Below are 57,671 nucleotides of genomic sequence, written 5' to 3'. Positions count from 1 at the left end.
CAGTTTCAGTTTGAGTTTGACTTTCGCAATATCGTTTGTGAGCTGTTCCAGATTAGCGTAACGCAGGCTTAATTCGTCGCGCAAGGTCGTATTGGGAGTCCTTACCAGGAGGTTGCGCAGGTAAGTTTCCTGTTCCCCGTAAGCGAAATCGGTATGAAATTCCCGTAATTTAAATCCGCTTTTTTCATTGAATGAACCAGATTTCAACGCTCCCGCTATCGTTTCCGGCGAGAAGATAAAATCCTGCAGATCGATATTCAGGTCTTTTATATTCAAATGCGCAAAGTCGAGTCCTCTTGGTTGAGCAGGGGAGTTGTTATCATCGTACCGGATATCATTATTTACTAATTTTATCTGCCCCACTTTTACATTCCAGCCCGGCGTTTCGGGTGCAGTAGCAGTAGTATCCTTCTTTTCGGCCACCTTTTGCTTTTTAGCAAACTCCGCAAAAAGCGACATGTTTTCCAGGCTCACACTTTTTACATCCACCTGCTGGCTTTCCAGAAAAAGCTTATTGATATGTCCCTGCAACTTGTCAAGCGTGATCCCGTTTTTCAAACCTGAAACCTCATCTTCAAACTGAAATTTGAACTGGCTGATATCAATATCGCCCAATTTCAGATCTAACGTGTCCCCCGGCTCAGTTTTTGGTTCAGCGACTGGCGGGCCAGCTGCGGCGGTTTTAAGTGGTGCATACATCCGCAGTTTCGCCTCGCTGTTCAGCAAGGCAACCATAGTTGGGTGGTATTGGGAAAGGGTAGGGTTGAATTTGTCAAACTTGACGTGTGCCGAATCAATAACGGCGATTGCGTCCATTCCCGTTACAGCATCGCGATAAGAAAGCCGTACTTGTTTGAGCGAGATCTGATCGAGTCGCATTTCCAACGGCGCAGCGGTAGTATCTTCTACGGTAGTCGTGTCCGTACTGGCAAATGCATCGACAATAAACTGGAAATTGAAAACGGTATCGGGAAGTACCCGGTTGATATTTGCATTGATCCCTTCCAGCTCCACTTTGTTGATACCAATATTTCCCTTTATGAGACTGAACATATCCAGATCCACGTACAGTCTTTTGCCGGAAACAAGCGTGTCGCCGTGGGTATCTTCGAAATAAACACCTTCCAGCATGATCCAGTCCGGAATGTCGAAGCGGACCTTCTCGATACTGACATTGGTTTTGAGCTTTTTTCGCAGGAATGAATTCGCCTGGGATGTTAAAACATTCTGCCCGTACGGTGTCGTAATTCCCCAGATCAGCACCCCGACCAGAATCAATACTGTTAAAATTATAATTGCCAGTACTTTCAATACTTTCTTCATCCCCGACTTGTATTCCGTTTGCCTCAGCCTGAAACAGACAATGAGTGATTGCGCTCCCTGATAAAAAATCTGGACGGTCAGATTATATTGCTGACCATCCAGTTACACTTAATTAATATCCAACCTGTTATCTCTTGAACAATTCGACTTTCACAGGTGCATTTACAGTTACTGCCGACTTGATCGTTACCGGTTTTTTATCCACCGAGTTGACTTCAACCAATTTCGACGGGAAAGACAATCCATAATCTGACTTCACGTAATCCGACATATCGGTTGTGGTTTCAACGCCGGCTTGATTTTCTTTCTGGCGCACCAGAAGCCCTGTTTTTGCGTCAAAATAAAGGTTATATTTCACACCTTTCCCCTGTAACTCTACCTGGTTTACCTGCGCGCCATTTAAAGTTTCGGTACCTACCGTAGTTGCGATCAGCCCTCTTTTCTTGTAATCGAGAAATGGTGCGATCAGATCGTACATTTCAAGGCGCATATTTTGCTGCTCTGCCTGGCTCAGGTCTTTCACATCCATACGCTGACCAATAGGCACTTTGATCCATCCCTCATTGCCTTTCACAGTATAGACGAAACTGCGTTTCATGATGGTTTTGGATTTATAAATAGATTGATCAGGAAGCGATACAGTGAAATCGGCTACGTAAGGAGCAGCTGCTGCGGCTGCATAGCTTCTTTTGAGGCTGAAAGATTTGACTCCGTCCCAAAGTGCTTTTCCGCCTGTCGCTTTATAAAAGTTTGCGAAGATGGAATCTGCGGGGATTTTTTGGGCAAATGAAGCGGTGCTGATCAGCAATAGTGCGATTAAGATTTTCGGTGTATTTTTCATGTGGATTAAATGTTATTGTTTAAAAATGTTGCCAGGGTCCATATATTGATGGTCTGCGTAATTACAACATTTTAGATCAGTATCCGCACCTGAGGTTTAATTATGCCAGATTCGACGTTCTTTTCCTCATTTTTTAATGCTTTGCAAAAACCATTCCATTTTTGGCATAGTAGCAATAATATGCGGTAGCTTACCGGTAAAAACAAAAAGGAAGAGCTACACGCGCCCTTCCTCTTCCTGACAAATTGTTTTGTTAACTTTTGTTAAGCGTCATCGCCGCTCGAGGAGATCTTGCCGAATCTGTATTGGAATGTCAGGTTAACCTGTCGATTCGTTTGTTGCCAGTGTGAAGCCTGGGAATAGGTGGCTGTACCCAGCTGACTCTTATAAGCCCTGGACAAAAAGATGTCCTGGACATTAAAAGAAATTGTGGCCTTCTTTTCCAACAAGTCCTTTCTGATACCCATATTGGCGATAAACACACCCTCCCGTGTTCCCTGCGCAATAGCCCGGGGACCCTCATAGTTGACATAAGCCGACGCACGAAAATCGGCAGGTAACGTCACGAATGCGTTCAGGTTACCGGAATAACTCCACGTGCGGTTATCGATCTGGGCCAGTTGGGATACCACCTCGCTCCGGAAAACCCTGCCGCTTCCGTTAATTTTAAGTACTTCACCGATTTTTTGTGAAAAATCGGTTTCGAAACCATAGGAAAGTTCCCGGCCCACGTTGTCGTAACGTGTGAGTGAAACACCGCTTTCGTCAATCGTCCTGAGCTGGGTAATCGCGTTGTTGGAGTAATCCATAAAAAGGGAAGGTCCGAATCCACCGGAAGCCTCATAATTAGAAAAGCCCATTTCCGCCTTGTGTGTAAATTCAGGACGCAGGTTGGGGTTGCCAGACTTTACGTTTCTGGGGTCGGATACATCGGTGAAGGGATTGAGCCAATCGGCTTCCGGGCGCTGCACGCGGCGGCTGTAATTGAGTTTGATCTGCGACGATTCGCCCAGCTTGCGCGTCAGGGCCAGCGAAGGTACAAGTGTCAGAAAGTGTACGCTAAATTCTCTGTTCGCGCTGATCTGATTAATATCCTGGTTGTAGTCGGTTACGCGCAACCCGGCACGCATTCCCCACAGATCGGTTTTTTGAGAAAATGTCATGAAACCGGTATAAGTCGCATCCCGGTAGCCGAATATGTTACTGATATTCTCATCAAATTCATAAGAACCCGTTTCCCGATCCATCGTATAGAAGGAATTGGTATTATCGTTTGAGCTCATGCGTGTCCGCAAGCCTGCTTCCAGCGTAGCTTTGGGTGTGATCGGCCAGGTGTAATCGGTATTGATAAAAAGCGATTTACGATTGTTGTCACGCAGGTTCTGCTGGTTCCGTATCAGGCTGTCAATCTTACTTTCCTGTGCAAAAAAAGATTCACCATCCGATTCGCCCAGGGAATAACTGGTCGTAAAAGTGAACTGGTGGTCTTTGTCGTCAAACTTTTTGCGGTAATCAAGATTGAAATTCATATTGTTTCCATTGCCAGTGCTGGCATTCAGCCGGCGGAAACTTTCATAAACTGCACCTGTGGCGTCACTGGTTTCGTTGAGCAGGTTACTGTTATTTTTGCTGTCATTGCCCGAGTAGTTCACGCCAACTTCCAGCGAGTTCTTTTCATTGAAATCATAATTAAGGCCTATCCGGCCAAAAGCGCTTTTACCGAAGTTATCTCCCGTCCCGGTTTGTTCAAGATGCGACGTGTTTTCGGAGATGAAATTTTCACGGTTCAATGTTCTTTTCCAGGTCATGCCACGGCTCTGGCCGCTCAGGGAAGCGTTCATGCCGAATTTCCCGGCGCGGTAGCTGATGTTGCCGGAAGCATTGTGGTTGTTTTTATTGCCAAGCCCGATGCGCAATCCCCCATTCATTCCCCGGATTTTGGTCTTTTTAGTGATGATATCAATAACACCCGATGCACCTTCTCCTTCGTACTTGGCAGACGGTGTCGTCATTACGTCGATCCGTTCGATCAGGTTGGCCGGGAAGGATTGCAATATCGTTGGAAGATCGCTTCCATAGAGATTGGAAGGTTTTCCGTCGATCAGCACAACCACATTTCCCTTTCCACGAACCTGCGGGTTGCCGTTTTCATCCAGCGAAACTGCCGGTACCTTTTCAAGCAGGTCGCTCACATTGTTACTGGTAGCGAGCATATCCTTTCCAATATTGACGATCTTTTTATCGATATCATCAACGATCATACTTTTTTCGCCTCTTACCAAAACTTCAGCCAGCTTCTGAGCTTCTGGCAAAATCGTGATCATCCCAAGGTCGAGCAAATTAGCTTCCGCAGCCACGCGGATGTTAGGTACATACAGCGTTTGATAACCCATGTTGGTAACCCGCAAGACATAACTACCCGGTGCAACATTGGCGATCGCAAATACTCCATTTTCATCTGCTACCACTCCGTCCGTGATCGAAGAGTCGCGGGCAGCCAGAAGTGCAACCGTAGCAAAACTCACGACAGCATTGGTAGGGGCTTCCACAATCTTGCCTACCAGCTTACCGCCATCAACAACCGGTGACGTTACCGTAACGGGATCAGAAAAAGTGGGAACGCTGCTGGCAAAAAGACTTACAGGGAGTGTAAAAAGTGCGATAACATGCAGAAAAGTAGATTTTATCACGGATACAGGATTTAATTTTTATTAGGAGTAAAGTTGTCAGAATGCAAATTGGAATAGTGTGGGAAAAGTAAAAAGCACCAGAAAAAACTCTGAAAATGCAAAGTTACCTGAATAATCGTAACGTGTGTTTTACGGAAAGAATTACATAAAATTATAAAAAAATAAAGATTAGGAAATATTAAAGCACAATACGGCGTCATATCTTTAAGAAGATTTTCTTTACCGGTAGCTGGGTTTGTTATAATAAAAAATAAATTTCATTTGCTTCGACCCCTTGCTGTGAAACAAGCTATTTTTGCAGCATGTATAAAATTCTCATCTCCCCTATACTTTTCCTGTTTGATGCTGAGCGGATTCATTATTTTGTTTGCGAAGTTTTACGCGTCGCCTTCAAAATCCCGTTTGTGCCGCAGCTGATCCGATCGATGTACACATTTGAGCATCCCGACCTGGTGACGGAAGTGGCCGGACTCCGGTTCCGAAATCCTGTGGGCCTCGCAGCAGGTTTTGATAAAAATGCAGAAATGGTCGACTATTTCGAAGCGTTGGGGTTCGGGTATATTGAGATAGGTACCGTTACGCCCCGCCCGCAACCCGGAAACGATAAGCCCAGGTTGTTCAGGTTAAAAAAGGATAAGGCGCTGATCAACAGAATGGGTTTTAATAACAAGGGAGCGGCAGTAGCCTCAGCGAAACTTGCGAAGAGGCAGTCGAAGATTATGGTGGGGGGGAATATTGGTAAAAATAAGGACACCCCCAACGACCAGGCATTGAGCGATTACCTGATCTGTTTTCGGGAGTTATTTGATGTTGTAGACTATTTTGTTGTTAATGTAAGCTCACCTAATACGCCTGGTTTGCGCGATTTGCAGGAAAAGGAGCCGCTCACCGCTTTGCTGAAAGAACTTCAGACAAAGAATCGCGAAAAATTCAATCCAAAACCTATATTTTTAAAGATTGCTCCCGATTTAACGAACAGCCAGCTGGACGATATTATTGATATTGTTAAAGAAACTGGAATTGCCGGCGTGATTGCAACCAATACTACAATAGGACGGGAAAACCTTCGCACTGAGAAGCGTGAGATCGAAAAAATAGGAGCTGGCGGGCTAAGCGGCGCGCCACTTACACATCGGTCAACGGAAGTAATTCGTTACCTTTGCGATAAATCGAACCATGCATTTCCGGTAATCGGCGTTGGCGGAATCGCTTCGCCGGGAGAGGCTTTGGAGAAAAAAAATGCAGGAGCTGCATTAATTCAATTATATACCGGGTTCATTTACGAAGGTCCGGGGCTCGTCAAGCGGATTTGCAAGGCGTTTGTCGGGCGGTAAGAAGTACAAATTAAGCATTCACGCATCCCAGAGTTGAAATAAATGTCTGTCAATAAGCCGAGAGGAAACACACAACGTCAAAAAGCGGAGGAAACTGCGGAATCCGGTATTCGCTTCTCTTTTGATTGGGAGCAACTTTTTTCGAGTCCCAAAGGCACATTAGCCTGGGGCACATTTTTTATTCTGCTAGGGATATTTCTTGAAATAGCATTCATTTCCTATCTCGTTACCGGCATTTCGGACCAGAGCGTGATCGACGGGCTGGGGCAGCAGTCAGTTCGCGATGCAGGGCGGCAAACGCGCAATTTCTTCGGCGTGCTGGGTGCCGTGATTTCTCATTTCTTTGTTTACAGATGGTTCGGGGTAGGCGCCCTGCTACTACCGCTTGTTCCGATCGTGGCAGGCTGGAAAATGGCTTTTGACCGCGAAATACTTCCATTGAACAGAGTTACGAAGGAGGTAGTCTTTTTTACACTGTGGGTAAGTGCGTTAATGGGGTATATCATCCTGATGAGCAATTCCGAAAGTACCATGAGCTTCGTCTCGGGCGGTATCGGCTATATTATCAATGTTACCCTGTTCGACTGGCTGAAGTGGGGAAGCATTATTCCGATCATTTTCGCGCTTTTCGTTTTTGCAGTGTTCTTCTACGATGCAAGATCGGCCTATGAGGCGTGGCAACAGAAAAATGCCAGGCCGGAAGTCGCTCCTGAGCTCAACGGATCAGCAGTAACCGCGGAAGCAAAGCCAGCCGAGCCGGTCAATACCTATGCCTCCGTTCTGAATGATACTTACGATGACGAAATCCCCGCTATAAATGGAAAGGAAGTAGCTTCCAGGCCGGAAGTTGAAATGGAGGTTGAAGTTGACGAAGAAATCCCGGCTCCTGTGCCTGTCCAGCCGGTTATTCCAGTATCCCCGGTTGTACCGGCTGTTACGGTTGCCGATGCGAAACTGGAACTGGAAGTGGAGGATACCACACAGATTGCGGTGGCTGAGGCGGAAGAATTTGAAGATGAGGATGTCAACGCGTCGATCTTACGCGAGTTCGGGCAATATGATCCTATGCTGGATCTGCCGTCCTACCAATTTCCAAAGGTGGACCTGCTGAACGAAGTAGTGGATAACCACCACGAAAAAGTAAGTCAGGAGGAGCTGGAAAGCAATAAAACAAAGATCGTGGATACCCTGGGAAGTTACGGTATCAATATTTCCAAGATCAAAGCCACCATCGGTCCGACTGTAACGCTGTATGAAATCATCCCGGAAGCGGGCGTTCGGATATCGAAGATTAAAAACCTGGAAGGCGATATCGCATTGAGCCTCGCAGCCTTGGGGATCAGGATCATAGCGCCGATGCCGGGTCGTGGTACGATCGGTATTGAAGTACCTAACAAGAACAGGGAAACAGTATTTGCGCGCTCGGTTTTATCAAATGAACGTTTTCAAAAATCAAATTACGACCTGCCTATTGTTCTCGGAAAGACAATTTCCAATGATATTCACATCGTAGACCTTGCCAAAATGCCTCACTTGCTGATGGCGGGTGCAACCGGACAGGGTAAATCTGTGGGGCTGAATGTCATACTGGCTTCACTTATTTATAAAAAACATCCTGCTGAACTGAAATTTGTGCTTGTCGACCCGAAAAAGGTGGAGCTTACACTTTTCAACAAGCTGGAAAGACATTTTCTTGCCAAGCTTCCAAATGCGGAAGAGGCAATCATCACCGATACCAAAAAGGTGATTTTCACATTGAATTCCCTATGTATCGAAATGGATTCGCGGTACGACCTTCTCAAGGAAGCAGCCGTGAGGAATCTGAAAGAATACAATGCTAAATTCGCCCAGAGAAGACTGAATCCTGAAAAAGGGCACCGGTTCCTGCCTTATATCGTACTTGTGATCGATGAGCTGGCAGACCTGATGATGACGGCCGGCAAAGAGGTCGAAACGCCGATTGCACGTTTGGCACAGCTGGCCAGAGCGGTAGGTATTCACCTGGTTGTGGCCACACAGCGGCCTTCGGTGAAAGTAATTACCGGCTTGATCAAAGCCAACTTCCCTGCCCGTTTGTCTTTCCGGGTAACTTCCAGCATCGACTCACGTACTATTCTGGATATGGGCGGCGCTGAGCAACTAGTGGGCCAGGGAGATATGCTGCTTGCGATCAATTCCGAAGTGATCCGTTTGCAATGTCCGTTTATCGATACCCGCGAAATCGAAGACGTCTGCGAATTCATTGGCGGGCAGCGTGGATACGATGAAGCCTACGCCCTGCCTGAATATGAAGGCGAAGATGCCGCCGAAGGAAAAGCGGAGCTCAATCCCGATGATTTTGACAGCTTGTTGCCGGACGCAGCCCGCCTGATCGTAACACATCAGCAGGGAAGTACTTCGCTTATCCAGCGGAAAATGAAACTGGGTTATAACCGCGCAGGCCGTATTATGGACCAGCTGGAAGTCCTGGGAGTCGTAGGCCCGTTCACCGGAAGTAAAGCGAGGGATGTCATGTTCCACGATCTGAGCGGCCTGGAAGAGCACCTTCGGGTTATGGGTGTAATCTAATCGATCTGCCTTTGCCCACATTAATCCGTTGAATTACTGAATCCTTCTTTAAACCTTCATTTTGGGTGATGGTCTAAATTTTGTACTATATTTTAATCAAGCAATTTAATTTCCTTACTCACTAGAAACCCAGTATGAAAAATCTGAAAAAGAATGCATTCCGGCTTGTTGTATTGTTTGTCTTTCTCGGCGGCAATGTGTTTGCACAGGGAGATAAAAAATCCGCAGCGATTCTGGAAGCAATGAGCAATAAATACCAGAAGATCAAATCCTTTAAGGCAGCATTTACTTACACGCCGGAGGGCGGCACGCCGCTGAAAGGCGAAGCGACCGTAAAGGGAACGAAGTTCAGGTTGAAAATGGCTGGTCAGGAGATCTTCAATGACGGCAAATTAATGGCCACTTACATCAAGGAAACCAACGAAGTGAACTTGCAGGATTTTGATCCCACAGCTAGCGGAGACCTCGATCCGACCAGAATTTACTCGGCTTACAAAAAAGGTTTCAAGAATGCATTTGTGAAAGAGAAAAAGGAAGGCGCCAAAACGCTGGAAGTGGTCGAGCTTACATCTACCAACAAGAGCAGCCAGGTCGATAAAGTACAGATAGAAGTGAATAAAGCTGATAAATCGATCAGCAGCTGGAAAATATTTCAAAAGAATGGACAGGAAGTAGTATATAAAGTCGACCAGTTTCAGCCTGATGTGGCAGTTGCCGATACTTACTTCACGTTCAATTCGAAACAATACCCAGGCGTGGAAGTGGTGGATCTTCGGTAAAAGTTTGAAACCATATTAAATGCGAAAAAGGCGAAATCGATCGATTTCGCCTTTTTCGTTAATAGCGTGTGTTTGCGTGATATTAACTGTTCACTGATTGATGCAGATCGCGGTATTTTTTGATCAGATTGTGTGACTCAAGCAGCTCGGCTTTCTGGTTAGCGATAATCTGCCTGATATCAACAGGCAGGTCAGCATCGGTTGCCAGTGCATCATCATAGGCTTCCTGCGCGGCATCTTCGCCGTATTCGCAGCTCTCCAGTACCGAGGTTCTGTCGTGACCGGTGAAAGTTGCCTTTATATCCATCCAAACCCTGTATATTTTTCCTGAGTTGGTAGTACCTGTTGCGATTTCTCCTCCCAGGTTACGCACTTCCGCGCTCAGTTCGTTGATATTCTGGCGGCTCTCGTTGGCCATTTTTTGAAAAATCCCACGAAGGTCGATGTCAATATCTTCTACTTCATTCAGGGCCTTTTCGTAACCTTCGATTCGGTCGTTATTGATTTTGATCAGGTCATTGAGAACTTCCACAAGATTTTCATTGGTTTCCATAACTTGTCTTATTAGTTGTTGATAAATTGATTATAAACCTTCGCCGGATCATTTAAAAATGCTATGCCATTTACGCCGACTGGCGTCCCATTCGCCAAAAGCCCCTCTCGGAAACGTATATGTAGGATTTTTTGCACGATAAGCCATGCCTTATACCTTGGGGTTTCCAAGCAGCATTCTTACCTGCTGCTCGCTGCCTGAGAAATGCTTCGTTTCCTCAACCGGCTTGTTCGCATATCTTCTGATCCTATCCTGCTCATAAGCCCGGAAAATGGCGGGGTGAACGTAGTATTTCTTGCATACAGCCCTTGTATTTCCTAAGTGAGCGGCCACAACATCGAGGCAGGTATTGAACGTGCGCGTGAGCTGGCGTTGAGACGGTGCCTTTTCCTGCGTGCTCAAATATTCAAATGCGGTAACTGTACCCATCCAGGTCCTGAAATCTTTGGCAGAAAAGTGAGCGCCCGTGTGTTCGCGTATGTAGTCATTCACCTGCGCGGCAGAGAGTCCGCATCTTCCGCCAGCCTCATTGGTATATTGAAACAGCCGCTTGCCGGGCAACTCTTTATATAGCTTCACCAGTCTCGCCAATTGCGTATCCCGCAATGTAATATCCTGCTTAATCCCCTTTTTACCTTTGAATACAAACCTGATCCTGCTGCCATTAACCGTAGCACATTTTGCATCCAGTGTGGTAATGCCGGAAGAGCCGTGCTTGACTTTGTATCGCTGGTTACCTACTCGTATGCAAGTTTTGTCCATCAGCTTGATTACCAGTGCAATTGATTTATGAAGGTCGAGGTCACGCTTTCTCAGGTCATGTTCAACCTGTTCTCTCAACTTCGGAAGTGCCTCTGAAAAGGTGAGCAGCCTGAAGTATTTTGCCTGGTTCCGGATCAGATTCCATTGCGGATGGTAACGGTACTGCTTTCTGCCCGCATCATCGGTGCCGGTTGCCTGCAAATGTGCATCAGGATCATTGCTGATCCACACTTCTTTCCACGCAGGCGGCAATACAAGCGATTTGATACGTCTGATTGCTTCCTTATCCTTCACGCGGCTTCCTTTCTGGTCCGTATAGTAAAAGCGCGGCGCCTTGCCCTTGCGTAGATAACCCGGCGCAAAACCCGACCTGATATAACTGAGCCCGACCGCCGCTGCCGTCAGGGCAGGATCCTTCCTCAACTTTTTAAATTGCCTTGCTGATATTTCGGGGACTTCCGTGAGCGCTCCTATTGCGGCTGATTGCATTTCAGATCCTGTTAAATTTTCGGATGGTATTAACAAATTAGTACCAGTCAAAATGAGGAATCCGCAACCATTAAAAAATGCGCTATGTAAGGTATTGGGAGCTTTGAGGCAAAATAAAAATCCTCATCCCGATCCTTACCGGAGCGAGCTGAGGAAGTATATACTCAGTTTTTTTGAAATCAAACGGGGAAGTAGATCCGAAAGACAGAACCTTTACCAAGCTCGGACGAAGCGGTCAGGAAGCCTTTGTGGTTTTCCATGATCTTTTTACAGATAGCCAGTCCGATTCCGGTACCCGGATATTTGTGAGCAGGATGCAGTCTTTGAAATACGTCAAATATTCTTTCGCGGTATTCTTCTTCGAAGCCGATACCATTGTCAGCAAAAGAAATTATCTGATACTGTGTTCCTGCGACTGCCTTTTCGTGCTCGATTTTTTCGCCACTTACCTTGTCGGCAGTGATCATGATCTCTGGCTGAACGTCGGTTTTTGTGAATTTAATGCCATTGCTGATCAGATTTATGAAAAGCTGGCGTACCTGGAACGGGATCACTTGAAGCTCGGGCAGTTTATCGGCGTGCATCACCGCCTTTCTTTCTTCAATAACAGTTCCCAGCTCCTGCAATACCTCTGATAATACCGCATTCAGATCCAGCTTTTCGAAAACCTTCTCCATATTTCCGGTTTTGGAATAGGTAAGGATATCCTCGATCAAAAGCTGCATTTTTTCTGCTGCAAACCGCATGCGTTCAACAGAATCCTTCACCTGCGCCGAAAGATCAGGATCTTCACGGTCCAAAACTTTTGATGCGAATATCTGTATTTTGCGAAGTGGCTCTTTCAAATCGTGCGTGCTGATCCAGTTGAGGTTAGCAAGTTCCTTGTTGGCGCTCTTCAGTTCCTCGTTCAGGATCCTGTTCTTGTCTTCCTGAATGCGGATCAGTCGAAAGTTTACATGCTTTTGTAAGGAAAAAGAGAAGTTGGCAGCCGCATTAATCTCCGATTTTCGCCACTGTTCACTTTTGTCTTTCACTTCCTCTGCCCAAAGATCGAAGGATTTGCGCGGGGTAAGCCTGAGCCCGTCTTCATTTGGCAGTACAGCTTTGTTAGGATTACCTGCCCAGTTGATAGTTTCCACCTGCTCTGCCCGCAGCCATATAATACCGTCGTAAGGGCCCGACTGAATGGAATGATAGATAATTCCCGCAGCATATTTGGTAAGGGGTTTTCCTTCCGGGTAAATGCCAAGCAGCCGGTCCGTGCAGACACCGTTAGAGGAGTATGTTTTAGCCAGCTGTTTAAGCAGCGGTATAAGGTCTTCGTCGCCCGGAACCAGGCCGCTTTTATATAACTTCCCATGATAGGAAATCACAACGCCTGTTGCGTTAGCCAGCTTCAGCACCGATGGCGACTGGTGAAATGCCTCGATAAAATCCTCGTGTTCGTGCAGCAGGGTAAGGGACTTGCTAAGTGCCTTGTCGACCTGCTGGCTTACTTCAAACTCTTCAGCGACTTCTCTCACGGCGATCTGGGAGGTTAGAAAATGCCCCTGAAGCAATGCAGAAAGTCGTGTATAGTGCGGTAATATTTTAGGGGAATAATGGTGACATGCGATCAGTCCCCACAATCTCTGGTTTTGTAGCAGTGAAATCGTCAGTGTTGCCGCTACGCCCATATTCACCAGATATTCGATGTGAATCGGTGACACGCTCCGCAAAATGGAAAGGCTCAGATCGAGTGATTTGTGGCTTTTGTCGCCTGTCTCATCAATGGTCAGCAGCGGTACAGGCTTATAGTTGACATCGGCGATCATTCTCAGTGGATTGCGGATATATAGCTCGCGGGCCTGAACAGGAATATCCGTATGCGGATATTTTTGGCCCTCAAAAGAAACAATATCCTCACGCCGGCTCTCCGCAATCACCTCTCCGTTATAGTCCGCGTCGAACTTGTAAATCATGACCCTGTCGTAACCGGTGATTTCGCGCGTTTCGTTGGCTATTTCCTGACACATCTCTTTCAGATAGGTCGCTTTCTCCATAATCGAGACAAACTTCCGGGTCTGGTTATACAAATTGGGCAGGTTAAGGGTACCGTCGGGGAAGGGCTCGAATTCGAGAATGATTGTCTCGCCGCTTTGGTGAACTGTGGTGTTATACGAAATATCGTTCAATGCAAAGACAAACGGCTTGGCCGAATCAATGACCGTCGCATTGGAATAGTCCAGAAACTTTTTTGTCTCCTCCTTCGTGAAAATATCGTACAGCGACTTTCCTAAAAGGAAGTCCGGGGTGAGGCCAATATAATCCTGCGTATTTTCACTGCTAAACTCAATTTTTAAGCTGTCCTTTTTTACACCGAACAAAAATCCGTGAGGCTGAATACTGCCCGGTATATGGATGGGTTCACTTTCGCAATTTGTCAGGTTGACAATGTCCTGATTGACGATATTCTTAATGTTCATTTCGACTAACAATTTCTGCCGCTGAGCCACTTATTTATTTCTGTAAAGGTTTTTTTTGCACTTTCAATAACGAGCGGATCGTCATTATTTTCAGCTGCGAATTGGGTAAGGATGGAGACGAATGATTTCCACAAAGTGCCAGTTTGTGTACCGTAGCCCCAGAAATAAGCGGCCCCACTTTCAGGTGTAAAGCCCAGCTTTTCGTGAATATGCTTGTATATGATCTTTCCTCCGAGCGTTGAGCCTTCCAGGACATACATAATACCAATGGCCTCCGAGCGCCGCGAAAAGTGAAAATGATGAACCGGCAAAGCCTGTATCTGCGCGTCTGTGAGCCCGGTAGCAAGGAGGTCCTTTTCAATCAGATGAGCTTTGTAGCGCTCACTCAAATCGGGCAAAACAGAGGCTAGCTCAGGAAAAACCTGCTTTTCACATACAACTGTAACACCATATAGTTTCGATAAATACGCCTGATAATCAGCTAGGGTAACATCCGGATCAAGTAAAGCTTTCGACAGCGGATTATCTTCTAAATTCTGGTGGCTTTCGGCTGTTTCCTTTCTTAGCGTTTTAATAAAAGATTCCTGAGCCATTTCAAAAACTGACACTTCACTCATAGCGAATGCAAATTCAAACCTTAAAAATTAATTCGTAATCAAAAATTGTTCCACTGATGTTGAATTGTCTTTTGCGAGTCTTTGGAACAGGCATTTATGCAAAATATCAACAAGTCCGGAAAAGCTGGTGGGCTTTTGAATATACAGGTTCGCTCCCCCTTTATACGCAGATTCCCAGAGGTACTGCGCAACGGATGTAGAAAGGATCACAATAGGCGTTTCTTCAAATCCCGGCGTAGTCCTGATATCTCCGAGGCATTCCAGCCCATTTTTGACAGGCATGTTCATATCCAGGAAAATAAGGTCGGGTTTTGGGTTGTCGCCAAGGATGGTATTCATCAGCTCCATTCCGTTGGCCGCAGTGATTAACTGTGATTGAAATGAAACCTGCCCCAGTGCCTCGCGAAACAAAAAGGTATCGTCATCGTCATCGTCAGCTAGCAGAATACGAAAATATTGATCGTGTTTCATTCTTTATTTGAGGTGGGGGGTAAGTTTAACTTGTTGGTTTATGGAGTATAAATAGTTGGTTCAATAACCGTAGAGGCGCTAATGAGCTAAAAACAAAACTAATATTTCTTTTATTTAAATAAATGCATTCACTCCTTTTACGACTAAGATTTCAGGAGTGGTTGCCCGGAATAATCAATTTGACCGACTTCGGCGAGTTTCCAGCAAAGCAGGTTGGTATGCTTTTTTAAGATGATGGTTAAAACACAAAATAATGAAAGAGATTATGAAAAAGATCACAATAGTTTCACTCGCCCTTGCTGCGATGACGGCGTTCTCGGGTTGCAATACGAATAAAACAGAAGACTCGAAAGAAGTAGCGGAAGAACAAAACGAACAGGCATTGGACAGTACTAATCTGGAAGACGATTCGGAGTTCGCAGTGGATGCGGCAGACGGTGGAATGATGGAAGTGAAACTAGGCGAATTGGCCAAAACCAATGCAGCCAGCGCTGAGGTGAAGAAATTTGGTGAAACAATGGTCACGGATCACGGAAAGGCAAACGATGAACTGAAAGCATTGGCCCAGCAGAAAAATATCACACTGCCCATGGCATTGAGTGATGAAAAGCAAAAGAAATACGATGACCTGGCAGCGAAAAAGGGGGCTGATTTCGACAAAGCATATATCGCTTTTATGGTAGATGACCACAAGGAAGATATAAGCGAATTCGAAGAAGCCTCGAAGGACGCCAAAGATCCTGAGGTTAAATCATGGGCTGCAGGTAAAGTTCCTGCTCTGAAACACCATCTTGAAATGGCTCAAAAGATTAAGGATGCTCAAAAATAATGAGTTCTAATAATATGCTAAACCATGAGCCGGGTCCGTCAGTGATCCGGCTTTTTTATTTAAATATCAGTTTCCTTATAGGAAGAAACCAGGAATTTTAACTTTGCTCATATGAAACGCTACTTAAAGTCGCGAATCGTTTGATAAATACCTTTTTATAATTTTACTTTGTCTATCTATTTAATAGAGTAATATGTTCCTAATTTTCTCAATACGCAATTTGCTGTCAATCAGGTTATTATTGGTCTCGGTGTTTTTTGCAGGAAATGCATTAGCACAAACCGCTACTAAGCCTAACATCATTTTCATTTTTTCAGATGACCATGCTTACCAGGCTATCAGTGCATACGGGAATAAGCTGGTTCAAACCCCTAATATTGATCGTATTGCCAGTGAAGGTGCGTTGCTAACGAACAACCTGGTTACCAATTCGATATGCGGGCCCAGCCGGGCGACTTTGCTCACCGGAAAATACAGCCACATGAACGGCTACAAGCGAAACGATAACACGCGCTTCAATACCAATCAGACATTACTTTCTGAAACCCTGAGAAAAAGCGGATACCAGACTGCCTGGATTGGGAAAATGCACTTGAATAGTCTGCCTGCCGGATTTGACTACTGGAATGTACTGCCGGGGCAGGGACATTACTACAATCCCGAATTCATCGGCCAGCCCAACGATACCACCAAATATACCGGCTACGTTTCCGACCTCATCACCAAATTTTCGACAGATTGGCTGGACAAGCGGGATAATTCCAAACCTTTTTTCCTGATCGTTGGGCATAAAGCTACCCACCGGGAATGGCTTCCCGACCTGCAGGATCTGGGCGCTTACGATCATATCAATTTCCCTGTTCCCGCCAATTTCTACGACGATTACAAAGGAAGGCCCGCGGCGATGGAGCAGGATATGACAATTGAAAAAACAATGCGCTTGAAACAGGACCTCAAAGTGGGCGTGGATTTTGAAAAGGATTGGACGTATAAACGCTTAAACCCGGAGCAGAAAAAGGTATTTAAAGCCTATTACGACAATATTACAAAAGAATTTCAGGATAAAAAGCTAACCGGAAAGGCGCTGACTGAATGGAAATACCAGCGTTACCTGAAAGATTATTACGCAGTAGGCAAGTCGCTGGACAGGAATATCGGGAAACTGCTCGATTACCTCGATAAAAGTGGCCTTGCTAAAAACACAGTCGTTATTTACGCATCCGACCAGGGCTTTTATCTGGGCGAGCACGGATGGTTCGATAAGCGTTTTATCTATGAAGAATCGCTGAAAACGCCCTTTGTGATCCGTTATCCGGGTGTGATCAAGCCCGGAACAAAAACAGAGGACCTGGTTTTGAATATCGACTGGGCGCCTACTGTACTGAACATTGCTGGCGCGAAGGTTCCGGCTGACATGCAGGGGAAATCATTTTTGCCGCTTTTGCAGGGAACGCGCACTGCACTGGTACCCTGGCGGAAAGAAGCCTACTATCATTACTATGAGTTTCCCGAACCGCACCGCGTTTATCCACACTTCGGACTACGCACAAGCCGCTATAAGCTCGCCTATTTTTATGGAGGTGCCGATACCTGGGAGCTTTTCGATTTGCAGAAGGACCCTTCGGAAGTCAATAATATTTATGGTACCAAAGAAACGGAAGCCATTTCGGCTGATTTAAAGGCGAAACTGAAAGTGCTGATGAATGAATATAAAGATGCGGAAGCACTGAAAATCCTGGCTTCGGCTAAAAAATAATGGAACGTGGCTCGAACACAATATGATGCGATCGTAGTAGGCTCGGGCCCGAATGGACTGGCTGCGGGAATTACGTTGCAGCGTCAGGGGCTGTCGGTCCTGATCGTGGAAGGAAAGGACACGGTGGGCGGAGGTATGCGTTCCGCGGAACTTACCCTGCCGGGATACCTGCACGATGTATGCTCAGCTGTTCATCCGATGGCCTTGATGTCTCCGTTTTTTCAAAGTATACCGCTGCAAGATTTCGGTCTGGAATTCATTCAGCCCACATTGGCTGCCGCGCACGCGTTTGAGGACGGATCGGCGGCGGTATTGCATCGATCTTTCGAAGAAACCGCGCGCGGACTGGGCGATGACCAGCAAGCCTATCTCGACTTTATGGGGCCTTTGCTGGAAGATTTACCCACGCTGCTGCCCAGCCTGCTCGGGCCGTTTTCTTTTCCCGCGCATCCCGTTGCATTGGCGAAATTTGGTTTGAAGGCGCTGCCATCTGCCACCTGGTCGGCCAACAGGTTTAAGACCAAAGGTGCAAGAGGGTTGTGGGCGGGCATGGCAGCTCACGCAATACAGCCGCTTGAAAATGTAGCTACATCGGCATTTGGTATTATACTCCTGGCGGCCGCGCATATGTACGGCTGGCCGATACCGAAAGGCGGGAGTCAGGCTATTGCCAATACACTTTCCGACTATTTTGTATCGCTCGGAGGAGAAATCCAAACCGGTTTTCTGGTGGATTCACTGAAAGAACTTCCCGGATCCAGGGTGGTTTTGATGGATGTAACCCCAAAGCAGCTGGCGCGCATTGCCGGGGATGAGTTAAGTGCCTCCTATCGTAAACGCCTTAATAACTACCGCTACGGTGCAGGTGTTTTCAAAGTAGATTGGGCATTGGATGCAGCGATTCCATTCACAGCAGACGCTTGCAGAAACGCCGGAACAGTACATTTGGGGAATACATTTGAAGATATTGCCGAATATGAAAGCGGTATTTCCAGAAATGTAGATTCGGATAAACCTTTTGTACTGCTGTCACAGCAAAGCAGGTTCGACGCTACAAGGGCGCCGGAAGGAAAGCATACGGTTTGGGCATATTGTCACGTTCCGAATGGATCCGGGAAAGATATGACAGCGGCGATTGAAAATCAGATCGAACTGGTGGCGCCCGGTTTCAAGGAGTTGATCAGGGGGAAGCATGTAATGGGGCCTGCTTTGATAGAAAGCTATAATCCGAACTATATCGGAGGAGATATCAATGGCGGGGTACAGGATATTTTTCAGTTGTATTCACGACCTGTTCTGAGCGTTTCACCTTACCGGACTTCCGCATCCCATATTTATATCTGCTCCTCTTCCACACCTCCGGGCGGCGGAGTACACGGCATGTGCGGATATCATGCGGCGCGACAGGCTTTGAAAGACATTTTTAAAATTGCGGTCCCTTTTAGTGTATAATTTTTTGAATTGGTATGAAATTATTTGAAAGTGAATTTTTGGAAACCTGTGCATTCACTGCTGCAATTGCATTTATCACGATGGGCTGCGGCAATAAGCAGACTGCCGAAGAGCGAAAAGCGGATAGTTTGGCAATGTGCATCTCCGAAGGTATTCCGTCCCGCGCCGCCGCGATTGCGAGCGCGGTACAGATTTCGGCGGGCAAAGGCGATACCTCCGGAATGGTTTGGATAAAAGGGGGCAAGTTTCTGATGGGGGCCGACGAATTTCCGGATTCCCGGCCTATGCATGAAGTGACCGTCGACGGGTTTTATATGGACGCGCATGAAGTTACCAATGCGGAGTTTGCGGCATTCGTAAAAGCGACGAACTATAAAACCGTTGCCGAGCGCCCGCTAAACCCGGCAGACTATCCGGGTGTGCCGGCCGACAAGCTTGTTCCCGGTTCAGCCGTTTTTACCCCTACTGCCACGCGGGTAAGCCTGGATAATCCTCTCCAATGGTGGAATTACGTGCCAGGCGCAAGTTGGGCGCATCCCGAAGGACCGCAAAGCGCGATAAAGGGGCGGGAGAATTTTCCGGTTACGCATGTATCGTACGAAGATGCGGCAGCTTATGCAAAGTGGGCCGGAAAACGCCTGCCTACCGAGGCTGAGTGGGAATATGCTGCCCAGGGAGGAAAAGGGAATCATACCTATTACTGGGGCGATGAACTGAAACCCGGCAATAAATGGGTTGCCAATATTTACCAGGGCAGTTTTCCTGATAAGAATACCCAGGAAGATGGTTACCTGACAGCCGCTCCCGTGCGGACATTTCCTGCAAACGGCTACGGATTATATGATATGGATGGAAATGTGTGGGAATGGTGCGAAGATCTTTACCGGCCGGATTATTATCAGAAAAGCCCGAAAAACAATCCGAAAGGCCCGAACGACAGCTTTGATCCCGATGAACCGGGAGCCGTCAAACGCGTACAGCGCGGAGGTTCTTTTCTTTGCAGCGACGACTATTGTATTCGCTATAAAGCGGGTAGCCGCGGGAAGGGTGAAGTGACGAGCGGAAGTAACAACCTGGGTTTTCGCTGTGTGATGAATAAATAACAGGATAGACAAAAACATTGAAATGCATTTTATGAACATTCCGGGCCTGGCGAGCTCCGGCCCTCAACATTGGCAAACCATCTGGGAAGAGCAGCATCCGCAGCTTTTCAGTCGTGTCAGGCAGGAGAACTGGGACTGGCCTGTAAAAAACGACTGGGTAGCGCAGCTGCAAAAGCAGATCAGTGAGCTAAGTGGTCCCACGATTTTGGTAGCACATAGTCTTGGCTGCATTACCGTTGCACATTGGGCACGCGAACATGTGTCCGAAAATGTGAAAGGAGCGTTACTAGTGGCACCAGCGGACGCCGATTTATCAAAAAGGCTGAATTTTGTGGTCGGCTTTACACCCATTCCAACGATCAAATATCGTTTTCCAAGCATTGTAGTTGCCAGTACCAACGATATGTACGCAACAATCGGGCGGTCGGAGTCGTTTGCGGAAAGCTGGGGGAGTGAATTTATTAATTTGGGTAAAAAAGGGCATATCAATGCAGTATCAGGGCTGGGCGACTGGGCAGAGGGAAAGGAAATTCTGCAAAAATTAGCCGGGCAAAATGTATTAACCGACTACAAAACGAGCTATTAACGGTTTCGCATTTAAATGAATACCTGCGTATTTTCACTATATCTTTTTATATTACAAAAAAATCTTTCTACACTTTAAACGATGGAGCAATTATGAAAAAGATGTTTCTTTTCGCAATGGCAGGCTTGCTATTCAATGTAGCAGCTATTGCCGACGGGCCGGGCAAGACGAAGGCCGCAGACAAAACATTGAAGGTGGACACCAAAGCAAGCAGTGTAACCTGGGGAGCTAAAAAAGTAACGGGAACGCATGCAGGTACCGTACCGCTGGAAAGCGGAAGCCTCATTGTCGACGGCGATAAGCTAAAAGGAGGAAGTTTTGTGGCAGATATTAAAAATCTGGTTGTAACTGATGTTACAGATAAGGAAATGAACGGAAAACTCACTGGTCACCTCAAAAGCGACGATTTCTTTTCGGTAGAAAAGCACCCGCAGGCTAAACTGGTGATCTCTTCGGTTACTCCAAAAGGCGGCAATGCTTATGATGTGGCAGGAAAGCTGACGATTAAAGGCATTACGCAGGATGTGAAGTTTCCGGCAACTGTAAAAGCTGACGCGCAAAAAGTGTCTGCTACCGCGAAGGTAACGATCGATCGGACGAAGTATGATATCAAATTCCGCTCTTCCAATTTCTTCGAAAATTTGGGTGACAAGGCGATCGACAACGATTTTACTTTGGATGTGAATCTGGTTGCCAACAAATAATAGTTGCAGTTTTTCTTTGAAATAGAAAATCCGGTTTGAATATTTCAGACCGGATTTTTAACTTTTAGACCTATGAACAAATCGATTACCGGCCTGCTGCTATGCGCCTCGCTTTTCATGGGAGAAGCATTTGCGCAAACTGAAAATAAACTGCCTGACTGGACCTTAGGCGGATTTGAGCGTCCCGCCGGCGTAAATCCCGTCATTTCCCCTGACAGTACTTCCACGTTTTTTTGTCCGATGAACAAGAAGCAGATCGACTGGGAATCTAATGACACGTTCAACCCGGCTGCGGCAATTAAAGACGGCAAGATTGTGGTGCTCTACCGCGCCGAAGACAAGGCAGGCAAGGCGATCGGTAAGCGAACTTCCAGGCTCGGATATGCGGAAAGTGAGGACGGGATCACATTCCAAAGGCGGAAAGAGCCGGTACTGTTTCCGGCAGAAGACAGCCAGAAGGCGGTAGAATGGCCGGGCGGCTGCGAAGATCCGCGCGTTGCAGTGACCGAAGACGGGCTGTACGTCGTTTTTTACACACAATGGAACCAGGATAAGGCACGGATCGGCGTGGCTACTTCCCGCGATCTGATCAAATGGGAGAAGCACGGGCCGGTATTTAAAAAAGCATTCAACGGAAAGTTTAATGAGATCTGGACCAAATCGGGTTCGATCGTGACTAAGCTGGCAGGCGACAAGCAGGTGATTGCGAAGATCAACGGCAAATACTGGCTTTATTTTGGAGAAGCAAATGTGAACGTAGCTACATCGACCGACCTGATCAACTGGGAACCTGTGGTGGATAACAATCAGAACCTTGTCAACCTGATATCGCCGCGCAAAGGGTATTTTGACAGTAATCTCACAGAATGCGGCCCACCGGCGATTTTGACCGACAAAGGAATTGTGCTCCTTTATAATGGTAAAAACGATAAAGGCGAAGATGGCGACAAGCAATTTACGCCAAACAGCTACTGTGCGGGCCAGGTCCTTTTCGACAAGAATGATCCCTCCAAGGTGCTGGCCAGGCTTGATAAACCGTTTTTTCGCCCGATGGAAGCCTTTGAAAAAAGTGGTCAGTATGTAGCCGGGACGGTTTTTATAGAAGGAATGGTTTACTACAAAAAGAAATGGTTCCTGTATTATGGCTGCGCTGATTCAAGGGTAGGAGTAGCTATTTATGATCCTGCGAAGAAAACGCCCGGCGATCCGCTTCCTTAAGCCGGGCTATTGCTCATTTAGATACTGAGAGACTTATTATTCGAGCGGTTCGATCGATCGGAAACTTGCTGGCGTACATAGGGGAAATCAACTAAACTAGATTTCTTATTATGAAAAGGTCAACAAAGATGATGGGGCTGCTGCTTGCGGCGATGTTTACAACTGTTTCTGCTTTTGCTCAAAAGGAAAAAACGGTAATGGTTGGAGGCGCTGAAATGTATCCTTCCAAAAACATCATTGAAAATGCGGTTAACTCCAAAGACCACACTACGCTCGTAGCGGCAGTAAAAGCGGCCGGGTTGGTAGAAACATTGTCAGGCACTGGTCCGTTCACGGTTTTCGCACCCGTAAATGCTGCGTTCGAGGCACTTCCGGCAGGAACGGTTGATAACCTGCTGAAGCCGGAGAACAAGGCTATGCTTACCTCCGTACTTACGTATCATGTGGTTCCGGGCAAAGTGGATGCCAAGTCGGTTATGAAAATGATCAAGGACGGCGGCGGCAAGGCAATGGCGAAAACCGCTCAGGGCGCTGAACTTACATTTTCGATGAATGGGAAAGATGTGATCGTGACGGATGCGAAAGGGAACATGGCAAAAGTTACCACGGCTGATGTATTTCAGTCAAATGGTGTAATCCACGTGATTGACAAAGTGCTAATGCCTTGACAACAAGGTGAAGATGGTTGTGTAGTTGGGTTGTTGAGGCAACGGGAGGACTTAGGTCTTCCCGTTTTTTTGTGCGCATTGGCGGAGATCGTATTCACGAAAGCAGGTTAGTACAGGATAGTCGGTCGGATAATTTTAGGAATTTTTGGATATAATTTTCTGCTTTTTTAAGAGTATTCACTTTTAAAACTGCCATCTTGTAAGGGAAAGGAAAGTTACAGAAGTCACTAAACCTATAAAGACCATTCAAATGAATTCCAGATTTATCAAAGTCGGCTTTATGCTGGCTATTCTGCTGATCATCGCAAGCCAGGCTACTACGGTAGCGCAAAAAAAGGAAAAAGGGTTTGTCTCTATTTTTGATGGAAAATCCCTGAAAGGTTGGGAGTATGATGCAAAATACTGGCGGGTGGAAAATGGGAATCTTGTAGGTGAAATTACCCCGGAAACCCTTCTAAAGAACAATTCTTTCATTGTATGGCAAGGTGGTCAGCCAGCGGATTTTGAACTGAAAGGTTCATTTAAGATCCAGCAAAGCGGTAATTCGGGCATTCAGTACCGGAGCGAAATAGTAGAGGATGTGCCGAATGCACTAAGAGGTTACCAGGCAGATATTGACGGAAAAAGGACTTACACCGGCCAGAATTATGAAGAGCGCCGCCGCACGACACTCGCCTATCGCGGACAAAAAACGGTTATCAACGAATACACAGGTGATAAAACGCCCGAAGGTGTTCGCGGCAATATAAAAGCCAATGCCTGGAAAGGCTTCGAAGTAACCGGCTCACTCGGCTCTTCCGATTCCCTCAAAACATTGATCAAAAGCGAAGACTGGAACACCTTCCACCTGGTGATTAAAGGCAACCGGTTACAGCATTATATCAACGATGTGCTGATGAGCGAGGTGATTGATAACGATACCTATAATGGTCGTAAAAAAGGCTATCTGGGTATGCAGGTGCACGTAGGTCCGCCGATGAAAGTTGAGTTTAAGGATTTGAGGATTAAGCAGTAGGCTTTTAGCTGTTAGCTATTGGCTTTTGGCTGTTAGCTGTTAGCTGTTAGCTGTTGGAGGAAAGGAGGAGGGAGGAAAGGGACGAAAGGGCGGCCTGCGTAGAGAGGAAGTGGATGGATGTTGGGATGCGGGTTATGGTTGACCCTCAGTAGTCCATAATTTAAATTGAGTATAAAACTTAAAGCGAAGCGCTTAGAGCCAAAAGCCAAAAGCCAAAAGCCAAAAGCCAAAAGCCAAAAGCCAAAAGCCAAAAGCCAAAAGCCAAAAGCCAAAAGCTAAAAGCCAAAAGCTAATTGCTTACAGCTTACAGCCTATCGCATAAAGCATTTACAATGAACAAAATAGGATTTAACGTCCTCGCGTGGACGGCATCGGTTTCGGATGATTTGTTTCCGATCATTGACAGGCTGAAAGGAATAGGTTACAACGGCGTCGAGTTTTATCTTGGCCCGCAGGAAAGTGCCGCCTACAAGCGAATGGGTGACTATACCAAAGACCTTGGACTTGAAACAACGTCGGTAATGACTTTGGGCGCAGACGAGAACCCGGTCAGCGAATCTGTCGATGTTCGCCAGAAAGCACTGGATAAAATCAAATGGGCGGTTGACAGGGCTCATGAACTGAACTCGAAAATCATTTGCGGGCCTTTTCATTCGGCTCATACCATTTTTGTAAACCGCCCTGCGGAGGACCGCGAATATGCACTGGCCGGCGAAGTTTTGAATGCAGCTGCGGATTATGCGGCGCAAGCCAATATCACTTTTGCACTGGAGGCGCTCAACCGTTTTGAATGCTATCTCTGCAATACGATGGAGCAGCTTCACAAGCTTGTAACAGCTGCCAATCACCCGAACGTCCGCGCGATGTTCGATACCCATCATTCCAATATCGAGGAAAAAAAGTATGGTGCTGCGCTGCAAACCATCGCGCCGGTATTAGCCCACGTCCACATCAGCGAAAATGACCGGGGCACGCCGGGAAGCGGACAGGTTTTGTGGGACGATGCCTTTGCAGGGTTAGCTGCCATTAACTACCAGGGCTGGCTCACGATCGAAGCTTTCTCAAGAAACGACCCCGGCTTTGCTAATGCAATCGGCGTCTGGCGGGAGTTTAATGATCCCTGGGATATTGCCGAGAATGGCTACAAGTTTATCCGGGAAATGGGGCTGAAGCATGGGTTGTGAGATGGCTAATAGCTGTTAGCCATTAGCTTATAGCTTTATGCCTCTTGGGGAGACTAATTTCGGATACTACAAAAGAATTTTACACTATTTTCAAAATAGCCAACAGCTAATCGCCAAAAGCTAACAACCGCATGAAATACATTATCTTCCTACTGACACTTACATTATTTACTCCAGCCTCTGGCCAGGGCGAAAATGACAAATACAAAGTAGTTTACAAAGGGGATAAGGGCCCGGGCGTTGGGAAGAACATTGTTTTTGTCGCGACCGACCATGAATATCGGGGAGAAGAGTCACTTCCGGCGTTCGCGCGGATACTGGCTAAAAAGTATGGCTTTACCTGTACGGTAATCTGGGCACTGGATGATGCGGGTAATATCCTGCCAGGCGGCTCTAACCTTAAAGGACTGGAAGCATTAGACAAAGCCGACCTGCTGGTGATGTTCATGCGTTTCGCTCATTTTGAAGATAAAGAAATGCAGCATATTGACGACTACATCAAACGCGGCGGCCCCATTGTAGCATTCCGGACTTCTACCCATGCATTTGAAATCAAAAATGACCCTAAGTGGGCGCATTACACCTGGAACTATAAAGGCGATAAAGCGGCATGGAAAGACGGTTTCGGTGAAGTTGTGCTTGGTGAAACCTGGGTTTCTCACTACGGTACCAACCATAAGCAATCTTCCAAAATCATCATTGAAAAATCACAGGCCGGGCATCCTATAATGACCGGCGTGAAGGATATGTGGGTACAATCGGGCGGCTACACGGCTGAGCCGAAAGGTACTATACTTGCGCGGGGGCAGGTTTTGAACGGAATGACTGCGACCTCTGCGCCTGATCCGACCAAAGAATTGCTGCCGGTAGCCTGGATCAAGGAATATCAGGTGGAAGGAGGAAAAAAAGGGCGGTCTTTCACAACAACGCACGGTGCATCCGAGGATATATTGAACGAAGGCTTCCGCAGAATGGCGATGAATGCTATGTTCTGGGGGCTGGGAATGGAAAAATCAATTAAGGCCGGCAACGATATGGCCTTCGTAGGGCCTTACAAGCCCACTACTTTTAATTTCAGCGGTTATAAGGCGAATGTAAAACCCGCGGATCTGGCTGGTTTTGATTCGCTGATCATGCCGGGAGAGATTTTGAAAAAGAAGGCCAATTAAGTTTATGTTTTTGATCAACAATATTTAAAAATAATGTCAGTACAACTTCCATTTCGTTTTGGTTCTGAGGTATATACCTGGTTTATGAGCGGCAACGGCAAAACGCACGAAGGCCGGCTGGGGCATATGATCGAGGTGATTGCCAGGGCGGGTTTCAGTGGTATCCAGCCCATTTTTACCTGGATGGGTGAATTGGTTGACCCGGATTTGCTGGAAGCGAAACTTAAGGAACAGGGAATCGAGCTGGCTGCATTGGCACTGGCATTGGACTGGAACGGGACTGAGGAAACTGCCCACGAGCGCGAAGTAGCTGATCACGCGATCAGGGTATTGCAGCGTTTCCCCGGCGCTATGCTCAATACTGTACAGATTCCGACTGGCAGGCACAATCTCGCTGATCGTCAGGCAAACCTGGTGAATATAGTCAATACGGTTTCTAGAAGGGCGGCCGAAAAAGGAGTTCCCTGCAGCTTTCACCCAAACTCACCGCATACCTCCATTATCCGCACCGAAGAGGATTATAAAACGGTGTTGGAATCACTGGATATTTCGGTGACGGGCTGGACACCCGATGTGGGCCACATTATCAACGGCGGCATGGACCCGCTGGCGAAAATGAAGGAATACCAGTCACTGATCAACCACGTGCATTACAAGGATTGGGACGGCGCGCCGGAGTTTGCATTGATGGGCAATGGAAAAGTGAATCTTTTGGAAATAACGCAATGGTTAAAGGATATCGATTACAGCGGCTGGATCATTTGTGAAGACGAAGGAGCCGAAGCCCTCGACGACCCGGACTACGTGACCCTGCACGATGGAAGCTGGATACAGGAAAAGCTGGTTCCGGGGTTGGGGTGAGCTTACAGCCGTAGGCAATAGGCTTTAAGCTTTATGCCTTTCCTGCCAGAATATCAACTTGTTATCTCAATCTTAAAAAAGCATACAGCTTAAAGCCTAAAGCTTGTAGCTAACTAGCATCCCACAAAAATGCCCACCATCAAAACCAACGGAATCAATTTCTACTACGAAGAACGCGGATCGGGTGAGCCTCTTTTGCTGATTATGGGTATTACCGCGCCTGGTGCTGTGTGGAATGTGCACGTGGCGGATTGGAAGCATCAATTCAGGTGTATTATCGGGGATAATCGCGGGGTTGGGCTGACGGATAAACCCGCCGGGCCTTATTCATCAGAACAAATGGCGGATGATTATGCCGGGTTGCTGGATTCTCTCGGATTGGAGCATGTACACGTGGTAGGCTGTTCAATGGGGAGTACAATCGCGCAGCAACTTGCGATCAGGCATCCTGACAAGGTTAAATCCCTGGTTTTAATGTGTCCCTGGGCGCGTTGTGATAATTATGCGAAGTCGCTTTTTCAGCACATCATGAATTGTAAAGCGAGGTTCAGGCCGGAAGAGTTTAGTTTATATATCCAGTTGCTCATTTTTTCGAAATCCTCCTGGGGCAATGCTGAAAAGCACGCTGATCTGGCGCAGGGAAGGGAGCAGGACGCTTATGGAGCGTTTCCGCAACCACTGCATGGATTGGAAGGTCAGGCTGCGGCTTGTATCAATCACAATGCATTGCCTGATTTGAACAAAATCAACAAACCGACACTGGTAATCGGCGGCCGGGAAGATATCTTCACACCTGTCTGGATGGCCGAAGAAGTAGCAGGCGGCATTCCGGGTGCAGAGTTGTTTTTATACGAAAAACTGGGTCACGCATTCCATTTTGAAAATACGGAGGATTTCAATGGCAGGGTAAGGGATTGGCTCAAAAAGCTGTAATGAGGCGACAAAGCTTTGAAAACAACATTAAAAAACAGGCTTTTCTGCCTTTCATATATATTAAATCAGATAACAGAAATAAATGAAAAGTGCTGAGTCGATCAAGCAGGACTGGAAAGATAAAGTATCCAATCATTTGCAGGTGGGTGGGATAGAAACTTCCGTACTTGACAATGGAGCCGGCAGAGGTACCCGGATTGCCTGGTTGAATACCGGCGCCGGCTTGCGCTACAAGATCGTTCTGGATCGTGCAATGGATATTGCAGAGGCATTTTATAACCAGCATAGTCTGGCCTGGCTGAGCCACGGCGGCATTACTTATCCGCAGCCGTTTTCCGACAAAGGGATCGACTGGCTACGCACATTCGGAGGCGGCTTACTGACCACCTGCGGACTTTCACACGCCGGCGGGCCGGAGTCGGACCAATATGGCGAACGTGGCTTGCACGGATTGATCAGCAATTCGCCGGCGGAAATCATCTCGATCAAGCAGCCGGACTTGCGGAAGGACGATCTGGAAATGAGTATTACGGGTATTATCCGCGAATCGAAACCGTTTGGGCCGAATTTCGAACTGAAAAGAACAATTTCAGCAACATTAGGAAAGCCTGGAATCCGTATTAAAGACGAAGTCACAAACAGGGCAAATACCCCTGCGCCACATATGTTGCTGTATCATTTCAATTTCGGCTGGCCGCTGGCTGACGAGGGAACCGATATTCTCTGGAATGGGAAATGGCAGCCACGTCACGGAGAGGAGAATGCGAAGATATTTAAAGAAGGAAATGCATTTAAAAAGTGCCCGGCACCGCTCGGAGAACACCTGGGAAGCGGCGAAGAAGTGGCATTGATAGATGTGGAAGCCGATATTTTTGGTGATAGCATTTGCGGTCTGCACAATGAAAAGCTCGGCCTGGCTGTCTCACTGAAATGGAAAAAAGAGCAGTTGCCCTGGATGGCGAACTGGCAGCATTGGGGAAAGGGAGAATATGTTACCGGCGTGGAACCAAGTACGCATCCATTATCGGGGCAAGCGAAGGCCAGGGAGGACGGGACATTGATCTTTATCGGGCCGGAAGAGACAAAATTGTACGAACTCGAACTGAACGTCTTGACAGAAAAAGAAGCGATTGACGAATTCGTACTGCAAGTGAATATATCGTAAAAAAGCGCAGAGCGCTGTAATATCTGTACACAAGCAAACTTTATCGTAAAAAAGCGCAGAGCGCTGTAATATCTGTACCTAAAACCAATTTTTAATACAATACAATGGGACTTTCAAGTATAGCTGAAAAGGCATTAGAGCAGGGAAAAGGAATATTGCGTCTGGCGCCTACCTGGGTGCCGCGCTCGTTTTGCGTTCCCGGCCGCAGGATCAAATTGCACCCGGACGATTATTATGTACTGGGTGGAGAAAGAGGTGGAATTGACGAACGCTGGCTGTCGTCGACTACCCCTGCGGAAAACGGGCCGCTCACAGGCGAAAATGAAGGTTTAAGCCAAATCGTTTTTGAAGATGCGTCTGGAGTTCAAAAAGTGACATTGCGGGATGCGGTAGAAGAACTGAAAGGTCAGATTATTGGCGACAGGCTTTGGGATCAGTACAAAAGCTGGCCTATGTACTCCAAGTTCTTTGACAATATGGGTCCGCTTCCGCACCATATTCACCACCGCGATGAGCACGCTGCCATGGTGGGTCAGAATGGAAAGCCTGAAGCCTATTATTTCCCACCTCAACTGAATAATCATGGTGGTGATTTTCCATACACATTTATTGGCATCGCACCGGGGACGACCAAAGAGCAGATCAAAGAGTGTTTGATGAACTTCACCAAGGGTGACAACAAGATTACCAACTACTCCCAGGCATTCCGTCTGGAACCTGGAACAGGCTGGGACGTGCCTCCCGGCATGTTACACGCGCCAGGCAGCTTATGTACTTACGAGCCTCAGAAAGCATCGGATATTTTTGCGATGTATCAGTCGCTGGTAAATGAGGCGGTTATTCCGGAAGAGTTGCTTTGGAAAGGAACGCCTGAAGACAGAATTGGCGATTATGACCTGCTAATGGAAGTGATCGACTGGGATTTGAACGTGAATCCAAATCTGATGGAAAAGCATTTTATGCGTCCCAAACCGGTAAAAAATGTCGCCGAAATGGAGCAGGAAGGATATAGTGAAAATTGGATTTGCTATAAAAACGAGGCGTACAGCGCCAAGGAACTGACGGTACTCCCGGGACAAACTGTGACCATTAAAGATGCAGCAGCTTACGGCATGATCGTGATGCAGGGTCACGGTAAATTCGGCGAATGGGATATTGAAACGCCTGCATTGATCCGCTACGGACAATTGACGAATGATGAGTTTTTTGTAAGCGAGAAAGCGGCAACAGAAGGTGTTGTGATCAGCAACCCATCCAAAACCGACCCGATCGTGATTCTGAAACACTTCGGTCCGCGCAATCCGGATTTGGTGTTGTAGGAAGCTGTTGGCTATTAGCTGTTAGCTCGTAGCTTTTTGTTTTTCTCTTTGTGTAATCAAAATTTCAAATTCAAACATAAGCTAAAAGCTAATAGCTAACCGCGAATAGCTGTTAGCTATTAGCAAAACCAACTAAACCATGCCTGAAAATAATTATCCCAAACTCCACAATGCCACCTGGCCTGGGATTGTTGGAAAAGGTTCTGATTCTGAGCCTATTATTTCTTTTGATACCATGCTGGAACACACCGCTGCCGCTGAGGTAGATGGTGTTAAGTTCGATGGTATCGATATCGGCCTTTTCGATCCGCACGTGGGCATTTATATGAACACGGAAGACGGACCCGCCAAGCTTGCAGCCAAACTAAACGCACTTGGCCTGGAAGTAGGGAGCCTCGTTGCGAATGTATGGGCCGGCTCTGCAATGGGTACGCAGGAAGCGCGCGACGAGTTTGTCAACCAGGTACGGATTGCTTGTGAATTTGGTAAAAAACTGCGTGACCTGGGCGTTCGCAAAGGTGGTGTAATCCGCGTTGACTCGGCTTGCTCGCCGGAAGCGTGGGCTGCTGATCCTACGGGTAATACCAAACAAATTGCTGAAACCTGGCGCCGCGCCTGCGATATAGCTGCTGATTTTGGTGAGAAGCTCGCTGCTGAGGGAGAAATCTGCTGGGGTGGTATGCATAGCTGGAAAACTATGCTGGAAACACTGAAAGCCGTTGATCGTCCTAATATGGGTTTCCAGGCCGATATGTCGCATACTTTCCTGTATTTGTTGGGTTACAATGCACCCGAGGATCGTATCCTGCCGGCAGATTTCCAATGGGGAGACCGCGCTGCTCAGGAAGAAGGGTTGAAAAAAATGACCGCTGCGCTTCGCCCGTACACTTTCGATTTCCACGTTGCACAAAACGATGGAACGGTACACGGAACAGGTTCTCACGATAAAACCGGCCGCCACTGTCTGGCGACTGATCCTAACGGTAAGCTTGATATCGTTCGGGACGCAGGTTTTTGGATGCGGGATGAAAACGGCAATGTAACCAAAGCGTTCCGCCACATCTGCTGGGACGGTTGTATGTTCCCGAACGAGGTAATGACCAATCAGCAGACATGGAATGATATTCTCGCTGCATTGATCAATGTACGAAAAGCCCACGGCTGGTATCAGGAGGTTTAATCCTCATTGCAGCGTGTCTTTTCCGTCGACTGAAGTCGACGGGTAATGATTTTGGGAATCATCAAACGACTCAAGGCAACAAAAAAATCCACTTGCCGCCGGCTTCAGCCGACGGAATAAGATAGATAAAATTATGGCTAAAAAAGAGATAAGAGTAGCATTAATAGGAAGCGGGCTGATGGGGCGTACGCATTCTAACGGATATAAAAGAATAGGTGATTTCTTCCCGGAGCTGGAGTACCGCCCGGTATTGCAGGCTGTTTGCTCGCGTAATGAAGAAAAAGTGAAAGCCTTCGCAGAGCAATGGGGCTATGCTTCTTACGAAACGGATTGGAGAAGAATTATCGAGCGTGATGATATTGACGCAGTCGATATTTGTACACCCAACGATACCCATGCTGAAATAGCACTGGCTGCCGCCGCTGCGGGTAAAATGATCCTTTGCGAAAAACCACTTGCCCGTACATTGGACGAAGCCAAGGCAATGGTGGAAGCCATTGAAAAAGCAGGTGTAAAAAATACGGTATGGTACAACTATCGCCGCGTGCCGGCGGTTACTTTGGCCAAACAAATCGTTGATTCCGGTAAGTTGGGACGCATTTTCCATTACCGCGCCAACTTCCTGCAAGACTGGACGATCAGTCCGGACGTACCGCAGGGAGGTGCTGCAACCTGGCGTCTGGACGTGGATGCAGCCGGTTCCGGTGTAACGGGCGATTTGCTTGCGCACTGTATCGACACTGCGATGTGGATTAACGGAGGTATTAAAGATGTATCAGCGGTTACTGAAACTTTCATCAAGGAACGCGTGCATTCAGGAAGCGGAGAGAAGAAGAAAGTGGGTATCGACGATGCCTGTATCTTCCATTGCCACTTCGATAATGGTTCGCTGGGCCTTTTTGAATCAACGCGTTATGCACGTGGCCACAAGGCGCTCTATACATTTGAAATCAACGGTGAGCACGCTTCCATTCGCTGGGACCTGCATGATCTGAACCGTTTGGAGTATTTCGACCATAGCGACGAGTCCATCGTTCGCGGTTGGAGATCGATCCTGGTGACAGACAGCGACCAGCCTTATATGAAGCGCTGGTGGATCCCGGGAACCAGCATTGGTTATGAACATTCGTTCATCCACCAGGCTGCCGATTTCTTCGAAAGTCTGCAAACTGGTAAACCTTGCTCGCCTACTTTCAAGGATGCTTACGAAACACAGAAAGTTTGCGAAGCGGTACTTGATTCGGCAGCTTCTAAATCATGGAAGGATACCGGCGTAGAATGGGAAGGTTAACTCCATTATTTTGACCAAAAAATAAAAAAGGGCTTTAACCTCTTGCTGAGTATTCAGGTTGGGGTTAAAGCCTTTCTCAAATCGACTTATGCCGGATTTTATTCTCACCGTCAATCAGCTTTCCAAATCATTTTCGGGTATTAAGGCGCTGGACAATGTCAGCTTTAATCTGCGGAGAGGGGAAGTGCATGCATTGATGGGGGAAAATGGCGCGGGTAAGTCAACATTTATGAAAATCCTGATCGGCCTGCTCGCGCCGGATTCAGGTGAAATTGTTTTTGAAGGCAATAACCTGACGGATCAAAAAGTAGGTGATACTTTGAAAAAGGGTATTTCCATGATCCATCAGGAAATACTGATCATTCCTGAGCTGACCGTTGCTCAGAATATCTTTTTAGGCAGAGAAAAAGCAGTTTCCAATCAGAAAAGCTGGCTTTCGGGCTGGTTAAATGACGATGAGATTAACAGGAGGTCGGAAGTAATCCTGCAACAGCTGGGTGTTGCTATTTCTCCCAAAATAAAAATGAAACACCTGAGCGTAGCGCAAATGCAGTTGGTGGAGATTGCCAAGGCGATTTCCAATGATGCAAAGGTGATTATCATGGACGAGCCTACGTCTGCGATTTCCGACAAAGAGGTGGAAATGCTGTTTAAAATGATCCGCGACCTGAAAGCCCAAGACGTGAGTATCATTTATATATCCCACAAAATGGACGAGATTTTCCGGATTTCGGATACGGTTACCGTTTTGCGGGATGGCAAATACATTGGAACCAGAAGTGCGGCCGAATTGGATCAGAACTCGCTGATTTCGATGATGGTAGGGCGGGAAATAGGACAGATGTTTCCGGAAGGCAATACAGCTATAAAAGAAGAAGTTCTATCGGTTGAAAACTTAGGGAAAAAGGGGAAATTCTCCAATATCAGCTTTGCGGTTCACGCGGGTGAAATTGTGGGATTGTCCGGATTAATGGGTGCGGGACGGACAGAAATTGCCCGGGCAATTTTTGGTTTGGACAAATCAGATGAAGGAATGATCAGGATCTCGGGTCAAACCGTGCAGATCAGTTCTCCATTAAAAGCATTGAAAAATGGCATCGGATATGTGAGTGAAGATAGGAAAGGACTGGGTTTTATTCCGAAGATGTCGGTCAAAGATAATGTTACATTATCCAGTATGAAGCGCCACCGGAAAGGCATTTTTATCGATACAAAAAGTGAAGAAGCCGACACAGCGCAAATGATCGCCGACCTGCGGATCAAAACCTCGGGGATGAATCAGAAAGTGACAAATCTGAGTGGTGGAAATCAGCAGAAAGTGGTGATTGGTAAAGTGTTACTGGCATCGCCAAAACTCATTATACTGGACGAGCCGACGCGGGGTGTGGATGTAGGAGCCAAATTTGAAATATATAAACTCGTTCGCAACCTGGCTGAGAAAGGCATGGCGATCATCATGATTTCCTCGGAGCTACCCGAGATATTAGGCATGAGCGACCGGATCATTGTCTTGTCAAAAGGCAGACAAACTGCGATGCTTTCCAGGCAGGATGCAACGCAGGAATTGATCATGAAATATGCGGTGGGGTAGCTGTTGGCTGTTGGCCATTGGCTTTTAGCTATTAGCTATTAGCTGTTAGCTTTTGGCTAAGTTTGGTTATTTAAACATGGATAGAAACTAAATTTTAACTATAATCTTACAGACAGCAATGTCGAAAGCCAGCAGCCACAACTAAAAGCTAATAGCTAAAGGCTAATAGCTGAAAGCTAAAAGCTGACACCGCCCCCCAACCAGCCAAAACATGAACTCCTATTCCAATTTCCGTCTGACAAATATTGGCCGCTACGGCATTTTTCTGGCTTTCCTTTTGCTGTGCATTGTACTCGCTTTCAGCACGCCACGATTTTTTACGGTTTCCAATATATTGATTATCGGCACACAGGTTTCCATTAATGCACTGCTGGCATTTGGAGTTACTTTTGTGATTATTACCGGCGGGATTGACCTTTCTCTAGGGTCGATGGTAGCAGTGACGGGCGTAGTCGCGGCCACTTTTGCGCATCCTGATACTTATCCGCTGGCGGTTCCGCTGCTGGCCGGAATTGGTGCCGGGCTGCTTTTCGGAGCATTTAACGGACTAGTCATTACAAAAAGCAAAGTGCCTCCATTCATTGTAACGCTCGGGACGATGACGATCGGGCGTGGCCTGGCTTTAATTATCAGTAAAGGCAGACCGATTTCTAATTTGTCTGATTCATTCAATTTTATCGGAGGGGGTAATATTTTGGGAATCCCATTTCCCATAATCATTCTGATTGTCGCATTTATCGTTTGCGCAGTGATTCTGAATAAAACTGTTTTGGGCAGATATATGTATGCGGTTGGCGGTAATGAGCCAGCCGCGCGTGCTTCGGGTATTCGCGTTGGGAATGTGAAAATGTGGGTTTATACAATCTGCGGAATACTTTCTGCAATCGGCGGAATCTTGCTTACCGCCAGGATCACAACAGGACAGCCCAACGCAGGTGCGGGTTTTGAACTTGACGCAATTGCTGCTGCGATTATCGGCGGCACCAGTACCTCGGGCGGAACCGGCACTATGACCGGCACGTTGATAGGAGCGCTTTTGATCGGCGTGATCAGCAATAGTCTGGACTTACTTAACGTGACTTCATATTACCAGCAGGTCGTAATGGGCGCCATTATTATCGGCGCTGTGGTGCTGGATGGTTTTGGGAAGAAGGAATGATTGAATGGAGGAGAGGGAGGAAAGGGAGGAAGGAGAAAGGGAGGAGGGAGAAAAGGGAGGAAGGAGAAAAGGGAGGAAGGTTTAATGATTTTATCAAAATATAAACTCGACGGCCGATAGCCGAATGCTGATAACCTTATGAAAAATGCAATTTTAACTACCCTTATCGCAACTGCTCTTTTGGCTGGTTGTAATCAGTCTTCTGAAAAAGGATCCGAAGGCGGAGAAAAACTGGTGATTGGTGCTACTATGCTGAGCATGCAGAATGAATTTATTGTGAATGTGAGCGATGAAATGGAGGCCAAGGCAAAAGAGCTGGGCGTGGAGCTGATCACGGTAGACGCCGAACGCTCGGCTTTGAAACAGGTGGAACAGGTCGAAAGCTTTATTGCACAGGGGGTTAATGCTATTATTATGAATCCGTGCGAAGTGGAGGCGAGCTCACCGGCCGTCAAACTGGCCATGGAAGCAAATATCCCTATTATCAATGTCAATTCAGAAACTTCTGCGGAACCAACTGCATTCGTCGGATCCGACGATACGGAATCGGCTCGCATTGCGATGAAATATCTGGCCGAAAAACTGGGTGGAAAAGGTAATATACTGATGATGCACGGCTTTATGGGACAAGCTGCGCAATTGAAAAGAGATAAGGGAGCAAAGGAAATCCTGAAAGCAAATCCGGGTTTGAAATTGCTTGCCGAGCAGACCGGCGAATGGGACCGCGCGAAGGGAATGTCTCTAACCGAAAACTGGATTCAATCTTACGGCCCGCAGATCAACGCCATTTTTGCGCAAAACGATGAAATGGGAATGGGCGCGGTAAAAGCACTGGAAGCTGCGGGATTGAAAGACAAAGTGATTGTAGTCAGCGTGGATGCTATTCCTGATGCATTGCAGGCAGTAAAAAAAGGAACACTGAACGCCACCGTGTTCCAAAACGCAAAAGAACAAGGAAGCAAAGCTATTGAAACGGCGGTGAAGGCTGCCAGGAAAGAAGCTTTTGACAAAGAGGTCCTGATCCCTTTTCAGCTTGTTACGAAGGACAACGTGGGGGAGTTTTTGAGGTAGTAGTTTACTTCCTATCCTTATCGAGAAAGGATAGATCTCTTCCTTTTAGCTGTTCACGGGCGATTTTCAGCTTCGCTTCGACAGCCGCGTCAAGACTCGGATAAATAATCACTTCCCTGGGAATTCTTCTTTTTGACTTGTCTATCGTGTTCATTTTATTGTGCGTTTTGATTTAACTATATATCCAATGTAGTTTTTATTGGGCTCGAAAGGTTCTTCATTATCCTTTGTGACTCCATAAATTTCATAATATTTTGTGACTTCCAGAAATTCTCGACTGATAATCACCCTGTAAAGCCTGGTCCTTGCAGGGGTACTGCCCGTAAAATATACTGACCTCTGCGGATACTTGCCTAGAAAAAGTGATATTGTCCGAATGACGGTCGCTATGATAGTTTCCATATCGCCATTGTTAGTGATCGTTAAATCGCATAAATTTCCGTCTGCTAGGAGGTGCCCGAGAAACAAGTTGTATTGATTAAAATTTGCCGCTACCGGCGAATAGATCACAATTTTCCGGTCTGCTTTGCAACTCCCCTTACTTATAAATTCAAAATAACGACAGGACTCGTCATGCGTAAATGGGTAAAAGTCTGACCTCATTGCTGTTTTCAGTTATACAAGCATTAGACGTCAGACTTGATAAATAGTAACAAGTTGTTTTTGTAAAGTAAATCCACGACCGGCATTCGCTTTTAATAGCATTTCATATTGATTTCGAATAAACCAACAATCAACGAATGAACAATTTCAACATCAACCGCCGCAGTTTTTTGCATGGTGCAACGGCGGCGCTGGCGCTTTCTACTTTTGGCGCAAGAGGAATGGACCTGATCAACCCGGCTAAAACTTTACGCGTGGGACTGATCGGTACGGGCTGGTATGGAAAAAGTGATCTGTTCAGGTTGATCCAGGTAGCTCCCGTGGAAGTGCTTGCGCTTTGCGATGTAGATAAAAACCAGTTGAACGAAGCAGGCAAGCTGGTAAGCCAGCGGCAGAAATCGGGTAAAGTACCAAAACTTTACGGCGATTATCAGAAAATGCTTGCCGAAAATGAAATGGATATTGTACTCATCGGTACGCCGGATCATTGGCATGCATTGCAAATGATCGATGCCGTGAAAGCCGGGGCGCACGTATATGTGCAGAAACCGATCAGTGTGGATGTGATGGAAGGCGAGGCAATGGTTGCTGCCGCACGCAAGTATAAAAAAGTGGTGCAGGTAGGAACGCAGCGAAAAAGCACTCCGCATTTAATCGAAGCAAAGAAAAACATTGTCGACGCGGGCCTGTTAGGCAAAATTTCCCACGTGGAAATGTGCTGCTACTTTCATATGCGAAACAATGGCAACCCGCCCCTTGAAAAAGTGCCTGACTTCCTCGATTACGAAAAATGGACCGGCCCCGCGCCACTCAGGCCGTACGACGGACTGCCGCATATCCGTTGGTGGCGCACATTTATGGAATATGGAAATGGCATTACCGGAGATATGTGCGTACACATGTTTGATACAGTCCGGTGGATGCTTAAACTTGGCTGGCCGAAAAAAATCAGTTCGACTGGTGGTATTTATGTCCAGAAAGAAGGTAAGTCTAACATATCCGACACGCAGTCAGCCATATTTGAATACGACGAATTGAACTGTGTTTGGCAGCACCGCACCTGGGGGACACCGAACAATCCCGATTATCCGTGGTCGTTTACGTTATATGGCGAAAAAGGGACGCTTTGGGCGAGTACCATGGCATACGATTTCATCCCGCAAGGTAAAGGCGAGAAGATCCATAAAGATGTGGTTTACGAAAAGGAAAAGTATCCGGAAGATCTGAAAGAAGACAAGATAGAGCTAAATGCCGCGCCGGCTACCCGATTGCACATGCTTGATTTCCTGAGTGCGATCGACAACAGCAGCAAGCCCGTGGCGGATATTGAGGAAAGTCATATTTCGACAGCCAGCTGTATCCTTGCAAATCTCTCCATGAAAACCGGCAGGTCGCTTGTTTATGATCCTGTAAAACGCGAAATTGTTGGGGATAGAGAAGCGACCGGATTGCTGGCAAGAGCTTACCGTTCACCCTACATTCATCCCGACTATAAAACCGTTTAGTTCGATTAAAAAGCTTGTGGTCCCCGAATACTCCAGTGCATCGCGTCCGGCAAAATCCGGGCGCTTTTTTGTTGCTGATATGAAATTTATAGTCGGACATAACAATTTGACAATAATGGAGTTTATAGATTGTTTTCCGATCATTTTAAACCTTTTACCCTCGGAAGCTGTCAGATATATTGTTAAACTAAACGTTCAATCAAAAGATGAAAAACATAGTGAAGTTGATGAAATCCGCAGGTACTGCGGTAGTGGCGGGAGTACTGGTCATGGCGTGCAGCCAGGCCCTTCAGGTCAGTTACGATTACGATTCATCCGTCAATTTAAAGCAGTTCAAAACCTTCAAGGTGGAAGCGGAACATAATATGGAAACCGATCCTTTGCTAGGCAGCGAATTGAACCGGAGAAGGCTGGGTGACGCGGTGAAAGAAGTAATGGAGGCAAAAGGTTATAAATACGACCAGCAAAGTCCTGAACTGATCGTGCGCTTTATGACAGACGTAAAAGACCGTCAACAGGTACGATCCAACAATATGTACTCACCATATATGTGGTGGTACGGGGGCGGTAACAATTTTTCCACTTATAACTACCAGGAAAGCCGCTTTATCCTGAATATTTATCAGAAAAACAGCGACAGGATGATCTGGCAAGGCTGGGCTTCGGGAAAAGTAAAGGCGCCTACCAAAAAAGAAGATCGTGAAACAATGGTTAAAAACACCATGTCCGATATTCTGAGAACATTCCCGCAAGCAACGCAGGATACGTATAGCAGAAAGTAATTTAATTCAAAGTGTTAAACAACGAGCCGTTCATTTGAGCGGCTCGTTGTTTTTATAGGTACTGTACCTATTGAAGAAGTTAAACTCCCTAAATCCATTTTACCTGACCGCAGGCATATTTAGCCGAATCCCTTTCGACTGACTGCGCAACGCACGTTCTGATACCAGCTGTTTCTAATGCTTTATCCCGGTATCCGTGACGATCCCTAATTTACTTCACAGGGCAACGTATAATAGAGGGCGGCGCAGGCAATCTGATACCGTTAAAAAATATTCGAATAATTCCCTATTCCTGGAAACTGTTGAGAATGAGAAATTAATGTAACTTGCTGGAAACTCTCTGGACCGTAATGTAATACATGCCTATAACCCCAAACGTGGCTCCTGTCATTTTTGAAGATAAAGAGATCACACTAGAAAAATTTCTACATACTCGTGACTTATTTAATGAAGTACGCGATAAATCTAAGTCAACGCATTTCGTCAGGAGGTATGCTGATTCAATCTTCGTTGTTCGTTTCTTGATTGATGCAAAGAAGGTTGCAGACAAAATCTGCGAAATCAAGGCAACAGAGAACTGTTCATCTGTGTCCTCTTTAGTAAGTGAGTCCCTGTACTCGATCTTACCCCGGAGCCTTCCAGGCGAGCTAATGACCTGGACGTTGAACTGTATGAAAATGGCCACTTATGCACCATTTGAAGGAGTGTTGAGCTGGATATATGCTTTCCGCATTACTCTGTTGAGATCCGGTTTCGTCAACACGAAAAGTTGCATAACCAATAGTTCTTAGAGTATATTTCCTGTCCTTTTAGTTGTCAATTATTCGTTCCATAAGTCAAATTTTATATGGACGTCGTCAAATTTTAGAAACAGATAATATGCTTTTTAACTCTATACACTTCGCTTTATTTTTACCAATTGTATTTTTTATACATTGGTTTATTGCCAAAGAAAATCTAAAACTGCAAAACATCGTATTACTATTTGCCAGCTATTTCTTTTATTCCTGCTGGGACTGGAGATTCATGCTACTGCTGGTTTTTTCTACCTTATTAGATTATTTCACTGGAATTAAGATACATGAAGCTTCTAATCATAAAAGTAAGAAGTTTTGGTTATGGCTAAGCATAAGTATCAATCTCGGGTTTCTTGGTATTTTCAAATATTACAACTTTTTTGCCGATTCGTTTGCCGATGGATTAGCGTTATTGGGATTTAGAGCTAATTTTGAAACCTTGCAGATAATATTACCGATAGGTATATCCTTCTATACGTTTCACGGACTATCCTATGTGATCGACATTTATAAGGGCAGGTTTGAGCCCGAAAGGAATTTCGTTCCTTATTCCCTATTTGTCAGCTTTTTTCCCTTACTTGTAGCCGGACCAATTGAAAGAGGGACACATCTTCTGCCTCAACTTACTAAGGCGAGAAAATTCAATTCTTCAAAAGCAATTGACGGTCTTCGGCAAATTTTGTGGGGCCTGTTCAAGAAAATTGTTATAGCGGACAATTGTGCTGAATATGCAAATACAATTTTTAATAATTCTGATGCATATTCGGGAAGTACATTGGTGGTAGGAGCGTTGTTCTTCACATTTCAAATTTACTGCGACTTTTCAGGATATTCCGATATAGCCTTAGGTACAGCCAGATTATTTGGTATTGATCTTTTAAGAAATTTTGCCTTCCCTTACTTCTCCCGTGACATCGCAGAATTTTGGCGGCGATGGCACATTTCCCTCTCCTCCTGGTTTAAAGATTATCTTTATATTCCATTGGGAGGCAGCAAAGGAAGCACATGGATGAAAGTACGAAATACATTTATTATTTTTTTAGTAAGTGGCTTTTGGCATGGCGCGAATTGGACATTTATAGTTTGGGGAGTATTAAATGCCATTTATATATTGCCATCAATAATTTTCAACACGAATCGAAATAATCTCGATATTGTAGCAAAAGGGAGACTGTTTCCGACTTTAAGAGAATTTTTTGCTATTATATCGACTTTTGCATTAACGGTACTCGCCTGGATATTCTTTCGGGCGAACAATGTGTCGCACGCTTTTAATTATATAGCTGAGATATTTTCAACTTCATTGTTCACAGTTCCCAGTTTTGCAGGAGATAAAAAATCTCTGGTTACAACTATTCTGCTAGGGTTATTTGTTTTAATCGAATGGCAAGGGAGGGAAGAAAAATACGCTATCGAAAAATTGGGAACAACTTGGATCAAGCCAGTACGTTGGGGATTTTATTATTCAGTAGTTATTCTGATTTTCTTATTTACAGGAGAAAATCAGACATTTATTTATTTCCAATTTTAGCTTAAATGAAAAATTTTTTATACAACATCACTATTTTCTTTGCAGTGTTAGCGGGCTTATTTATGATTTTTATCTTAGGTAGCTATGTTACAAGCAGTTCAATCATAGATAAAACGAATTACAAAGTAAATTCAAATATTGATAAAATTGTTATTGGTCATTCACATCCGGAATGTGCATATAATGACACTATAATAACAAATTGTAAAAATATGGCCTCTTCCGGAACATCCTATTTTTATAATTACTATACTTTAAAGCCCTTAATTAATAATAACAGTAACATAAAGTCAATTTTCATAGAGTTTACAAACAATCAGGTAGACTCGATCATGACTGACTGGATTTGGGGAGATAAGTATTTGCCCTTTAAGTACCAACTTTACGGGTCATTCATAGACTCGGCTGGGCTTAGTTTGTTGTTAGATAAAAATCCAGTTGGGCTTGTTAGTGGAATTAAAAAGAATTTACGTCAAAATATTACCATTATAGCTACATCCAATTATTCTTATGTGGCAAATAGAGGATCGTACCGGTACTTAATCAAAAATGATGTTAATAAAGAAATTAAAAAATTAAGTACGAATACAAATACAGCGACTACTGGAATGCATACCTCTGAATACAACTTGAATTACCTGAAAAAAATAATTGAATTTTGTGAATCGAAGAAAGTAAAGGTATACCTGGTTAGAAGCCCAATTCATAAAAGACACCCAATGGTTTCTAATGAAAAATTATTTCAAAAGGTACTTAAAACTAGGTTTGATCATGTAGATTTTTTAGATTTCAAAGATTTTCCCGTAGCAAATTCGGAGTTCGGCGACCTTGGACACCTAAATTTTCGGGGTGCAAGAAGATTTTCTACATGGTTTAACGGCCTTATAAATAAAGGCTTATTAACTCAGTCTGACAAACAACAATTTATTAGTGAAAATATGAAAAAATAGCCTCTTCTTAAATAAAGGATCACAAGTTAAAAAGTTGGCGATAAGCCAACTTTTTACAAATTCTCACCGTTTCGATACTCTTCCGAAGCCTTTCTCACAATTTGATCACCTGCGTGCAGGTCCCCGAATACTTCTACAAGCGTGTCTACAACAGTTCCCCTTTTTACAGGCACCCATTCCGCTTTATTATGTTTATCACGGATTACAAAAACCTGCTCGCTGGAATTTACGACCGAAGTGACAGGGACGAACAGGGTATTAGCCGATCTTTCGGTATTGAGCAAGACCTGTGCGTACATGCCCGCTTTCAGCTCATTTGATTTGTTGATAAAATCAAATTCAGTGATCATAGCCCGATGTTCTTCGGATAATGTGCGAGAGCTTCTGGCGTAAACTGCCTTGTACTGCTTTTCCGGACTGGCCGACACCGTAAAATTTACCTCGCCTTTTGCAGGGACCGCACTGGAAAGGTTTTCGGGAATAGCGAGTGTCAGACGCAGCTTTGTGTTGTCTTCGAGCATAAACAAAGGCTTCGCGCTACTTTCGCCGGGTCCGACCAAGGCACCGGGACTGATATTCCGCTCCGTCACAATTCCGTCAAATGGCGCTGTTACGGTCAGGTATCTCGCCAGTTCCGCTTTTGTTTCCATAAATGATTTCGCCGCCTGCACATTTCCTCTTGCAACCGCAGTCGCCGAGCTGTCGGTTAGCACTCTTGCTTTCGCCAAATCCAGTTCGTTGAGAGACACGGCGCCTTCTGTTTTATTGGTTCGCACTAATCGGCTGTAAGTCAATGCGCTGGTTTGATATTTCGTGGTTATTTCGTGCAAATTTGCTTCCGCAGCGATCAGTTGCGCTTTCGCCTGACTCAGTTCCGCCAGGATTTCAGGTGCTTCCAGAACCGCCAGAATCTGACCCTTTCGAACCATTGTTCCCCTGTCTGCATGCACGGTTTTGACAAATCCCTTCACTTTCGGATAAATACTTACCTTATTCCACGGTTTCAATTCGCCGGGCAATGCAATTTGTTTGGCCGGTTTCAGGCTTTGGACCGTCGCAAGTTCCACAGCAGCACGTTGTTCAGCTTTTTGCTCGTGTTTCTTACTCGTTTCTGCCTCGGAACTGCACGCACTCATTCCAATAGTAACCGTCAGAATGATTAGAAGAGATTTCAGGGTATTCATGGATATCGATGTTTGAAGTTTTTTGCGGAAAAAATTACTATCTGGATCCTCTGGATCAAGGGAAACGGAATGCACAGAAGCTTTCCTTTGTACCATCGTGAAAACAGCAGGCAGGATGAGCAGTGAAGCCAATGTAGACGCGATGAGTCCGCCGATCACCGCCTGACCGAGTGGGGCAATCTGATCTCCGCCTTCCCCAAGCCCCGACGCCATCGGGATCATTCCCGCGATCATCGCAATACTCGTCATCAAAATCGGTCGGATCCGGCTGCCGGCTGCGAGCATTACTGCCTTACCTGCATCCTGTAATTTCAGTCGCAGGTTTTCTGCATTGGTTACCATCAAAATCGCATTCGCAACCGATACGCCGACCGACATAATCAATCCCATATAAGATTGCAGGTTCAGCGTAGCGCCGGTCAGCAATAGCAGTCCGATTGATCCTACAACAACCGCAGGAATCGTCGATAGAACCACCAGCGATAGCTTGAAAGACTGGTAGGTAGCCGCAAGCAGCAGGAACATGATTACAACCGCAATCAAAAGTCCGGTTTGCAAACTACTCAGTGTTTCGGTGAGCAGATCAGTTTGTCCTTTCAGTTCCACCAATACCCCCCGCGGAGGCTCACCCGCATTTTTGATCGCACTCTTAACCGCAGTGGAAGCGGCGCCGAGGTCTTTTTGATGAATGTTCGCGGTAACAGTTACCAGCCTGTTCGGGCCGGCGCGGTCGTATTCGCCGGGGGCTGTTTTTTCAGAGAAAGTGGCTACATCGGCCAGCAGCGGGTTACTTACGCCTGTTTTCAATGGGATTGTCCCAATATCTTCCACCGAAGTCATCTGATATTCCGGAATCTGAACCTGCACCTGGTAAGCCAGCCCCTTTGAATCATCTAGCCAAAGATTTTTATCCGTAAAGCGGCTGGAAGAGGTTGCTGCAACCATCGATCTCGCTACCTGCGTGGAGGTAATACCTAGTTGCCCGGCCCGTTCGCGGTCGATTTTTACGTCCAGAACAGGATATTCCAGTGGCTGCGCGATCTGCACATCACGCAGGAATGCAATCTGCTTCATTTCTTTCTGAATTTTCTTAGCGAACCGGCCAGCCTCTTCCACATCTTTCGCTGCCACAGTTACTTCGATTGGAGTGGAAGCGCCCTGGCTCATGATCTTGTCAACCAGCTCGATCGGTTCAAAGGATATGGTGAGATTCGGGATTTCTTTGCCAATTTTTTGGCGCAGCTTTTCCTTCAATGCATCCATTTTTACAGGAAAATCTTCATGCAGCGAAACCTGTAATACCGCTTCATGGGGGCCGCTGTTGAACACGAAAATATTGGAAGTACCGTAACTTGAGGGCACCGTACCAACATAGGCGGACGAAATTTCCACATGTTCTTTACCTACTTCCGATTTGATCAGGTTCAATACCTTCAATGTCGCCTGTTCAGTACGTTCCACGCGCGTTCCGTCGGGTACCCGCAGGCGCATCTGGAACTGGTGACTGTTTGCTTTTGGTAAAATATCGGTACCGATCAGCAGAAAGCCACCTACAATCAATAATACTGTTCCAACTAAATAAACCGGTACTACAAGTCTTCCGCGACCCATAATACCCGAGAGAACGCTCAGATATTTCAGCTTGAACTTTTCAAATCCGGTAGGAGGCAGGGAAGGGTGCGCACCCTCTTCGATCACATCATTTATTTCCTGGCTATCCAGTGCCAAAGTGGGCGCTTCATGATGCGGGTGATCTTTCAGAAGCCAGTTGGCCAGTACCGGCACCAACGTTTGTGAAAGCAAAAACGAGGCGATCATCGCAAAACCTACCGCGAGCGAAAGGGGTAAAAACATCGATCTCGGAATGCCACTCATAACAAATGAAGGCGCAAATACCGCCAATATAGCCAGCAGGATCAGGAACTCGGGAAATGCGATTTCTTTACAAGCATCCCAGATCGCCTGTTCCTTGGGTTTGCCCATTTCCTGGTGCTGGTGAATGTTTTCAATCGTCACCGTCGCCTGGTCGACCAATACGCCAATCGCCAGTGCGAGGCCGCTTAAAGTCATGATATTGATCGTTTGTCCAAACAAATTCATCAATATCACTGCGGACAAAATCGATATAGGGATCGTGACTACCACGATAATCACACTACGCCAGTCGCGGAGGAAGAGAAGTACCATTAACCCGGTGAGCAATGCGCCGAGGATACCTTCGGTGATCAGGCTTTTGAGCGAGTTGGTTACGTATACAGACTGGTCGAATTCATACGATATCTTCACATCTTCCGGCACTGCATTCCTGAGCTGCGGCAATGCAGCGCGGATATTGTTCACCACATCGAGCGTGGAGGCATCTGATTTTTTAACAACCGGGATATAAACCGCGCGGCGGCCATTGATCAATGCATAACTGACCGTCACGTCGGCGCCGTCTTCCACGGTACCTACATCGCGGATAAAAACCGTCGGGCCTGCGCCAATGCGAATCGGGATATTGAGGAAATCCTCCGGTTTTTTGATCAGGGAATTAACCGGCGTCATCAAAGTGCGATCGCCCATTCGGATGTTACCCGCCGGCGAAGGCTGGTTATTTGTGATGATGGATTTAATGATCTCCTCTGGCGTCAAATGATAGCTTCTGATCCGCTCGGGATCGACGCGGATTACGATCGTACGCTGGTTTCCACCAAATGGCGGCGGGCTGGAAACGCCTTCAATCCGGCTGAACATTGGCCGTACCCGCGACGAAGCAAAATCCTGGATTTCATTCAAAGAACGGGAAGAACTTTCAAAAACCATTTGTCCGATCGGCACAGAACTCGCGTCAAACCGTACTACCTGCGGAGGCACAGTACCTTCGGGCATATAAGCTTTTGCCCGTGATACGTTATTTGCGACCTCGGCTGCCGCCTGCGCCATATCTGTTCCCGGATAAAAGGAAAGTTTGATCAGTGAAAGCCCCTGGATCGTTTTTACATCTACATCCCGGATTCCCGAAACGTACAGAAAGTGATCCTGGTAACGCGTAGCAATAAATCCGTCCATCTGGTCAGGCGCCATACCACCGTAAGGCTGCACTACATAAATAGTGGGCAAATCCAGATTTGGGAAAATGTCGACAGGAATACTGCGGATTGATAGTACCGAAAAGAATAAGATTCCAATTACAACTACGACAATGGAAATCGGTTGTCGGAGTGCGGTTCGAATGAGTTGATACATAAGGATTATTTATTTTCTACCTGATTCAAAAAAATGGAGATATCCCCCGCCGCAGCCGCTTTCATCAGCAGCGAGCGCCAGACGTTTCCGTTGGTTACGAACTTGTCAACTTCCGCGCGGTTCAATGCATTGACACTCTGGGCCAATGTGAAAAGGTCGGTTAACCCGCTCTGGTACCTGGCTTCTGCCTGGTTGAAAGCACGTTGCGCCGCATTCAGCTGTACCGGGGTAAGCCGTGCCTGCTCCATGGAAAGCGCCAGCTGCATTTCAGCTTCGCGCGCCTGGCGGTCGAGCTGTAATTTTTGGGTTTGATAAATTTCCTTGAAACGCTCCACCTGGAACTGCTCGCTTTTGTAATCGTTTCTTACCCTGGCAATGTTGGTCAGGTTCCAGCGGGTAGAAATCCCGAATAAATAATTATAAACCTGGTAGTTAACCCCGCTCGAAAAGCTGGTATGATAGGAATCGTCTTTGTTGGAAATGCCCGATCCCCGTGCCCAACCCGCGCCAGTTAAGGAGATGGAAGGCAAAAATGACCTTTTAATAGCCAGAGTTCTCGCCATGGATGCATCCAGCTGGGCTTGCGAAAAGCGCAATGCAGGGTTTTTAAGAAATGCATCGTCTGCGCCGCTGGCAACAGGCAATTTGGAATAGAATCCCATGCTATCGACCTGAATACTATCACGCAGTTCGCCTGTCAGCTCGGATAAACGAAGCCGCTGTGACTTTTCCGAGCGCTGGCTTTCCAGCAGAAGCAGCCGCGCTTTTGCAAATTCGGCGGCCGCGAGCGAACTATCAACGCCAGGACGCATGCCCGAGCTGACAGCCGCGTCTGTAACATTCTTGAAAACAGTCGCGCGTTGCAGGTTCTGCCGCTGCGCTTCTACGAGCTTTTGATTGATCAAAAGAACCAGATAAGCGTCAATAACACGCACCTGATGCTGGAAAAGCTCGTTTTCATAATCAGCCTGACTTCGGTTCAGGTCTGCTTTTGCAGCATTGACTTCTGCTTTTACCTTACCAAAATTGAAAACACGCCAGTCGACCAGCGCGGTAGTAAAGCTTCCGAAAGTACCTGTGTAAATATTCTCGGGCCTGATACCGCCCGACGGAGAAATGGCGCTGCCTTCGTTTGGTAAAAAAGAGCCGGCCACGCTGTTATCGGTACCGAAAGTATATTGGTTCTGCACAATCAACGCAGGCAGATAGCCGGTTTTGACAGACTTAATGCGGTTTTCGGCACTTCTTATCTCGGCCTGTTTGGATCTGAGAAAGGGGAAATTCTGTTTACTTTCTTCCAAAAGTTCCTGCAACTGCACTTGCTGGGCATTTGCATTTACACAAAGGATGAGGAGCAGTGCTATCAGCTTGAAGGCATTTTCGGGAACGAGCGCAGATTTTCTGCCCGGTGGAAATGGTTTGAAACGGAGTCGGTACATAGGATGCTTGCTATTCCGGTAAATTATTTTTGGCCAAAACTATTGGCCAATTCTGGAAACATTTGGGAAAAGCACCGGTAGCAAGCTGCTGTGCGATAAATTATTATCTTCCTAAATGTTTCCAGATTCGGGGCGTATTTTTGACGCAATTCAATCGGATAAGATGAAAGTACTTGTAGTGGAAGACGAAAAAGGGCTGGCCGAAAGCATTGTCGATTATCTGTCGAAAGAGGGTTTCGTGTGCGAAGTGGCCAACACTTTCTGGCAGGCGGATGAGAAGATCAGTTTGTACCAATATGATTGCACGATCGTGGATTTAACCCTGCCTGACGGAGACGGTTTTAATATCGTGCAAACTCTCAAAAAGATAGCTGCGGCAACCGGGATAATTATCATTTCGGCCCGTAATACATTGGAAGACAAGATCAAAGGGCTGGAAATTGGCTCGGATGATTACATGACCAAACCATTTCATTTGTCGGAACTCAACGCGCGCGTGAAATCACTGATCCGTCGTCGGAATTTTGGGGGGAATAACGATATGATCTGGAAAGAAATCCGCGTGCAGCTTCCTTCCAGAAAAGTTTTTATTCACGAAAAAGACACGGTACTGTCCCGGAAAGAATACGATCTGCTGCTTTATTTTCTGTCAAATATCGATGTCGCATTGACCAAAGAAGCGATTGCGGAACATTTGTGGGGCGATCATATGGATTCTTCTGATTCGCTCGATATGGTTTATTCACATATTAAAAACCTGAGGCGCAAGATTTTGGAAAAAGGCGGGAAAGACTACATTCAGTCTATATACGGAATAGGATACAAATTTACTGCACCTTGAAACTGCTCGAAAAGACAAGCCGGATCTACCTGCTCGCCTCGCTGTTCATTTATCTGGCGGTAGGTATTGCCTTTTACTGGATCATTACCTTCATGATTTATGATGAAGTAGAAAGTCGTCTGATGGTAGAAAAACGCGATTTCGAGACTTATCTCCGCTCGAATAATACCTGGACCAACAACTCTTACTTTGTCGAAAATAAAATCGAGGTAGTTCCTGTTTTTGGGAAATTTGAGAATAAAACAGCCTTTACCGATACGCTGATCTACAATCGATATGAGGAAAGTATGGACCCGTTCCGGCAACTCACTTTTTATACGCTGATCGGTGGCTCGCCTTACCGCGTCGCGATCCGGAAATCCATTGTGGAATCCTACAAACTGATTGAGGCGATTTCTGCGGCTATGATCACCTTCCTGGCGCTTTTGATGGTCGGTATGTTCTTTTTTCAAAGAAATTTGTCGGGGAAATTGTGGCGGCCATTTTATGGTTCACTCGCCCGTATCAAGGATTTTGACTGGACAAAGAACAGCAAACTGGAATTTGAAAGCAGTGAAATCTCGGAGTTCAATGAGCTGAATGAAGTGATGGTCAAAATGGCTTCCAAAATGCAGCACGATTACAAAAGTCTGCGGGAATTCACTGAAAATGCCTCCCACGAAATCCAGACTCCGCTTGCGCTGATCAACGCGCGGGTAGAGCAATTTATCCAATCCCGGGATCTGAGTGAGAATCAGACACATTGGATAGAGGAGATATACCACGCGGCGCGAAGAATGTCGAGGTTGAACCAGGGGTTATTGTTGCTGGCTAAGATTGAAAACCAGCAGTTCGCTGAACAGAAAAAGCTAAATCTGACCGTGTTGGTGCAGGATAAATTAAAAGATTATGAAGATATTCTCAATCATAAGCGAATAACTGTCCACATAAAGGAGGAAGGTAGTTTTCACTGGGTAATGTCGCCGACATTAGCGGATATTTTCTTGTCAAATTTACTTAGCAACGCGATCAGGCATAACTATATAGGAGGAACCCTTAATATTGAATCCGGACCCGATTTACTAAGTATCAGCAATACAGGCGCAAATCTGAATATTGATCCTGAAAGATTATTTGAAAGATTTAAGAAAGAATCGGGTAGCCCGGAATCTCTGGGACTTGGGCTTGCTATTGTAAAGGAAATCTGTGACAGTTGCGGCCTGCATATTGCCTATTTGAATACAGGCAATATGCACAAAATAATCATTTTGTAATCAGTTTTCTATCGCGAAGAATACCTCCGCGCTTCCTCGCTATTTTGCTTTCTGTAATTCTGCCGCAAGCGTTTTATTATCAGGGAATTCCTGTGGAATCCAGCGGCTAACGATTTTGCCACCCGAATCTGCCACCAGGAAAGGATAGCGGATATCGATCGCGTATTTCTCTTTCAGTAGCTCAATATTTTCATCGGAAGCCCACAGGTGTTTCACATTCGGCCGCTCTTTGACATATTGTTTCCAGGTCGCAAGTGGAATACCAGGCGAAACCAATACGTAAACAAACTGCACATTAGCTCCGAATTTATCTTCCAGAGCTTTCAACCCCGGTTCGTGCTGACCGATACTGAACGAAAATACCATACAAACAGGCTTGCCCTGCAACGAAGCGACCGTCACCGCGCTACTGTCGGGCGCAAGCAGTGTGACATCCGCAAGCGTAGCGCCAGGTTGTAACGATTCCTTGGCTTGGATGAGTTTGGTGATGTACTCGGTATTTGGAGACTGTGGAAAAGCCGCCTTATAATCTTCCAGCAGTGTTTTTGCAGTTTCAACGGTCGGTATCGCCGTGGCTGCATAGTTAAGCCAGTAAGTCAGCAAATACTCTTTCTGCTTTGGATATTCGGCCAGTTGCGCCTTGCTGAATGCATATACATCTTTCAATGCCTCGGGACTGGTCTCGTAGCGGGTTTCGGAGGCAAGCGGGAATTTCCGGGTAGAAGGTATTAATGCCCAGTTGCGCAATTCGTCGCGGTAAGCCTGGCTCAGCAATGCATCGTCGGGCATGATCTTAAAGTCGGCCAATGTCGCATCCTCTAACTCTTTGCGTTGTGCATCGTCGAGTTTGGTAACGCGGTTCCGGCGCATAATGCGTTCCTGTATCAACCTGCGGGTAAGCGCAGGCTCGGTGGCGGTTGTTGCAAGTACATAAGCTTCAAATGCAGGCACAGCCGGATTCGCCGTTTTGAATTTATCATAAGCTTCCAGCCGCACTTTTTTCAGACTGTCGCTTTGCGTCAAAACACTTTTATTGTCGATCTGCGAGGGTTTATAGCCAAAAACAGGCAGGTACTGATATTGATTTTCGAGAAAATAATTTTTCAGGAAAGTCTGATAATTCGCATTCTTGCCGGTGAAGGTAACATCATTGTTCTCGGCAAAATTGATTGTCAGGTCATCGCCGGGCTGCATAAATAGCATCCACGTTTTATTCAATCCGTTGCCGCTGTATTGCAGGCGCATCATTTGCGGCTTGTTTAACTGTATGACTGCTTTCTCGCTGGCCTTTTCGGCAAAATTGACCGCCATAACCGGTTCCAGCTTGGCGTCTGCCAGCCCAATGCCCAGATTGGGGTGGAAATGAACATCCTCGCTGACCAATGTGACATTAACAGGCCCCTGTTTTGAAATAGAGAGTGTGATCGTCGCAGTGTTTTGTGCAAAAGTGTAGCAGCTGAATAGTGTGAGGATCAGTATAGTAATTTTTCTCATGTTTTGTTTTTGATAACAGTTTTTCCTGAACAGGATTATGTAAAAACTGTGCCAATATACGTAATCGAATCCGCCTTGTATCTCAGATACCGCCCCGGGTAGATTTGAAAACGATAACGTGTTCCTGATTATATTCTTTCTCCTGCTGGTACAACACTATTTCGTCAGATGTAACGGAAACAATATCCCATTCTCCGAAAAACGCGGGTTTTTGAACACGGTTGGTAATATTCACTGTTTTACCCCCGCCATAATCAAATTGAATGTATTTGTATGCTGCGGCTTCTGGATCGTAAGATTCCTCCGTTTCAACATTCACCTGTGGATTGATGACGCCGACTTCAAAGCATAAACCATAGCCATTTTTAAAGAATGTATAGTAATTGTCAGATACCCAATCCGGATGATGATCCGCGCCGTCAATGCCATTTTCTACAGTGTTTTCGTAGTTCGATAAGCCGATATTGCTGTAAAAGTGGGCGAGCTTCCAACTCCGGCCTTTGTCTGTATCACCGCCGATCGTCTGATAGAATTGAAATGCAGGCTCAACTTCTTTTTTCTCTTTACAACCAATAAAAAGCAGGGGGAGAGCTGTGAGCAGAATAGATATTTTTTTCATGTCCAGAATATTTAATTCCAATTTAATCAAATTTCATTTCTACAGGAATAAATAGTTTTTGTGACCTAAATTAGCCGGTATATTCCTAAATTCTGATGAATCCAGTTTCACAATTCCAGTTCAATCTCCTGCGCCGTCAATTCGAAGGCGAGCTTTACTTTGACGATTCCAACCTGCATAAGGCTCAAAAATCCATTTATGCCACCGACGCGTCTGTATACCAGGAACTGCCGATTGCAGTGGCACTGCCAAGAAATGAGCAGGATATCAAAGCGTTAATTGATTTTGCAAAAAATAATAAGGTAACCCTCATTCCAAGAGCTGCCGGAACTTCGCTGGCCGGGCAGGTGGTGGGAAAAGGAATTGTGGTGGATATTTCGAAACATTTCAACAAAATACTGGAAGTCAATCAGGAAGAAAAGTGGGTAAGGGTGCAGCCGGGCGTGATCCGCGACGATCTGAATAAATACCTGGCATCTTACGGATTACTATTCGGCCCGGAGACTTCTACGGCAAGCCGGGCGATGATCGGTGGAATGATCGGCAACAATTCCTGCGGCCTGCATTCGATTACCTGGGGCGACACCAGAGGTAATCTACTGGAAGTAAAAGCATTGCTTTCCGACGGCCGGGACGCAGGTTTCTCCAGTCAATCCGTCATTGAATACACCAAAAGAATTGCTGACAAACAGCTGAAAAGTGAGCGCGAAAAGGCGATTTTGGCAGGGATGTTCGGGCTGATATCGAATCCTGTCGACCAGGAACTGATCAAAAAGCAATTTCCGAAAGCGACTGTAACGCGCCGCAACTCAGGCTACGCGCTCGATGCGCTTGTCCGCAATTTTGAGACCGGCCATATTAATCTCTGCAACCTGATCGCAGGCTCGGAGGGTACATTGTGCTTTGTAACCGAGGCAAAACTGGCACTGGTCGACTTGCCGCCGGCCTCGGTGGGCGTAGTTTGCGTACATACCAACTCGGTTGCAGAGGCATTGCATGCCAACCACGTCGCCATGCAGCTGAATCCGAAGGCTTCCGAGCTGGTGGATAAGTACATTATGGATTTTACCAAAGACCACACCGTGTACTCACAAAACCGGTTTTTCATGCAGGGCGATCCGGCTGCTTTATTATTGGTGGAGTTTTGGGGAAATACAAACGAGGAAGTGGAAGCGCAAGCCAGCAACCTGATCAACGGCTTAACCGCAAATGGCCTGGGCTATGCTTATCCGCTGCTTTTTGGAAATGAAGCGACGGCTGCCTGGGATATCCGGAAAGCAGGTCTGGGGTTAATCAGAAACCTGCCCGGAGATACGCAGCCGGTCAACCTGATCGAAGACTGTGCGGTGGCGGTAGAGGACCTGCCTGCTTACATTGAAGAAGTGGAATCGCTTTTGCGGTCGCACAACCTGCACGCTTCCTATTATGCCCACGCTGGCGCCGGTGAACTGCACGTCGAGCCGATGATCAATCTCAAAACTTCTGAGGGAAAGGCACTTTTCAGGCAGGTACTCGCAGATACTGCCGTTTTGGTCAAAAAATACAATGGCGCATTGTCTGGTGAGCACGGCGACGGGCGGCTGCGGGGCGAGTTCATTCCGTTTATGATGGGGGATGAAGTGTATGAAATGTTCCGGCAGGTAAAGCGGATCTGGGACCCAGACGGGATTTTTAATGCCAATAAAATCGTCGATACCCCGCCAATGAACGAATTCCTGCGCTACGAGCAGGATAAGCCGCAGCCGGAGATCAAAACGATTTTCGATTTCAGCAAACAGGAGGGCATACTGCGACTCGCTGAAAAGTGCAGTGGGTCAGGCGATTGCAGGAAAACCGAATTGACCGGCGGTACCATGTGCCCCAGCTATATGGCCACCCGCCGCGAGCGCGATACTACCCGCGCAAGGGCTAATATTCTCCGGCAATATTTTACGCCTTCCAATAAAAAGGAGCAGATCGGGGCCAATCAGGAAATGGTGAAGGAAGTGCTGGACCTTTGCCTGTCTTGCAAGGGCTGCAAGTCCGAATGCCCATCGAGTGTGGATATCGGGAAGATGAAGGCAGAATTTACGCAGCAGTATTACGAGTCGCATGGTGTTCCGATGCGCAGCAGGCTGATCGCGAATTTCTCGAAACAAATGAAACTGGCTTCTATTGCGCCCTGGGCATTTAATGCGGTTTTCGGGCAGCCGGCGTTGCGTAAAGTTGCCAACAAAATGGTAGGTTTTCACCCGGAACGTTCTATGCCTGTTCTTGCTTCGCAGACTTTATCTCAATGGTGGCAGAAGCGAAAAAAAATGAATGCTGCGGACCCGAAAACTGGGAAGGTATATTTGTTCTGTGACGAGTTTACGAACTATAATGATGTCGAAATTGGTCAAAAGGCTGTGGAATTGCTGGAAGCGCTGGGGTATGAAGTGGTCTTTCCAAAACACACAGAATCGGGGCGATCGTATCTTTCCAAAGGTTTTGTCAAAGAAGCGCAGCAGCTTGCTATTGAAAACGTTGGTCTGTTAAAAGATAAGATCACCCATGAAACGCCGCTGATCGGCATTGAACCGTCTGCTATCCTTTCGTTCCGGGACGAATACATTGATCTGGTACCGGAGAACCACCGTAGCGACGCGGAAAAGATTTCCGAAAATGCATTGCTTTTTGAAGAATTCATAGCGAGGGAAATCGACGCCAAACGTATTAATAAAGCCGTTTTTACACAAAAAAAGCAGCTGATCAAACTGCACGGACATTGTCACCAGAAGGCTTTGTCTACTTTATCTGCTTCAAAAAAAATGCTTTCCCTGCCTGAAAATTACCAGACCCAGCTGATCCCTTCAGGTTGCTGCGGAATGGCTGGTTCGTTTGGTTATGAAGAGGAACATTACGATGTGTCAATGCAAATCGGAGAGCTGGTACTATTCCCGACTGTCCGCCAGCAGCCGGAGGATGTAATCATTGCTGCATCCGGGACCAGCTGCCGGCATCAGATCAAAGATGGTACGGGACGTAAAGCAAAACATCCCGTAGAAATCTTGTGGGAAGCGTTGATCAGGTAACTTATTTCGTGCCTCTCACATTTTCCATCATCGTATCTGAACGCATCCTTGCCATTGTATCCGAAGCTACGGAATCTGCAACAGGGACGCTTTCCGAGGGGGTATCTGATTCCTGAAAGTTTTCATCATGATTAAAAAATCCTCCCCAGAACGCGATAATCATTAAAACTACGCCGACCCCAAGAATCCATTTCCAGACGTTCTTGGTGTTTTTGGTAGCCCTTGCTTCTTTATCTGTTTCCTTATTATCCATGGTTCAATGATTTAGTTTGATGAAGTACCTACCATTTTTGTACCAACCGCAAAAACAGGGCTGAGCCGTCGTTTATATAACATTGTGTTGATAAAATTTCCCCAAACCAAGTAGCTGAAATAAAAATGTAATAAAACCGCTATGTTTGGTGTTAGCATAATGAATTTTAGTTTCAAAGGCGTTTTCTATTACATCCAGCCATATTTTCATGAAGATTTTCATCAACTTCCGCGCGCTCCTGATTTGCTGTTTTGCGTTGATTTACAGTCAGGGTTACGCACAAAATACAAGAAGTTTTCTTTCTGTCACAGCCGGTTACAGTTTGCCGGTAGGCGAGCTTGCGAGGGAAAAGCTCGATGACCCTTTTGCCGGTCTGACTGGCTCGGGTTACTTCGGGCAGGCTAATTTCGATTTCCGATTGTCCCGCGGTTTCGGTTTACGGGCCTCGGGAAGTATGAACCTGAATACCACGATGTCGGAGCCGATTGTCGACAAAGCGAATTCTTATGCACAGGTTTTGGGCGAAACTTTTCTGTGGGACACGAAAGTTTCAAAATGGAAGCTCAATGCATTGATGATCGGACCGGCGTTCTATATTAATATGGGTCGCGCGCAGATTGAGGTGCACGGACAGGTTGGGAAAGTCTGGGCCGATTCTCCTTCGGTCAATCTTATCGGATTATCGGAAGCCGGCGGAGAGCCGATCACGGTGGACCTCAAACCAGCCTCCACGTCAGCATTCGGGCTGGCTGGCGGCGCCAGTTTGCGGTTACCAATAGTCGGAAACCTGTTTTTCCAGCTTAGCGGCGATGTGATCGGGGCCGAAGCTGAGATTAAAGATGTAACAATCAGGGCCGTAAGAGGTAATTTCGACTTTTCTGAATCTGTAAGTGAAAAGCGTTTTATAGGCGTTGTGAATGTAGGAGTGGGACTGGGAATCGCATTTTAAGTTCTGAATATAAAGAAGACAAAGACCGGCAAGGCATTTTAGCG

General features: G+C 46.3%; 46 protein-coding genes (1 of these 46 only partly in view). 31 read left to right on the top strand and 15 right to left on the bottom strand.

Annotated features, from left to right (window positions below; genetic code table 11):
* The 3 genes from FXO21_RS06915 to FXO21_RS06905 all read right to left on the bottom strand — a co-directional run.
* A protein-coding gene (locus tag FXO21_RS06915; RefSeq protein ID WP_149639409.1) for a translocation/assembly module TamB domain-containing protein crosses the window boundary here: on the bottom strand, positions 1-1,323 show its 5' portion. The gene continues 3,618 nt to the left of window position 1, outside the view; only the first 1,323 of its 4,941 coding nucleotides appear in the window; the start codon lies at positions 1,321-1,323; the stop codon falls past the left edge of the window.
* 127 nt (positions 1,324-1,450) lie between these two features.
* The gene (locus FXO21_RS06910) at positions 1,451-2,164 is read right to left on the bottom strand and encodes a hypothetical protein (RefSeq protein ID WP_149639408.1); all 714 of its coding nucleotides are present in this window, start codon (positions 2,162-2,164) and stop codon (positions 1,451-1,453) included.
* A gap of 263 nt (positions 2,165-2,427) precedes the next feature.
* The gene (locus tag FXO21_RS06905) at positions 2,428-4,854 is read right to left on the bottom strand and encodes a TonB-dependent receptor domain-containing protein (protein ID WP_225865600.1); all 2,427 of its coding nucleotides are present in this window, start codon (positions 4,852-4,854) and stop codon (positions 2,428-2,430) included.
* A gap of 302 nt (positions 4,855-5,156) precedes the next feature.
* On the opposite strand from FXO21_RS06905, the gene FXO21_RS06900 reads away from it, so the two are divergent.
* The 3 genes from FXO21_RS06900 (at position 5,157) to FXO21_RS06890 (ending at position 9,535) form a co-directional block, all read left to right on the top strand.
* Positions 5,157-6,188 (top strand): quinone-dependent dihydroorotate dehydrogenase, encoded by a 1,032-nt coding sequence (locus FXO21_RS06900; protein ID WP_149639407.1) that lies wholly within the window; start codon positions 5,157-5,159, stop codon positions 6,186-6,188.
* A 42-nt stretch (positions 6,189-6,230) separates the two neighbouring features.
* Entirely contained in the window at positions 6,231-8,756 is a 2,526-nt protein-coding gene (locus FXO21_RS06895) for an FtsK/SpoIIIE family DNA translocase (RefSeq protein WP_149639406.1), read from the top strand.
* A 134-nt stretch (positions 8,757-8,890) separates the two neighbouring features.
* Entirely contained in the window at positions 8,891-9,535 is a 645-nt protein-coding gene (locus FXO21_RS06890) for a LolA family protein (protein WP_149639405.1), read from the top strand.
* 82 nt (positions 9,536-9,617) lie between these two features.
* On the opposite strand, the gene FXO21_RS06885 is transcribed toward FXO21_RS06890, so the two are convergent.
* The 5 genes from FXO21_RS06885 to FXO21_RS06865 form a co-directional block, all read right to left on the bottom strand.
* Positions 9,618-10,088 (bottom strand): ferritin-like domain-containing protein, encoded by a 471-nt coding sequence (locus FXO21_RS06885; RefSeq protein ID WP_149639404.1) that lies wholly within the window; start codon positions 10,086-10,088, stop codon positions 9,618-9,620.
* Positions 10,089-10,238: 150 nt separating this feature from the next.
* Entirely contained in the window at positions 10,239-11,339 is a 1,101-nt protein-coding gene (locus FXO21_RS06880) for a DNA topoisomerase IB (protein WP_149639403.1), read from the bottom strand.
* Positions 11,340-11,518: 179 nt separating this feature from the next.
* Positions 11,519-13,804 carry an ATP-binding protein gene (locus FXO21_RS06875; protein WP_149639402.1) on the bottom strand — a complete coding sequence of 762 codons (2,286 nt, stop codon included), beginning with the start codon at positions 13,802-13,804 and terminating at the stop codon, positions 11,519-11,521.
* A 5-nt stretch (positions 13,805-13,809) separates the two neighbouring features.
* Positions 13,810-14,421 (bottom strand): biliverdin-producing heme oxygenase, encoded by a 612-nt coding sequence (locus tag FXO21_RS06870; RefSeq protein ID WP_149639401.1) that lies wholly within the window; start codon positions 14,419-14,421, stop codon positions 13,810-13,812.
* 27 nt (positions 14,422-14,448) lie between these two features.
* Positions 14,449-14,892, bottom strand: coding sequence for a response regulator (locus FXO21_RS06865; protein WP_149639400.1), 444 nt, complete (start codon positions 14,890-14,892; stop codon positions 14,449-14,451).
* A gap of 253 nt (positions 14,893-15,145) precedes the next feature.
* On the opposite strand from FXO21_RS06865, the gene FXO21_RS06860 reads away from it, so the two are divergent.
* The 20 genes from FXO21_RS06860 (at position 15,146) to FXO21_RS06765 (ending at position 37,146) form a co-directional block, all read left to right on the top strand.
* Positions 15,146-15,721: a DUF4142 domain-containing protein gene (locus FXO21_RS06860; protein ID WP_225865599.1), complete on the top strand. Its 576-nt coding sequence runs from the start codon at positions 15,146-15,148 to the stop codon at positions 15,719-15,721.
* A 193-nt stretch (positions 15,722-15,914) separates the two neighbouring features.
* The gene (locus FXO21_RS06855) at positions 15,915-17,477 is read left to right on the top strand and encodes a sulfatase family protein (RefSeq protein ID WP_149639399.1); all 1,563 of its coding nucleotides are present in this window, start codon (positions 15,915-15,917) and stop codon (positions 17,475-17,477) included.
* 6 nt (positions 17,478-17,483) lie between these two features.
* Complete coding sequence (locus FXO21_RS06850; protein WP_149639398.1) at positions 17,484-18,929, top strand: phytoene desaturase family protein; 1,446 nt, start codon at positions 17,484-17,486, stop codon at positions 18,927-18,929.
* Positions 18,930-19,009: 80 nt separating this feature from the next.
* Positions 19,010-20,032: a formylglycine-generating enzyme family protein gene (locus tag FXO21_RS06845; RefSeq protein ID WP_149643396.1), complete on the top strand. Its 1,023-nt coding sequence runs from the start codon at positions 19,010-19,012 to the stop codon at positions 20,030-20,032.
* A 22-nt stretch (positions 20,033-20,054) separates the two neighbouring features.
* Positions 20,055-20,618 (top strand): RBBP9/YdeN family alpha/beta hydrolase, encoded by a 564-nt coding sequence (locus tag FXO21_RS06840; protein ID WP_149639397.1) that lies wholly within the window; start codon positions 20,055-20,057, stop codon positions 20,616-20,618.
* Positions 20,619-20,719: 101 nt separating this feature from the next.
* The gene (locus FXO21_RS06835) at positions 20,720-21,322 is read left to right on the top strand and encodes a YceI family protein (protein WP_149643395.1); all 603 of its coding nucleotides are present in this window, start codon (positions 20,720-20,722) and stop codon (positions 21,320-21,322) included.
* Between the two features lie 72 nt (positions 21,323-21,394).
* Positions 21,395-22,540, top strand: a complete 1,146-nt coding sequence (locus tag FXO21_RS06830; RefSeq protein WP_149639396.1) for a glycoside hydrolase family 130 protein — start codon at positions 21,395-21,397, stop codon at positions 22,538-22,540.
* Between the two features lie 110 nt (positions 22,541-22,650).
* The gene (locus tag FXO21_RS06825; protein WP_149639395.1) at positions 22,651-23,208 is read left to right on the top strand and encodes a fasciclin domain-containing protein; all 558 of its coding nucleotides are present in this window, start codon (positions 22,651-22,653) and stop codon (positions 23,206-23,208) included.
* A 280-nt stretch (positions 23,209-23,488) separates the two neighbouring features.
* A complete protein-coding gene (locus FXO21_RS06820; RefSeq protein ID WP_225865906.1) occupies positions 23,489-24,223 on the top strand; it encodes a 3-keto-disaccharide hydrolase in 735 nt (244 codons plus the stop codon).
* Positions 24,224-24,555: 332 nt separating this feature from the next.
* The gene (locus tag FXO21_RS06815; protein WP_149639393.1) at positions 24,556-25,407 is read left to right on the top strand and encodes a sugar phosphate isomerase/epimerase family protein; all 852 of its coding nucleotides are present in this window, start codon (positions 24,556-24,558) and stop codon (positions 25,405-25,407) included.
* A 131-nt stretch (positions 25,408-25,538) separates the two neighbouring features.
* Positions 25,539-26,576 carry a ThuA domain-containing protein gene (locus FXO21_RS06810; protein ID WP_149639392.1) on the top strand — a complete coding sequence of 346 codons (1,038 nt, stop codon included), beginning with the start codon at positions 25,539-25,541 and terminating at the stop codon, positions 26,574-26,576.
* Between the two features lie 33 nt (positions 26,577-26,609).
* Positions 26,610-27,437 (top strand): sugar phosphate isomerase/epimerase family protein, encoded by an 828-nt coding sequence (locus FXO21_RS06805; RefSeq protein ID WP_149639391.1) that lies wholly within the window; start codon positions 26,610-26,612, stop codon positions 27,435-27,437.
* A gap of 129 nt (positions 27,438-27,566) precedes the next feature.
* Positions 27,567-28,370, top strand: a complete 804-nt coding sequence (locus FXO21_RS06800; protein ID WP_149639390.1) for an alpha/beta fold hydrolase — start codon at positions 27,567-27,569, stop codon at positions 28,368-28,370.
* Between the two features lie 82 nt (positions 28,371-28,452).
* Positions 28,453-29,535 (top strand): aldose 1-epimerase family protein, encoded by a 1,083-nt coding sequence (locus FXO21_RS06795; protein WP_149639389.1) that lies wholly within the window; start codon positions 28,453-28,455, stop codon positions 29,533-29,535.
* Between the two features lie 104 nt (positions 29,536-29,639).
* The gene (locus tag FXO21_RS06790; protein WP_149639388.1) at positions 29,640-30,854 is read left to right on the top strand and encodes a hypothetical protein; all 1,215 of its coding nucleotides are present in this window, start codon (positions 29,640-29,642) and stop codon (positions 30,852-30,854) included.
* 139 nt (positions 30,855-30,993) lie between these two features.
* The gene (locus tag FXO21_RS06785; RefSeq protein WP_149639387.1) at positions 30,994-32,034 is read left to right on the top strand and encodes a sugar phosphate isomerase/epimerase family protein; all 1,041 of its coding nucleotides are present in this window, start codon (positions 30,994-30,996) and stop codon (positions 32,032-32,034) included.
* 130 nt (positions 32,035-32,164) lie between these two features.
* Positions 32,165-33,325, top strand: a complete 1,161-nt coding sequence (locus FXO21_RS06780) for a Gfo/Idh/MocA family protein (RefSeq protein ID WP_149639386.1) — start codon at positions 32,165-32,167, stop codon at positions 33,323-33,325.
* Between the two features lie 88 nt (positions 33,326-33,413).
* Complete coding sequence (locus FXO21_RS06775; protein WP_149639385.1) at positions 33,414-34,916, top strand: sugar ABC transporter ATP-binding protein; 1,503 nt, start codon at positions 33,414-33,416, stop codon at positions 34,914-34,916.
* Positions 34,917-35,127: 211 nt separating this feature from the next.
* On the top strand, positions 35,128-36,075 hold the full coding sequence (locus tag FXO21_RS06770) for an ABC transporter permease (RefSeq protein ID WP_149639384.1): 948 nt from the start codon (positions 35,128-35,130) through the stop codon (positions 36,073-36,075).
* Positions 36,076-36,213: 138 nt separating this feature from the next.
* The gene (locus FXO21_RS06765) at positions 36,214-37,146 is read left to right on the top strand and encodes a sugar ABC transporter substrate-binding protein (protein ID WP_149639383.1); all 933 of its coding nucleotides are present in this window, start codon (positions 36,214-36,216) and stop codon (positions 37,144-37,146) included.
* Between the two features lie 4 nt (positions 37,147-37,150).
* Here the strand turns inward: FXO21_RS06765 and FXO21_RS28710 are convergent, their stop codons facing one another.
* Positions 37,151-37,300, bottom strand: a complete 150-nt coding sequence (locus tag FXO21_RS28710; protein ID WP_192579173.1) for a hypothetical protein — start codon at positions 37,298-37,300, stop codon at positions 37,151-37,153.
* Positions 37,297-37,749, bottom strand: coding sequence for a DUF6934 family protein (locus FXO21_RS29170; RefSeq protein WP_409014746.1), 453 nt, complete (start codon positions 37,747-37,749; stop codon positions 37,297-37,299). The genes FXO21_RS28710 and FXO21_RS29170 overlap by 4 nt, the downstream gene beginning before the upstream one ends.
* 137 nt (positions 37,750-37,886) lie before the next feature.
* On the opposite strand from FXO21_RS29170, the gene FXO21_RS06760 reads away from it, so the two are divergent.
* The 4 genes from FXO21_RS06760 (at position 37,887) to FXO21_RS06745 (ending at position 43,314) form a co-directional block, all read left to right on the top strand.
* A complete protein-coding gene (locus FXO21_RS06760; protein WP_149639382.1) occupies positions 37,887-39,254 on the top strand; it encodes a Gfo/Idh/MocA family protein in 1,368 nt (455 codons plus the stop codon).
* A 206-nt stretch (positions 39,255-39,460) separates the two neighbouring features.
* The gene (locus FXO21_RS06755) at positions 39,461-40,036 is read left to right on the top strand and encodes a DUF4136 domain-containing protein (RefSeq protein ID WP_149639381.1); all 576 of its coding nucleotides are present in this window, start codon (positions 39,461-39,463) and stop codon (positions 40,034-40,036) included.
* An 879-nt stretch (positions 40,037-40,915) separates the two neighbouring features.
* The gene (locus FXO21_RS06750; protein WP_149639380.1) at positions 40,916-42,364 is read left to right on the top strand and encodes an MBOAT family O-acyltransferase; all 1,449 of its coding nucleotides are present in this window, start codon (positions 40,916-40,918) and stop codon (positions 42,362-42,364) included.
* A gap of 5 nt (positions 42,365-42,369) precedes the next feature.
* Positions 42,370-43,314: a hypothetical protein gene (locus FXO21_RS06745; protein ID WP_149639379.1), complete on the top strand. Its 945-nt coding sequence runs from the start codon at positions 42,370-42,372 to the stop codon at positions 43,312-43,314.
* Between the two features lie 53 nt (positions 43,315-43,367).
* Here FXO21_RS06745 and FXO21_RS06740 read toward each other — a convergent pair whose 3' ends face one another.
* Together FXO21_RS06740 and FXO21_RS06735 are read right to left on the bottom strand one after the other, a co-directional pair.
* Positions 43,368-47,726, bottom strand: coding sequence for an efflux RND transporter permease subunit (locus FXO21_RS06740; RefSeq protein WP_149639378.1), 4,359 nt, complete (start codon positions 47,724-47,726; stop codon positions 43,368-43,370).
* A gap of 5 nt (positions 47,727-47,731) precedes the next feature.
* Entirely contained in the window at positions 47,732-49,165 is a 1,434-nt protein-coding gene (locus tag FXO21_RS06735) for a TolC family protein (RefSeq protein WP_149639377.1), read from the bottom strand.
* A gap of 163 nt (positions 49,166-49,328) precedes the next feature.
* On the opposite strand from FXO21_RS06735, the gene FXO21_RS06730 reads away from it, so the two are divergent.
* Complete coding sequence (locus tag FXO21_RS06730; RefSeq protein WP_149639376.1) at positions 49,329-50,006, top strand: response regulator transcription factor; 678 nt, start codon at positions 49,329-49,331, stop codon at positions 50,004-50,006.
* A complete protein-coding gene (locus FXO21_RS06725; RefSeq protein ID WP_149639375.1) occupies positions 50,003-51,259 on the top strand; it encodes a sensor histidine kinase in 1,257 nt (418 codons plus the stop codon). Before FXO21_RS06730 ends, FXO21_RS06725 begins: the two co-directional genes overlap by 4 nt.
* A 39-nt stretch (positions 51,260-51,298) precedes the next feature.
* On the opposite strand, the gene FXO21_RS06720 is transcribed toward FXO21_RS06725, so the two are convergent.
* Both FXO21_RS06720 and FXO21_RS06715 read right to left on the bottom strand, forming a co-directional pair.
* Entirely contained in the window at positions 51,299-52,753 is a 1,455-nt protein-coding gene (locus tag FXO21_RS06720) for a thioredoxin family protein (protein WP_149639374.1), read from the bottom strand.
* An 82-nt stretch (positions 52,754-52,835) separates the two neighbouring features.
* Entirely contained in the window at positions 52,836-53,372 is a 537-nt protein-coding gene (locus FXO21_RS06715) for a hypothetical protein (protein ID WP_149639373.1), read from the bottom strand.
* 95 nt (positions 53,373-53,467) lie between these two features.
* Here FXO21_RS06715 and FXO21_RS06710 point away from each other — a divergent pair, with 95 nt between their 5' ends.
* Positions 53,468-56,425, top strand: a complete 2,958-nt coding sequence (locus FXO21_RS06710) for an FAD-binding and (Fe-S)-binding domain-containing protein (RefSeq protein ID WP_149639372.1) — start codon at positions 53,468-53,470, stop codon at positions 56,423-56,425.
* Position 56,426: 1 nt separating this feature from the next.
* Here FXO21_RS06710 and FXO21_RS06705 read toward each other — a convergent pair whose 3' ends face one another.
* The gene (locus FXO21_RS06705; protein ID WP_149639371.1) at positions 56,427-56,678 is read right to left on the bottom strand and encodes a hypothetical protein; all 252 of its coding nucleotides are present in this window, start codon (positions 56,676-56,678) and stop codon (positions 56,427-56,429) included.
* 208 nt (positions 56,679-56,886) lie between these two features.
* Between FXO21_RS06705 and FXO21_RS06700 the strand changes: the two genes are divergently transcribed.
* Positions 56,887-57,627 (top strand): hypothetical protein, encoded by a 741-nt coding sequence (locus FXO21_RS06700; protein ID WP_149639370.1) that lies wholly within the window; start codon positions 56,887-56,889, stop codon positions 57,625-57,627.
* Positions 57,628-57,671: the final 44 nt, after the last annotated feature.

Origin of the sequence: Dyadobacter sp. UC 10, assembly GCF_008369915.1 — a bacterium.
Lineage (GTDB): Bacteria > Bacteroidota > Bacteroidia > Cytophagales > Spirosomataceae > Dyadobacter.
The sequence above is the reverse complement of the archived record's forward strand: the minus strand, read 5'-3'. Positions and strand labels throughout refer to the sequence as shown.

Bases quoted from the DNA above. Each gene is read 5' to 3' on its own strand.
- FXO21_RS06910 (WP_149639408.1), bottom strand. From the start codon at position 2,164: ATGAAAAATACACCGAAAATCTTAATCGCACTATTGCTGATCAGCACC.
- FXO21_RS06900 (WP_149639407.1), top strand. From the start codon at position 5,157: ATGTATAAAATTCTCATCTCCCCTATACTTTTCCTGTTTGATGCTGAG.
- FXO21_RS06895 (WP_149639406.1), top strand. From the start codon at position 6,231: ATGTCTGTCAATAAGCCGAGAGGAAACACACAACGTCAAAAAGCGGAG.
- FXO21_RS06890 (WP_149639405.1), top strand. From the start codon at position 8,891: ATGAAAAATCTGAAAAAGAATGCATTCCGGCTTGTTGTATTGTTTGTC.
- FXO21_RS06885 (WP_149639404.1), bottom strand. From the start codon at position 10,088: ATGGAAACCAATGAAAATCTTGTGGAAGTTCTCAATGACCTGATCAAA.
- FXO21_RS06880 (WP_149639403.1), bottom strand. From the start codon at position 11,339: ATGCAATCAGCCGCAATAGGAGCGCTCACGGAAGTCCCCGAAATATCA.
- FXO21_RS06875 (WP_149639402.1), bottom strand. From the start codon at position 13,804: ATGAACATTAAGAATATCGTCAATCAGGACATTGTCAACCTGACAAAT.
- FXO21_RS06870 (WP_149639401.1), bottom strand. From the start codon at position 14,421: ATGAGTGAAGTGTCAGTTTTTGAAATGGCTCAGGAATCTTTTATTAAA.
- FXO21_RS06865 (WP_149639400.1), bottom strand. From the start codon at position 14,892: ATGAAACACGATCAATATTTTCGTATTCTGCTAGCTGACGATGACGAT.
- FXO21_RS06860 (WP_225865599.1), top strand. From the start codon at position 15,146: ATGAAAGAGATTATGAAAAAGATCACAATAGTTTCACTCGCCCTTGCT.
- FXO21_RS06855 (WP_149639399.1), top strand. From the start codon at position 15,915: ATGTTCCTAATTTTCTCAATACGCAATTTGCTGTCAATCAGGTTATTA.
- FXO21_RS06845 (WP_149643396.1), top strand. From the start codon at position 19,010: ATGGGCTGCGGCAATAAGCAGACTGCCGAAGAGCGAAAAGCGGATAGT.
- FXO21_RS06840 (WP_149639397.1), top strand. From the start codon at position 20,055: ATGCATTTTATGAACATTCCGGGCCTGGCGAGCTCCGGCCCTCAACAT.
- FXO21_RS06835 (WP_149643395.1), top strand. From the start codon at position 20,720: ATGTTTCTTTTCGCAATGGCAGGCTTGCTATTCAATGTAGCAGCTATT.
- FXO21_RS06830 (WP_149639396.1), top strand. From the start codon at position 21,395: ATGAACAAATCGATTACCGGCCTGCTGCTATGCGCCTCGCTTTTCATG.
- FXO21_RS06825 (WP_149639395.1), top strand. From the start codon at position 22,651: ATGAAAAGGTCAACAAAGATGATGGGGCTGCTGCTTGCGGCGATGTTT.
- FXO21_RS06820 (WP_225865906.1), top strand. From the start codon at position 23,489: ATGCTGGCTATTCTGCTGATCATCGCAAGCCAGGCTACTACGGTAGCG.
- FXO21_RS06815 (WP_149639393.1), top strand. From the start codon at position 24,556: ATGAACAAAATAGGATTTAACGTCCTCGCGTGGACGGCATCGGTTTCG.
- FXO21_RS06810 (WP_149639392.1), top strand. From the start codon at position 25,539: ATGAAATACATTATCTTCCTACTGACACTTACATTATTTACTCCAGCC.
- FXO21_RS06805 (WP_149639391.1), top strand. From the start codon at position 26,610: ATGTCAGTACAACTTCCATTTCGTTTTGGTTCTGAGGTATATACCTGG.
- FXO21_RS06800 (WP_149639390.1), top strand. From the start codon at position 27,567: ATGCCCACCATCAAAACCAACGGAATCAATTTCTACTACGAAGAACGC.
- FXO21_RS06795 (WP_149639389.1), top strand. From the start codon at position 28,453: ATGAAAAGTGCTGAGTCGATCAAGCAGGACTGGAAAGATAAAGTATCC.
- FXO21_RS06790 (WP_149639388.1), top strand. From the start codon at position 29,640: ATGGGACTTTCAAGTATAGCTGAAAAGGCATTAGAGCAGGGAAAAGGA.
- FXO21_RS06785 (WP_149639387.1), top strand. From the start codon at position 30,994: ATGCCTGAAAATAATTATCCCAAACTCCACAATGCCACCTGGCCTGGG.
- FXO21_RS06775 (WP_149639385.1), top strand. From the start codon at position 33,414: ATGCCGGATTTTATTCTCACCGTCAATCAGCTTTCCAAATCATTTTCG.
- FXO21_RS06770 (WP_149639384.1), top strand. From the start codon at position 35,128: ATGAACTCCTATTCCAATTTCCGTCTGACAAATATTGGCCGCTACGGC.
- FXO21_RS06765 (WP_149639383.1), top strand. From the start codon at position 36,214: ATGAAAAATGCAATTTTAACTACCCTTATCGCAACTGCTCTTTTGGCT.
- FXO21_RS28710 (WP_192579173.1), bottom strand. From the start codon at position 37,300: ATGAACACGATAGACAAGTCAAAAAGAAGAATTCCCAGGGAAGTGATT.
- FXO21_RS29170 (WP_409014746.1), bottom strand. From the start codon at position 37,749: ATGAGGTCAGACTTTTACCCATTTACGCATGACGAGTCCTGTCGTTAT.
- FXO21_RS06760 (WP_149639382.1), top strand. From the start codon at position 37,887: ATGAACAATTTCAACATCAACCGCCGCAGTTTTTTGCATGGTGCAACG.
- FXO21_RS06755 (WP_149639381.1), top strand. From the start codon at position 39,461: ATGAAAAACATAGTGAAGTTGATGAAATCCGCAGGTACTGCGGTAGTG.
- FXO21_RS06750 (WP_149639380.1), top strand. From the start codon at position 40,916: ATGCTTTTTAACTCTATACACTTCGCTTTATTTTTACCAATTGTATTT.
- FXO21_RS06745 (WP_149639379.1), top strand. From the start codon at position 42,370: ATGAAAAATTTTTTATACAACATCACTATTTTCTTTGCAGTGTTAGCG.
- FXO21_RS06740 (WP_149639378.1), bottom strand. From the start codon at position 47,726: ATGTATCAACTCATTCGAACCGCACTCCGACAACCGATTTCCATTGTC.
- FXO21_RS06735 (WP_149639377.1), bottom strand. From the start codon at position 49,165: ATGTACCGACTCCGTTTCAAACCATTTCCACCGGGCAGAAAATCTGCG.
- FXO21_RS06730 (WP_149639376.1), top strand. From the start codon at position 49,329: ATGAAAGTACTTGTAGTGGAAGACGAAAAAGGGCTGGCCGAAAGCATT.
- FXO21_RS06720 (WP_149639374.1), bottom strand. From the start codon at position 52,753: ATGAGAAAAATTACTATACTGATCCTCACACTATTCAGCTGCTACACT.
- FXO21_RS06715 (WP_149639373.1), bottom strand. From the start codon at position 53,372: ATGAAAAAAATATCTATTCTGCTCACAGCTCTCCCCCTGCTTTTTATT.
- FXO21_RS06710 (WP_149639372.1), top strand. From the start codon at position 53,468: ATGAATCCAGTTTCACAATTCCAGTTCAATCTCCTGCGCCGTCAATTC.
- FXO21_RS06705 (WP_149639371.1), bottom strand. From the start codon at position 56,678: ATGGATAATAAGGAAACAGATAAAGAAGCAAGGGCTACCAAAAACACC.
- FXO21_RS06700 (WP_149639370.1), top strand. From the start codon at position 56,887: ATGAAGATTTTCATCAACTTCCGCGCGCTCCTGATTTGCTGTTTTGCG.